Source organism: Rhodococcus sp. G-MC3 (genome assembly GCF_030063335.1).
In the GTDB taxonomy this organism is placed as follows: Bacteria; Actinomycetota; Actinomycetes; order Mycobacteriales; family Mycobacteriaceae; genus Rhodococcoides.
Map to the genome: position 1 here is coordinate 57,672 of NZ_JASISW010000014.1, position 57,671 is coordinate 115,342.

The window sequence follows — 57,671 nt, forward strand, 5'->3', positions numbered from 1 at the left end:
TGGGGAGCGAGCTTGCGGACTGACGGGGTCAAGGGGAGGGGAGCCTGTCGAATGACCGGGTCGCGTAGATGGACTAGCGTTGTCGGCCGTGGCAGACATGTACGGCGGAGATATTCTTTCGGGGCACAGTCGCATGCGGAAGGTTCCGGCGCCTCAGGTGCCGGCGGAGCGTGGGTTGGTCGTCGAGGACGCAGCGACCGGGTATTGCGGTGCTGTTGTCGGGTTCGAGCGAACCTACGACGGCGACTTCGTTCGGTTGGAGGATTCTGCGCGCACTTCTCGGCTGTTCGCCCTTCGGGAAGCTGCGTTTCTCATCGATGGCAAACGAGTCACTCTCGTGCGTGCGGCCGCGGCACCGAAACCGGCGGCATCGACGCGTACCGCGTCAGGGTCGACGAAGGTCGAGAACCTACGTGCACGCACCGCTCGGGCAAGTCGGATCTGGGTCGAAGGCGTACACGACGCTGCGCTGGTGGAGCGGGTGTGGGGTCACGATCTGCGGGTCGAGGGTGTCGTCGTCGAGCATCTGGAGGGGCTGGACAACCTCGGGGAGCGTCTGGCCGAATTCGAGCCGGGACCGAATCGTCGGGTTGGCGTTCTGGTCGATCACCTCGTGACCGGGTCCAAGGAATCGAAACTCACCACCTCGCTCGGACCACATGTGCTCGTGACCGGACACCCGTACATCGACGTCTGGGAAGCCGTGCGGCCCAAAGCTGTCGGTATTGCGGCGTGGCCGAAGATTCCCCGCGGCGAGGACTGGAAGACCGGTATCTGCCGCGAACTCGGTTGGGGTACACCTCGTGACGGGTGGCGACGGGTGTACTCGTCGGTGTCGTCGTTTCGGGATCTAGAGGCGCCGTTGATCGGCGCGGTGGAACAACTGGTCGATTTCGTTACCGAGCAGTAGCTTCAGGGACGCTGGCAGGTGTCCGATTTATGGTTGTATGGACAGTGTGGCAGCGATCATTTGGCTTATCGCAGGAGTACTTTTGGCGTCGGCGGAAGCGCTGACCGGGGACTTCTTCCTGCTCATGGTTGCAGGTGGCGCACTGGCTACCGCAGGTGTCTCGGCAATCACCGACCTTCCGGTGTGGGCCGACGCCATAATATTCGGTCTCGTGTCGTTGACTCTCGTTCTCGGTGTCCGACCAATCCTTTTGCGTAAGTTCGCGCAGCCGCCGATTCTATACACTGGCATAGCAGCATTGTCCGGCAAGAGCGCGTTGGTTCTGGAACAGGTCTCGGCTGATGCAGGGCAAGTCAAGATCGGCGGCGAGGTGTGGACGGCTCGTCCGCTCGACCCCACCGAGGTGTACGCGCAAGGAACAACCGTGACCGTGATGGAAATAGACGGCGCAACCGCGCTCGTGTGGAGAGGTGTGTAGTTGCCGATGGTCGCACTCATTGTTCTTGGTGTCATCGTTCTTTTCGTAGTCGTATTGGTGGCGAAGTCGATTGCGCTCGTCCCCCAAGCCGAAGCGGCAGTCGTCGAACGGCTCGGTCGATATTCGAAGACAGTCTCCGGTCAGTTGACGTTCCTCGTTCCCTTCGTCGATCGAATTCGCGCGAAAGTGGACTTGCGAGAGCGCGTTGTGTCGTTTCCGCCGCAGCCGGTCATCACGAAGGACAACTTGACCGTGTCGATCGATACCGTCGTCTACTTTCAGGTCACCAATCCGCAAGCCGCGGTATACGAGATCAACAATTACATCGTCGGTGTCGAGCAGTTGACTACGACCACCCTCCGCAACGTCGTCGGCGGTATGACTCTGGAAGAGACTCTGACGTCGAGGGATTCGATTAACGGTCAGCTTCGCGGGGTTCTCGACGAGGCAACTGGCCGCTGGGGTCTGCGCGTGGCGAGAGTGGAACTCAAGAGCATCGATCCGCCTCCGTCGATTCAAGAGTCGATGGAGAAGCAGATGAAGGCGGATCGCGAGAAACGCGCGACGATTCTGACCGCCGAAGGTCATCGGGAATCTGCGATCAAGACCGCTGAGGGCGACAAGCAGAGTCGCATTCTTGCTGCCGAGGGCGGCAAACAGGCCGCGATCCTGACCGCGGAGGGCGAGCGTCAATCGAAAATTCTTCGTGCACAGGGCGACCGGGCCGCAAAGTATTTGCAGGCTCAGGGGCAGGCGAAGGCGATCGAGAAAGTGTTCGCTGCGATCAAAGCGGGCAAGCCCACTCCCGAACTTCTGGCATACCAGTACATGCAGACGTTGCCCCAGATGGCGCAGGGTGATGCCAACAAGGTGTGGATGATCCCCAGCGACTTCGGGGATGCGCTGAAGGGGTTCGCGAAGACATTGGGTGCACCGGGCGAGGACGGAGTGTTCCGTTTCCAGCCGAGTGACAATTCGGGCGTCGAAACGAAGCCGGAGGACGACTCGGAGGAGGTAGCAGAGTGGTTCGAGACGAAGAGTGATCCCGCTGTTGCAGAGGCGGTCGCGGCCGCCGAAGCCGTAGCGAGGAAACCCGTCGACACATCGCTTGCGCCCGATGCGAGTCTGACGACACGGACTGATCTCGGAGCCTTGTCCCCGGGACAACCGCAGGAACAGTGGTCGCCGCCCGCGGATTCGCAGTAGTGCCGACGCAACCCTCAGGTTGCGTCGGGTCGGGGGTGTCAGGTTGTCAGTAGGTATCCCACTCCGCACACTGCGACCGCCCACATGACGCTCGTGAACGTACCGATGATGAATTGTTCCGATGCCGATGCCGATGCTGCGGGCGAGGGCGCTGGGGTTTCCGGCGATCCAGTTCCCGGCGATCCAGTTCCCGCCGAGGCCGTGGCGTCGACGTTGCGCAGTTCCGGGTAGCGCGCGAGGCCTTTGACGGCAAGGACGATTGCGATACCTTCCGGCCAGCCTGTCATCACCGATGCGGCAACTGCGGTGCGCTCGAGGATGCCGATGGTGAGGCCTCCACGCAGTGGGCCGGGTGGACCGTCGGGGTGGGGTGATCCATCGCGTCGTGCGACGTCGAAGACCGCGGTGACAATCGGCGACCCGCCTACGACTGCCACGACGACAGTCACGGTGTAGGTCACGCCTAACGCGAACCCTTGTGCTGGGTCTGCAACAACACCGGTTATTGCCGCCACTCCGAGCGCTGCCGCCGAAGCGATAGCCGCGGTCCGCCGAATGATGTGACCCCTCGCTGGCACGGTGGACACGGCGGCGGACAGTGCGAGCAGTAGCAGCGTTACGACGGTCATAGGGCCCCTGGTTCTCGTGGCTCGGGCTGAGTGGTCTCGGGCTGGGTGATGTTGTAGAGCAAGTGAGTTGCCAACGTCCGCCCGTTGGCCTCGATATTCCACCGCGCCACCGACAAACGCTGGGACATGGCTTGCTTGCTTATGCCGAGTAGGTCTGCAGCTCCGGTTTGGGTGTATCCCTCGCGCATCAGATCTGTCGCCCGGTGTCCCTGCTCCGTGCGGTCCGAGATCAGCAGTGCGACAAGCACGAGTGCTGTCTCGGCGTCTCGGCAGCTGCGCGCCCGATCGGGGTGGGCTGTGGTGAGCGCGAGCGCGGCCGGCGCCGACTTGGCCCGAGTCACGGCATCGCGAGCGGCTTCGAATGCGGGTCCCCGACCTGCACGAGTAGTTGGCGGCAGTGGCTCCTCGACTGGTCCTACTCCGATGCCGATACTCCATGTCCCGAGCCTGACGAGGGCCATCGTGATATCCACCACAGTTCGAGCGCCGTCCGGGGTTGCCTCGACGACGGCTTGCACCTCGTCGCCGGCGGTTCTTTCGAACGGACGAAGGAGGGACGTAGTTGTCATCACGCCGAGGAGGTCCTCGACTCTGTCCACGTCACGCCTGCTGTGACGCTGGTCGACGGTCATAACGAGCATAGGTAAAGGCTAAAGGCTTGATTTTCTTAAGTCAACGAAAATGACTTGATTTTTCCTAATCAAGTTTCACAGCTTGACCATTTGCGTGGTGACGCGATGTGGACAGTTTCCAATCCACCACAAGACCCACTACTCCGAGCGCAATGCACGAACCGGACAGGGCCAGCAACAGCGGGTCTGCGTTGCCGCCGAGCGCATCGCCGAGCACGACGATGCCGACAGTGCCCGGCACGACACCGATCGCGGTGGCAAGGGCGAACGGCGCAATGCCGATCGAGGACACTCCGCAACAGTAATTGACCACCGAGAACGGAACAGGGGCAATCAGTCGCAACGAGCCCACCGCAAGCCAACCTCTGCGAGCGAGGCTGTCGTCGATCGTGCGAACGGCGGAATGTGTCATGCGCGTCGCAAACCAGTCCCGTCCGACGATCCGGACCAGTAGTAGTGCGAGCACCGCACTCAGTGTGGAGGCCGCGACGGTGACGAGAATGCCCATCACCGGGCCGAACAGAAGACCCGCTGCCAGAGTGAACAGCGTCCGTGGCACCGGCGCGACAGTGACGAGCGCGTGGACCGCGAAGAACACGAAGGGGAAAGCGGGCCCGACGGAATGAGCCCACTCTCGTAGTTGATCGACGGATGGATGAGGAGCAACGGCCGCCGCAATCGCGAGTGCGACCAGAAGGGCAACGAGGCCGATCAGCCGCGGGTCTCGAAAGCACCTCTTCACGTTCACCGACAGTACCGGTGTCGGTGCCCAGGCGAACACAGCCGAAACCACCTCCCGTGCAAACCTGAGGTGATCCTCACGATACTGTCGGAGCAATCGCGGTTGAAATCACAAAGGTCGCCATTTGTCGAGGAGCAGTCATCGTGCCCGTTGCTTCACAAGAAGACACTTCACAAGAAGACGCATCACAGGACGCTGCCTCACGTAGTGCATATGCCGCGTGGCAGAAAGCAGTTGCAGGTGTTCTCGCGAAATCGCGACGAGTCGACGTGGCGGATCTTCCTGCCGATCCCGAACATCTGCTCGACTCGACGACCTATGACGGTGTGAGGATCTCGCCCCTCTACGGAACGCGAGACGAGCTCGTCGAAAATCCTCTGCCCGGCGTATTTCCGTTCGTGCGGGGACGTGATGCGACCCGCGACGTGAACGCCGGATGGAAAGTCAGCGCACGCTTCGGCGTCGGACAGACCGATCCGGAAGCCGTGAACGCGGCGATTCTCGACGGACTGAACAACGGTGTCAGTGCTGTGTGGCTCCGAATCGGCGATGACGACCTTCCGGTCGATGGAATCGCCCGTTCTCTCGACGGTGTCATGTTCGATCTTGCTCCCCTGGTCGTGGATGCCGGTGGCGATACGGTCGCCGCTGCTGCAGCGATCCTGTCGTTGCTCGACACCGCAAAGGTGACCGATCGCACCACAGTGGAGGTTCGCCTCGGCGGCGCGCCGTTGACTTCTCAGTTCTCCGGACAAGCTTCGGCGACACTCTCAGAGGTCGTAGCGCTGGCCGAACAGGCCGCGGCGAGACCTGAGATGGTCCGCGCAATCACGGTGGACGGCACAGCATTCCACAATGCAGGCGCCGGTGACGCTCAGGAAGTGGGCGCGGCGGTCGCGGCCGGTCTCGAATACCTACGATCGATGACCGATGCAGGTCTGAGCGTCACCGAGGCGCTGGGGCAGATCGAGTTCCGATTCGCAGCCACGGACGATCAGTTTCAGACCATCGCGAAGTTCCGAGCAGCGCGCGTGTTGTGGGCTCGGGTCGCCCAAGTGTGCGGCTCGCCGTCGAGCGGCGGCGCACCTCAGCACGCGGTCACCTCGGAGGCGATGATGGCCCAGCGTGATCCGTGGGTCAACATGCTGCGCACGACTCTCGCCGCATTCGGGGCAGGCTTGGGCGGCGCCGACGCCGTGACGGTTCTTCCATTCGATGCTGCCATCGACGGCGGTGCAGCGGGAGTGTCCAAGACATTCGCATCGAGGATCGCTCGCAACACTCAGTTGTTGTTGCTGGAGGAGTCGCATCTCGGACGGGTGCTCGATCCTGGTTCGGGGTCCTGGTACATCGAGAAGCTCACCGACGATCTGGCCGCCACGGCGTGGACATTCACCCAGCAGCTCGAATCGGCCGGCGGCTACCGAGCATCGCTCGAATCCGGCACCCTTGCCTCAGCGATCGCCGAGACCGCCGAGGCGCGTGCGTCCGACATTGCGCATCGACGCACGCCGCTGACCGGAGTCAACGAATTTCCGAACCTCGCGGAGGCTCCACTGCCGCCCACCTCGACCACGCCCGTGGTGAAGCGGTACGGAGCTGCCTTCGAAGCACTGCGTGACCGATCGGATGCATATCTCGCCGAACACGACGCGCGGCCACACGCCCTGCTCGTGCCGCTGGGATCAGTGGCCGAACACAACGTGCGCACCACCTTCGCCGCCAACCTTCTGGCCTCGGGAGGTATCCACACCGAAAATCCGGGTCCTCTGATCGAGTCCACCATCGCCGATGCCGTCCGAACCTCGGGCGCGAGAATCGCGGTCGTCTGCGGGACCGACAAGCGGTACGCGGACGAGGCGGCCGCCGCTGTCGCCGCATTACGGGAGGCGGGTGTGGAACGGGTCCTCCTCGCAGGCCCGGACAAGATTTTCACCGATGTCACCGGCTCGGAGCGTCCCGACGGCTTCCTCACCGCCAAGGTCGACGCAGTGTCCGTCCTCACCGAACTTCTCGAATCGCTGGGAGCGTAGAGAAACATGGCCATGAACGAGTCCGGGTCCCGCACGTCACATGTCATCGGAAATTTTGCCGATGTCCCTTTGAAAGATCCCCAGGAGCCCCAGCCTGCAGCTCCGACTGCCGACGAGGTCACCGCGCATATCGAAGACGGGGCGGCGGCGAACAACTACACCCCCGAGCAGGTCGTGTGGTCCACCCCCGAGGGCATCGACGTCAAGCCGGTGTTCACCAAGGCCGATCGTGACGCCGCGGAGGCCGAAGGCTATCCCCTCGACAGTTACCCGGGCGCACCACCGTTCATTCGCGGACCGTACCCGACGATGTATGTGAACCAGCCGTGGACCATTCGTCAGTATGCCGGTTTCTCGACGGCCGCAGAATCGAATGCTTTCTATCGTCGCAACCTGGCGGCAGGGCAGAAGGGTCTGTCGGTTGCGTTCGACCTGGCGACTCACCGCGGTTACGACTCCGACCACCCAAGGGTGCAGGGTGATGTCGGAATGGCCGGAGTAGCAATCGATTCCATTTACGACATGCGCCAGTTGTTCGACGGTATCGATCTCGGCAGTGTGTCGGTATCGATGACGATGAACGGCGCAGTGCTGCCGATTCTGGCCTTGTATGTCGCCGCGGCCCAAGAGCAGGGGGTCGGTCCGGAGAAACTTGCCGGGACCATTCAGAACGACATCCTCAAAGAGTTCATGGTCCGTAACACCTATATCTATCCGCCGAAGCCGTCGATGCGGATCATTTCCGACATTTTCGCGTACACCAGCGAGAAGATGCCGAAGTACAACTCGATCTCGATTTCGGGTTATCACATCCAAGAGGCCGGGGCGACAGCCGATTTGGAGCTGGCTTACACCCTCGCCGACGGTGTCGAGTACATCCGCGCCGGCCTCGACGCAGGCATGGACATCGACACGTTCGCGCCGCGCCTGTCCTTCTTCTGGGCAATCGGGATGAACTTCTTCATGGAGGTCGCCAAACTACGTGCCGGCCGCCTGCTGTGGTCGGAGCTGGTGCAGAAGTTCGAGCCCAAGAGCGCGAAATCTCGTTCTCTGCGGACACATTCGCAGACTTCCGGGTGGTCGTTGACTGCCCAGGACGTGTTCAACAACGTCGCTCGGACGTGCGTCGAGGCGATGGCAGCGACGCAGGGGCACACCCAGTCGTTGCACACCAATGCGCTCGACGAGGCGCTGGCACTGCCGACCGATTTCTCCGCGCGTATCGCCCGCAACACTCAGTTGCTCATCGCGCAGGAGTCGAACACGGTGCGGCCCATCGATCCCTGGGGCGGTTCCCACTATGTCGAGTGGCTCACGCACCAGTTGGCAAACCGCGCTCGCGCACACATCGCCGAGGTCGAAGCCGCAGGAGGCATGGCCCAAGCAATCGGCGAAGGCATCCCCAAACTTCGTATCGAGGAGGCCGCAGCACGTACCCAGGCCCGCATCGACTCGGGCCGTCAGCCTCTCGTCGGCGTCAACAAGTACGTGCCGGACGAGCCGGACACCATCGAGGTTCTGAAGGTCGAGAACTCCAAGGTGCGCAAGGAGCAGCTCGAGAAGCTGGAGCGCCTGCGCGCGGAGCGCAACACCGAGGAGGTCGAGGCTGCGCTCGCCAACCTGACCCGCGCGGCGGCATCCACCGAGTCCGGTATGGAGAACAATCTGCTGCATCTCGCGATCGACGCGGCACGCAAGATGGCGACCGTCGGCGAGATTTCCGACGCGCTCGAGAAGGTATACGGGCGCCATCAGGCCGAAATCCGGACAATCAGTGGTGTGTACCGCGACGAGGCAGGCAAAGCAAAGAACCTCACCCGTGCAACCGAGCTGGTAGCGCAGTTCGCCGAAGACGAGGGGCGCCGACCTCGCGTGCTCGTCTGCAAGATGGGGCAGGACGGCCACGACCGAGGTCAGAAGGTCATCGCGACGGCATTCGCGGACATCGGATTCGACGTCGACGTCGGCCCGCTGTTCCAGACGCCGGAGGAGGTCGCACGTCAGGCGGCGGACAACGACGTGCACGTGGTCGGTGTGTCTTCGCTGGCCGCCGGCCATCTGACGTTGGTTCCGGCTCTCCGAGAAGCTCTCGCTGCGGTTGATCGCCCCGACATCATGATCGTGGTCGGTGGCGTAATTCCTCCTGGCGACTTCGACGAGCTCTACGCGGCGGGTGCAGCGGCTATCTTCCCACCGGGAACCGTCATCGCCGATGCCGCCATCGGCTTGGTGGAGAAGCTGTCGGTGCAGCTCGGACACACCTCGCGCGAGGCCTCTGCCTGACGATGGGTCCAACGGATATGAGCTCTTCGAACCGAGAACGTGTGATCGATATCGACACAGTGGCGAAATCGGTGCTCGCCAACGAAAGATCAGGTCTTGCCAGGGCGATCACGCTGGTGGAATCAACACGCAGCGACCACCGCGACCTCGCGCAGCAATTGCTGCTGCAGCTGCTGCCCAAGGCAGGTGGATCACATCGCGTCGGGATCACCGGCGTTCCCGGTGTCGGGAAATCCACGTTCATCGACGCCCTCGGTATGCATCTGATCGAGAAAGGACACCGGGTCGCGGTGTTGGCGGTCGATCCTTCGTCGACACGCACCGGCGGGTCGATCCTCGGTGACAAGACGCGCATGGCCCGGCTGACGGTCGCGAAGAATGCGTACATTCGGCCGTCACCGACGTCGGGCACCCTCGGTGGAGTGGCTCGCGCTACCCGCGAGACCATCGTTCTTCTCGAAGCCGCCGGCTACGATGTCATCCTCGTCGAAACCGTCGGGGTCGGTCAGTCCGAGGTGACGGTTGCGAACATGGTCGACTGTTTTGCGTTCCTGACGCTCGCTCGTACCGGTGACCAGTTGCAAGGCATCAAAAAGGGCGTTCTCGAACTCGCCGACCTGGTTGCCGTCAACAAGGCCGACGGCAAACACCTCATCGAAGCACAGGGTGCCGCACGCGAGCTTGCTGGTGCGTTGCGGATGCTCTATCCGCACGACGCGATCTGGCAGCCGCCGGTTCTGACGATGAGCGCGCTGGAAGGAACGGGCCTCGACGAGTTCTGGAAGACAGTCCTGCGGCACCAGCAGGTGCTGTCCGACGCAGGTGAATTCGCCGAAAAGCGCCGAACTCAGCAGGTCGACTGGACGTGGACCATGGTGAACGATCAGCTCCTGCGCAGACTCGCGCAGAACCCCGCCGTCAAGGCGATTCGCGCCGATGTCGAGCTGCGCGTGCGCGACGGATCGCTCACCGCGGCGTTGGCGGCCCAGGAACTCCTCGATGCATTCGACGCAGTCCCGAGGGATGTCTCGGGCTAGTCGGCTTTGGTGCGTCCGAGGTGAACACGACCGTCAGTACAGACGCTCGGCGAGTGCACCAACCCGTTCGATCAGGTCGTCGAAGAAAGCCGCAGGATCGGTTGTCGTCGCGATCGCCGCGTTGAGCGGTTTGCCCCACATTCCTCGCCAGTCGGCGACAGTCGTTCCCCTCGTGAGGGTTCCGACCAGCTCGACGTCGACGGTGGCCGTTCGGAGCGTCACGATCGAAGGATTCAGTGCGACGGCTGCGGCGAACGGGTCGTGCATGTGGGACAGAAATCCCTGATCGTGGTCGCGATGAAATTCCATGTAGAAACGGACGGCGTCGGAAAAGTGTCGAATGACGGGGTTGGACGCCCGCGATCGGGTGTCCGAAGAATCTGATTCCGAAATGACCTCGCGTGGAGCGCTTCCCGCGCGTTGGGCCAATCGTGCAATGTGCTCGGGGAGCATCTCGATGGTTTCGGTGATGTCGAGCGGACACACGATCGGCAGTTGTTCTACTGGTAGGCCTGAGAACGCCGCGAAGACCTCGGCCGCCGCTTCGGGATCGACTGCAACGTTCCACTCGCTCGTCGGCGTCGTATTGCCTGGATGTTGAAATGCACCGCCCATCACTACGAGCCGTTTCAGTAAACGGGGGAGTTCCGGCTCTATCCGAATGGCGCGGGCGAGGTTCGTCAGCGGGCCGGTGACGAGTCCGGTGATCTCGCCCGGGCGCTCGCGAACCAACTCCACCCAGGCCGTCGTCGCGTCACGAGGTGAGAGCGAGCGAGTCGATGCCGGCAGCTCGGCGTATCCGATGCCTTGCGGGCCGTGCGTTTCCTCGGTCGTCATGAGCGGCGCGACAAGTGGCGCCTGAGCTCCGAGAGTGACTTCGATATCGGTTGCTCGGCACAGGTCGAGCCACGCCAAGTTGTTCGCTGCGACCTGATTCACCGGCACGTTGCCCGCCGTCGAAGCGATCGACAAGATTTCGGCCTCAGGGCTGGACAACAGATAGAGAAGCGCAAGGGAATCGTCGATTCCGGTGTCGACGTCGACGATCAAAGGAACAGTGACCTCTCGTGAGCTCATGCGGCAGCCACCTTCGGCTGGTGTCGGACGGGAAAGTTCACTGATCTGGCGATGAAGCACTTCGATGACGCGTCGTGGTGCAGACGCTGTGCCTCGTCGAACATCGACGAATCGGCAACCGTGACCATTGGAGTCAGAACAACCTCGGTGAATTGGCCACCACCGTCGGACTCTTCGGTCATGATTCCGGATGGGAAGTCCCGGTAGTCGGTGACCACCACCCCGGCCGCTGCGGTGAGTCCGAGGTACCACAGCATATGGCATGCCGAGAGCGACGCGACAAGCATTTCCTCCGGGTTCCACCTGGTGAAGTCGCCTCGAAAGCTGGGGTCGGCACTTCCGAAGAGGTCTGGTTTGCCCTTGATCGACACCGTGTGGCTGCGGTCGTAGTCTCCGGCTCCCGTCGTGCCGGGTCCGCGATTGCCGGTCCACACGGTGGTTGCCGAGTATGTGTGAGTGCGCACCCCCTCATCGTGCACGCCTCGGGATCACAGTCGTCGACCAGCCCGGGCTCGAGCGTACGGTGACGGCCGAACCAAGCTTCGCCACGCCGCGGGCTTGGTCGGATTCAACCTGTCGTTGTCCGGCCGAAAAATTGCTCTGGTGACACGACATTGGTGACCAGGACGGGAAGCCCGAAGATTGTGAACGCGCTACTTCAGAGCAGGCTCGGCTCGTCTCGACCCCATGGCCGTGACGGCGCCGCGTAATCCTGGTACTCCGCGAGAGCAGGTCTGGCCGCGCGGATAGTGCCGTGCAGGCTCGTGGTGGTCACCGGTGGCAGTTCTGCTGAGACCGGGTTCGGGGAACGACCATCCGCGGCGAGTAGCCACGCTGCCGTTCGAGCGAGGGACACGGACACGTCGAGTCCGGCAGATCCCGGTTCCCGCGCGGCCAGCCCGTCGACGATCGCTGCGGCGAGGAGATATCCAGTGGAGTGATCGAGAACCTGGGCAGGAAGGGCGCCGGGTCTCTCCGCAGTACCCTCGATCGATGCGATACCGGTCGCGGCTTGCACGATGCTGTCGAATCCGCGGCGCTGGTACCACGGCCCAGGTCCCCACGCCGATACCGACGCATGGATGATGCCGGGGGACACCGCATCCTCTAGAGCGGTGCGGAGGGCATTCAAAGCCCCCGGTCGGTAACCGGTGACCACCACGTCCGCCAAGGGCAGCAGTTCGTGGAGTGCGTCGACACCTTCTCCGGAGTCGAGGTCGAGTAGGGTCGTGCGCTTACCCTGGCCGTTTTCGAGGTGCTGCCATTCGATCTCGGGAAGCCGCGGCGAGTCGACGCGCAGGACGGTTGCGCCGAGCAACGCCAATACCCGAGTGGCGACTGGACCTGCGATGACACGAGTGAAATCGAGCACTCGAACGCCGCGGAGCGGACCTTCTTTGCGGGGCACCGCACAAGTTGGAGCCGCGCGTAGATCAAACGCGACGTGGTCCGAGCGATGCACAGTGTGTATCAAGGGATCCGCATCCGTCACCATGCCGGCTTCCGATTTCCACTGAGCTTCGGACCGCACGTACACCGCGATGGCCGAGTGCGAACAGCATCGATTCTCGATATCGCTGCCCGTCGATGCGGCAACGCGGTCCGCAAAGGAGGACGGGCTGACATCGGGATCGAGATCGAGCGCCGCAGTCAGCGCGCTGCGATGGTGCGGGTAATTGGCGTGCGTTCGGATCCAACCGTCTGCACACGGAAAGAAACCGGACAGCTCGGCGAACCCCACGACGGGCGCGCCGGCGATTCGCATCATTCTATCGCCCGAGAACGACGCGGTGATGCGCTCCGGCGAGAGGTGCCATGGGCCGGTCGACATACCTGCTGCCATCGAGAATCGGTCGACGGCCGCTGCCAGTGCTGCAACCGATCCTGCCGCAAGTGAGGAGACCGGCAATCGAGCGGACAGCATCCGGCCCCACTCGCCCTCGGTAAACAGGCTTGTCCCGGAGTTGGTCCCGAGTGCCCGGTCATAGGCTGCGAGCAGGGGCCGGAAGGTCACTCCTTCTTGGCCCAGATCTCGAATCCGGCAGCAATCAGCCGGTTGACCAAGGCATCACCGATGGCGGTCGCCGGAGTCAGAACGCCTGCAGCGTCCGGTAACTCACTTCGGTTGTGCACCAGTGCCAGCGCGGATTCGCCCAACATGACAGACGTTGCCTTGTAGCCGGGATCGCCGGTCGCCTTCACCCGCGAGTGATACCTGGCTCCGGTGGTCGTGGTGGTGTAGAGGTCCATCGTGAAGTGACCGCTCTCCTGTGCCTTGGGACTAGGGCCGTCGCCGGGCTTCGGCAGAATGCGGTCGAGCAGTTTTTTCGGAGCGACGGTCATCCCGACCACCAAGGCACCGAGACCGGCGGCCACACCGCCCGCGATAGCGGGGGAGAGAAGCGATGAACCGACAGACATGACCTCGCGGTACCGAAACTCTTTACCGTAGGCCCAGTTTCGCAACGAGTTGCTGCGTCTGACGACCCTGGTGTTGTACGACGCCATGACGAACGGCGCCTTCCATCCTCGAACACCCGGTGCAATATCGTTGCCGTTCACCAGCGCTACATCGGACTGGCGCCCGAGATTCGGTTCGAGTGAGCGGTCGGGGGACAACGAATACGGGCGGGCCGCGAGTCGCCGAAGCGCACCGTCTTTCTTGACGACCTCGAGCTGGGTTCGAAGTGAGTCGATGGTGCCGCCGCTGACCCCTCCGCGCATGGAACTCACCACGAGCGTCGTGTCGGTGAGCTCGCCTGCATTGTCTTTCGCCACGGCAGCGTGAAGAACGTGCACGCCAAGATCCGAGGGGATGGAGTCGAATCCGCAGGAGTGTACGATTCGGGCGCCGGTCCGACGAGCGATCTCGTGGTTGGTGTCGATGCTTTCCCGTGCGAACAGCACCTCGCCGGTGAGGTCGACGTAATCGGTGCCTGCCTCCGCGCATGCGGTCGTCAGCGGCAGACCGTACTTCGCGTAAGGCCCGACGGTGGAGATGACGACCTTCGCGCTCTCGGCCAGAACCCTCAGAGAATCTGGATCTGTCGAATCAGCCTCGAGCAGAGACCACTCGGCTGCCGATGCCGGCAGGGACCGTCGGGTGGACTCCAATTTCGAGGTCGACCGGCCTGCCAGTGCGATCGACGTACCATCGGGTAGATGCTCGGCAAGATATGCAGCGGTCAGCCGGCCCACGAATCCGGTGGCGCCATAGACCACGATGTCGTACATGCGTGGCGCTCGTGTGCTCTCGGACGGCTCTGTCGAAGTCATGTACTGGACAGTAACGTGGATCACTACGAGAGTCGAAGTGCCTGCCGTGAACGCGAGCGCAGCAGGGCGAAGCCAACCCAGGACACGACGACGGCACATGCTGCCAGCACTGTGACGGCACCCAGCGCGCTCTCCGGGTAGATCACTCCGGTCAGGTAGAGATCGATGAACCCCGTCGACGGCAGGGCAGTCCCGCCTCCCTGAACGCGCGCCCAGCTCTCCAGCGCGGTCAACGGGCAATCGATGCCCACGACGATGGATGCGAAGCCCCAAGCGGCGCAACAGGCGTGCAGCCAGATGGTTCGCTTGTACCGCCAGGCGAGAAATCCGCCCACGACGACATACGCGACAAAGGCGAGGTGAACTACCACGGTGACGTCGGCCAGGGCACGATAGAGCATGGAGGGATAATATGCCTCAGAACGACCAGGTGTGCGCCGGTTCACCCTCGTTCATCAGCGTGACATAGTCCGACAACATGCCGGCAAGCGCAGCGTCACGCGATTGTCCCGCTCGCTCCCGAGCCACCACGGAATCTCGCTGCCATACCGAACCCGAACGCGCCGTCAGGCATCGTCCTTCGATGACCCCTAGGTAGCGGTCGCGGACGGCTGTGTCGACGCCGTAGGCGGCGAGGCCTGCGTCGGCCATGGGGAGTAGCCGTCGAAGCACCAATTCTTGCGGACTGATCCAACCGACTTCCGGCCAGTACAGCCGTGCATCGAATCCGTTCTGCGCCGCCGAGTGGAGGTTCTCGACGGCGGCGTCGAACGACATCTGACTCCACAGCGGCCTGTCGGCCTCGGCGAGTGTGCGCAGTGTGCCGTAGTAGAACGCAGCGTCCGCCAGCGTGTCGACAATCGACGGTCCTGCGGGCAGCACCCTGTTCTCCAGTCGAATGTGATGCCCTCCGCCGGAACGATCGTAGATCGGTCGGTTCCAGCGATAGACGGTGCCATTGTGCATACGCAGTTCTGAGAGGTCGGGCGTTCGGCCCTGTGCCAGAACCTCTTTGGGGTCCTCGTCGCTGCACACGGGCAGGAGGGCGGGGAAGTATCGTGAATTTTCCTCGAACAGATCGAAGATCGAGGTGATCCAACGTTCGCCGAACCATACGCGAGGGCGAACCCCCTGGTTCTTGAGCTCCTGCGGACGGGTGTCGGTCGCCTGCTCGAACAGCGGAATTCGAGTTTCGTGCCACAGCGCCTTGCCTGCGAAAAACGGTGAATTCGCGGCCAGTGCAACCTGGATTCCCGACAAAGCCTGTGCTGCATTCCAGTACGCCGCGAAATCTTCGGGAGCAACTTGAAGGTGAAGCTGAACCGAGGTGCAGGCGGCCTCGGGCAGGATCGTGTCCGTGATGGTCGAAAGCTCTTCCGGACCGACTGCTCCAGGCAACGGCACACCTGAGATTTGTAGTTCTATGTCCTCTCCGCGCGCCGCGAAGATCTGCTGATTGAGAAGGTCGTACCGCGGATTGGCAGAGAGCCACCGATGTTCGAAATGCTTCTCGCGCAGGGTCGGCAAAATGCCGATCATGGCAAGCCTGCTGCCGGAGGTTCCGGCCCGTTCGTCCGCACCGTTCAACGACTTACGTAGGTCGGTCTCGAGTTCGGCGATGCTGTTGCCGCACAACGGTCTGGGTTCGACATTGATTTCGATGTTGAACTGCCCGAGTTCCGTTTGGTAGTCCGGATTCGCGATCGCCTCGAGAACTTCCGCGTTGGCCATCGCCGGCGCCATCTCGTCGTCGACGAGGTTGAGCTCAATCTCCATGCCGATCATCGGCTCGCCGACGTCGAATGTTTCGTCGGCCAGCATGATGGCCAATGCGTCGAGACAGTCCTGCACCTTCTGTCGGAAGCGGTGCCGATCCTGCCGGGTGAACTTACGTTGTTCGACGTCGTCGCCCATGTGACCACCGCTCCAAACCGTAGATCGCCCCGAAAGAACCTCGTATAGCCGTGAGTACCGCAAGGCAAACGTCGCCCCGGCGTTCCTGCGAGCGTGAGACAGTCCTACCAGGGCGAGGGCTGGAAGTCCTTCAGGAACTGTCCGTACTGATCGACGCCGAGTTCACCCTGGACGATCGGGTCGTAGACACGTGCTGCACCGTCGACGAGATCGAGCGGCGCATGAAAACCCTCGTCGGCCAGTCGCATCTTGGTGGCATGCGGCCGCTCGTCGGTGATCCACCCTGTGTCCACGGCAGACATGAGAATGCCTCTTTCGAGCATTTCCTTCGCGCTCGTGCGGGTCAGCATGTTGAGTGCGGCTTTTGCCATGTTGGTGTGGGGATGCCCAGGACCTTTGTAGGCGCGGTTGAACTGACCTTCCATGGCGGAGACATTGACGACGTACTTCCGCCGCGCTGGTGACGCCTCCATAGCCGCGCGAAGACGTGAGACGAGAATGAACGGCGCTACAGAATTGCACAGCTGAACTTCGAGCAGTTCCACCGGGTCTACCTGCTCGACGGTGTGAATCCAACTGTTGGTGTCGGCGAGATCGGGGACGAGACCGCCGGCGTCGATGGCGATACCCTTCTCGATGCGCTCCGCGGTGGCCGAACCCGCCACCAGCGCAAGCGAACTCACAGCTTCGGCCGTCAGCACTTCGGTGCCCTCCACGGCCCCGGCGTCGGAGAAGGGGAGCGAACTCGCCAGTGACGCCGGATGCGCCTCGCTGGTCTTGCCGAACGTGATCACTTCTGGGCCGGAACCTGCAGGCAGGGCCTCGCTCTCGGCGTCGATCAATGCGCTGTAGGACCCTGCCGAGCGTTTGACCGTCTGCGCCGCGTTGTTGATCAAGATGTCCAGGGGACCTTCGGCGGCAACGGAGTCGGCCAGTGCAACCACCTGCGCCGGGTCCCGCAGATCGATCCCGACGACGCGGAGACGATGCAACCATGTGCTGCTGTCTTCCATCGCAGTGAACCGGCGGATCGCATCGTTCGGAAATCGTGTGGTAATCGTCGTGTGTGCGCCGTCCCTCAGCAGTCGAAGGGCGATGTACATCCCGATTTTCGCGCGCCCGCCGGTCAACAATGCCCGACGGCCCGTCAGGTCGGTGCGCGCATCTCGCTTGCTTCGATTGAGCTCGGCACACTCGGGACACAGCTGGTGATAGAACGCGTCGACCAGCGTGTACCGCTGTTTGCAGATGTAACACGGCCTGGCCCGTATCAGGGTTCCCGCGTATTCGCCCGAGGCGCGCGCAGTCAACGAGAGTCCGGCCGTCTCGTCGTCGATTCGATCGGGTGAACCGGTGGCAGTGGATGCGACGACGGCTCTGTCCGCGTCGGATTTAGCGTTGCGGGCCGCGATTCGCCGCGATCTCTTGAGATCCTTGAACAGCTGCCCCGAAGCTCGCTGCACGACAATGGAATCAGGATGATTTTTATCCAGCGTTCCGGCGAGCGAGAGGACTCTGAGGCACGTATCGAGATCAGCGGCACTGATGCCGACGGAATCGGTGAATGCGGAAGCAGAAGTGTCGGAATCTACTTCTGGCGAATCCGCGCCGTACTCGAGATCGGCCATCGAACTGTCCTTTCAGCGGGCACTGCAACTGCTACGCGGGTCATTCAACGAAAGAGACCCCGATTCCAAGGGAACCGGGGTCTCTTTCGTCTGTCTCAACTCAGAATTCATGGAACACGCAACAATGTGAATTGCGTCGACTCTGGTGTCCGAGGGGGGACTTGAACCCCCACGTCCGTTAATAGGACACTAGCACCTCAAGCTAGCGCGTCTGCCATTCCGCCACTCGGACCAGTTGTCTGCTCAGGCGGTGTTTTGCCCGGCACACAGTATTCTTTTGTTGTTCGCGCGCCTGCTCGCTGCGTGCTGGACAAAGATATACGACGCGTACCCGATCGCCCAAATCCGCACGTCAGTTCGTCTGTCGGGTCACCCACTCGTGTGTCGAGAGTGGTAGGAAAGTGAGGTGTCTTCTGCCGATAGCTCACCGAACGCACCTATCCGTACCACTGCACTGGACGAGGTTGTCGACCTCGTCAGCGCGCTGATTCGCTTCGATACCTCCAATACGGGTGAACTCGACACCACCAAAGGCGAGAAGGAGTGCGCCGAATGGGTGGCGCAGAAACTTCAGGAAGTCGGGTACGAAACCGAATATGTCGAGTCGGGTGCGCCCGGGCGTGGCAATGTCTTCGCGACGCTTACCGGTGCGGATCCCGACCGCGGCACCCTGCTGATCCACGGGCATCTCGACGTGGTTCCTGCCGAACCCGCGGACTGGAGCGTGCATCCGTTCTCCGGAGCCGTCGAGGACGGATACGTGTGGGGTCGCGGAGCCATCGATATGAAGGACATGGTCGGGATGGCTCTCGGGTTGGCTCGTCAGTTCAAGTCGAACGGAACCGTCCCGCCCCGCAACATCACGTTCGCGTTCCTGGCAGATGAGGAGAACGGCGGTCGGTGGGGTTCGCAGTGGCTCGTCGAGAATCGTCCCGATCTGTTCGAAGGCGTCACCGAAGCGGTCGGTGAGGTCGGTGGGTTCTCGTTGACCGTCGCGCGACCTGACGGGACCGAGAAGCGTCTGTACATGGTCGAAACTGCGGAAAAAGGCCTCGGCTGGATGAAGCTGACAGCGAAGGCGCGTGCCGGCCACGGATCGTTCCTGCACGAGGAGAATGCCGTCACCTATCTGGCGGAGGCCGTTGCCAAACTCGGAAACCACACGTTTCCCTTGGTGATCTCCGATTCGGTTGCAGAGTTCCTGGCCGCGGTTGCCGAAGAAACCGGGCTCGATTTCGATCCGACCTCTCCAGATCTGGACGGGACGCTCCAAAAGCTGGGCAGCATCGCTCGAATTGTCGGCGCTACCCTGCGCGATACTGCGAACCCGACAATGCTCAAAGCCGGCTACAAGGCGAACGTCATCCCTCAGACCGCCGAGGCGATGGTCGATTGCCGCGTCGTGCCGGGCCGTCAAGCCGCGTTCGAGCGCGAGGTCGACGAGCTGATCGGACCCAATGTCGAACGCGAGTGGATTACCAAGCTCGATTCGTACGAGACCACGTTCGACGGCCACCTGGTCGACGCGATGAACAATGCCGTGCTTGCTCATGACGAGAATGGGCGCACCGTCCCGTACATGCTGTCCGGAGGAACCGATGCGAAGGCGTTCGCGAAACTGGGCATCAGGTGCTTCGGGTTCGCTCCGCTCAAGCTTCCGCCGGAACTCGACTTCGCAGCGCTGTTTCATGGCGTCGACGAGCGGGTACCGGTCGAGTCGCTCGAGTTCGGTACACAGGTGTTGGAACACTTCTTGTTGCACAGCTGAGTCAGGCATGACGAGAGCCTGCGAAACGACTGCATTTATCGGAAAGGATTTCATTTCATGACCTACGACCCTTACGCGGCGCTACCCGAACTCCCGTCGTTCAACCTGACATCGGAAGATGTGGCCGACGGCGCGACGCTCGCTGACCAGCAGGTCAGCGGAATCATGGGCGCGGGCGGGCATGACAACTCCCCGCAGCTCACCTGGTCGGGCTTTCCCGAGGGCACCAAGAGCTTTGCCGTTACCGTGTACGACCCTGATGCTCCGACTGCATCAGGTTTCTGGCATTGGGCCGTGGCGAACATCCCGGTGTCCACCACATCGCTGGTGTCGGGTGCAGGCGACGACGGCGGTACCGGGGTGCCGAGCACGGCCGTCACGCTCAAGAACGATGCTGGGCTGTTTCGCTACATCGGCGCGGCGCCTCCTGTCGGGCACGGCCCGCATCGGTACATCTTCGCCGTGCACGCGGTCGATGTCGAGCGGTTGGAAGTCGACGAGACGGCAACCCCCGCCTACCTCGGTTTCAATCTCTTTTCGCACGCGATCGGGCGTGCACTCCTCACGGGCACCTACGAGGCCTGATCACACTGGTTCGCACTCGGGAGTGGGCCCTGGCCTGCTGCCGTGTGCGACCCGTTCTCGTGTCAGCCTCGCTCCGACCCGACAGCATCGGCGAGCGAGGTGAACCCTTCCGCTCTGGCCCGCGCCGCAATGCCCTTGTTGATTCTGCGCATCCAGAACGGGCCCCCGTAAATGAATCCGGTATAGCCCTGAACGAGGCAGGCACCTGCCTTGATGCGCTCCCAGGCCTGGTCGGCGGTTTCGATACCGCCGACGGACACGAGGGCAATCCGACCGCCGACGCGCGCGTGAAGGCGCCGGAGCACCTCGAGTGATCTATCTGCCAATGGTGCGCCCGACAGGCCGCCTGCTCCCGCGCCCTCGACGACGGTGTTCGACGTCTGCAGTCCGGTTCTTCCGATGGTCGTATTCGTGGCCACGATGCCGTCGAGACCGAGCTCGACAGCAAGGTCGGCGACGGCGTCCACGTCCTCGTCGGACAGATCCGGGGCAATCTTCACCAGAACTGGGATCGAGACGGCATTCTGCACGGCCGCGAGTATCGGGCGCAGCGACTGGACGGCCTGCAGGTCGCGTAGACCCGGAGTGTTCGGTGAGCTGACGTTGACGACGAGGAAGTCTGCGAGAGGCCCGAGAAGCGTTGCGCTGGCGGTGTAGTCAGCAGCCGCGTCCTGAGCGGGAGTGACCTTGGTCTTGCCTATGTTGGCGCCGATCGGTATCCCACCGCGGCGCGTACGCAATACATTTGCTGCGCTGCCTGCACCGTGATTGTTGAAACCCATTCGATTCACGAGTGCGCGATCGTCCGCGAGCCGAAACAGTCTCGGTTGCGGATTCCCCGGTTGAGGCTGCGCGGTGACCGTGCCGATCTCTGCGAAACCGAACCCGAGGGGGCCCCAGACGTCGACCCCATCGGCGTTTTTGTCGAAGCCCGCTGCCAGACCCAGGGGAGCACGGAAATCGATTCCGAACACCGTGCTTCGGAGCACTGGATCGTCGACGACGAGAAGCTTCGACACCAGTGCCCGCACCGGAGCGAACGCTGTTACGCCGCGCATTGCGGCAAACGCGAGGTGGTGGATTCGTTCCGGTGGAACAAGAAACATCAGACGAAGCAAAGCGCGATACAGGGTCTGGCCCACGGTCCTACTCTCTTGCTCGTGATCTGGCGTGCTGAATCCGACTGTGTCAGTCCAGCGGAAGTCGGTCTAAATTCCTGGTTCCGGGATGTGGTGCGCTGTTTTCTTGCGTTTGAGCAGAACTTTGCGACTTCCATCCGTATACAGGCGCACGCGTGAGAGTTCCCAGCCGCCGAACTCGGCCTGAATGGCCAGCCGCATGGATGCGGTCACACGGGTGACGTCGGGAGGAAGCCTGAGGGGAACGTATTCCCAGTCGTCGGAGGGTGACTCCCATTCGGCGGGCATCCTGCTCCGCACGCTGTTGCTCTTCGACACCGTGGCAATCGCCTCTTCTCGCTCGCTCAACATTCGCAGCCCTGCCGTGGCGAGCGCCGATCTGCTCAGGCCGGCGCGCCAGTGGGTATTCGCTGCAATCCGCCGCCAGTTGCCGATCCGACGAACAGATCCCCGGTGTCGCTGTCGACGACGATCGAATCGGGCTGCTTCACCGTGGTGAACCTGCCCGACTCCACAGGAATTCCTGTGTCCAGTGTGTAGCCGACCACCTCGTTGTCCGCAGGCGTGCTGACCCACACGACGTTGGACTTGTCATCGTAAGTGACTGCCCACGGCTGCGCACCGATCGGAAAACGTTGTCGCAAGAGCAGGTCGTCAGACGAGTACACCAGCAGTTCGCCGCCTGCGGCATCGGTGACGAGTATGCGTCCATACTTGTCGGTGGCGAGCCGAGCTGCACCGGTACCTGCTCGCAGAGCGAGGCCGAGGCCGTCGGAATCGAGATTGATCTTCGTCAGGGATGTCTGATGGCGGTCGAGTGCTACCAACCCGAACTGTGTTGCCGCCAATCCGCCGACGGACGACAACCCGTCGATCGTGTGTGATTCACTCGTCGACGGGTCGACTATGTGAATGGTGCCACGGTCGTCGCCGACGGCGAATTGCCCGTCGTCGAGGACGGCCGCGCTGAGCAGAGTGCCGGTTATCGGCGTGGTGTCGACCTCCGAGCTGCGGAGATCCGCCCGAGCGAGCTGCCCGTCCATGGGCAGGAGAACGGTGCCGTCGCCTACGGGCACAACATCGACAGCAGTTCCCGGCAGGTCGACCGAGCGGGGTTCGGTGCCGTCACGGTCGGCATCGAACACCAACAACGTCGACCCGTCGTCGTCGAGGGTGACCACAGAGCGCGTGGACTGGTCGTATGTGGTGAAATGCAAACCGGAGGGGGACGGGGTGACGGAACCGCTCGGGGGAGATGCTGTGTCGGGAGATTCGATCTGCGACAACGGCTCCAGATCGACCGACTCGGGTTCGTCGGAGCTTTTGTTCGAGCATCCTGCGGCCAACATCGCGGCCGTTGCGACCACGACGGCCATACGCCATGGTGAGGGTCTGTCTTTCATGAAACTGCAAGCTCCTGGGTGTTCTCGATAGCGTTGGAAACGTGCGTAGTACATGTCTGCTCGACACCACGACAACGACTCGCGGGTGCGGGTTCGCCCTCCAGACTGCCTGATCGGTTCATCGGTGACACTCTCGGACCTCCCGATCCGAATGCGCCAGGGCAGCGGTACCGTGTTCTAGGGGAAACATACGAGGAGTGCAGTTGACCACCGAGGAAAGTTCCGAGTCCACAAGAGCACGCTGCATCTCGAGATTTACCGAGCAGATCTGTTGACGGCGGTGCCCGACAAGTCCGAAGTGATCGCCGTAGCCGACCAATCGGTGACCGAGATCGATCTGACAGACGAACGCAGCATCATTGCTGCCGTTCGCGATGCAGTGAGCAATGCTGACGAAGTGTCGGCGGGCAAGGCAGATTCTTCGGCCGTACGAGCGTTTCTAGCGCGCGTGGGCTCGGTCATCGAGAGCATCTAGAGCAGGCGCCCGGCTCAGCTACTGACATCATCCAACGCCGACGCGATCGCACGAGGCAACTCGAGCTCCTCGGACACCAGAATTCCGGTCAGCTGCGCCAGATCCCGAGCACCGACGATCGCCGAACTGACGCCAGGGCGGTCGCGGGCCCACGCGAGCGCGACCGCCAGCGGAGAGGTCTTCAAACCGCCTGCCGCAGTCACCGCCGCATCCACGACATTGTCTGCAGTGTCGATCAAATAACTCGCCACCCACTCGGCATGGGCGTCGTCCGCTCCTCGAGAGTCAGCAGGGGTGCCTGTGCGGTACTTTCCGGTAAGTACCCCACCTGCAAGCGGAACAGCAGCGAGCACACCAACACCGTGATGCCGTGCTGCCGGAACCAATTCGTCCTCGATTCCCCGTGCCAGCAACGAGTACTCGGCCTGGGTCGCGACTATTCGACCTTCGCCCGCGGCACCTGCGGCGGTCGCCAGCTGCCAGCCCAGATATCCGCGGGCGCCTACATAGCGAGCTTTTCCACTGTTCACCGCATAGTCGAGTGTCGACGCTATTTCTTCCACCGGTGTCTTCTCGTCCCATGCCCCTACCTGCCACAGATCGAGGTAGTCGGTGCCGAGGTCCCTAAGGGTTGTCTCCAGCTGGTCCAGAAGCCCGCGACGGGAACAGTCGACGCGGTAGCGCCCGCCGGCCGTCGTGACACCGGCGGCTCCGCTGACGATCAACTCGCGCCTCGGTACGACGTCGTCGAGAACTTCCGCCAGTACACGCTGAGCCCGTCCCTCGCCATACGACGGCGCGGTGTCGACGAGCGTGCCGCCCGCATCGGCGAAGGCGGACAGCTGCGCGGCTGCGTCGTCGCCGTCGGTGCCACTGCCCCATCCGAGGGTGCCGAGGCCGATCCGCGAGACTCGCAGTCCGCTGGCGCCGACTGATCTCTGCTTCATGGTGGTGAAGGTTTCCTTACGTCGACTACATACGGGGGCGCTGGGGCACCAGATGAGCAGAGTAGTGCGCGGCGCACCGCCATGCGAGCCTGCCGTGCCGCAGGCTCGACACACGCAAGTCGGGCACACGTGCGTCGGGCTGTGCACAGCGCCGCTGCCGGGTACGGTCAGGCCCGTGAATTCTGTAGACGGCATGCGCCGCATCACTGTATCGGCGGCAGTTGGCACCACCGGCGCGGTGTTGCCGTGATCGCCGAATCCATGACCTGGTTGCAAGCGGTCATCCTGGGCGCTGTTCAGGGACTCACCGAATTTTTGCCCATCTCGTCGTCGGGGCATCTTCGGATCGTGTCGGGAGTGTTCTTCGGCGGTGACGCGGGTGCGTCGTTCACCGCCGTCACTCAGCTCGGGACCGAAGCTGCGGTGCTGTTGTTCTTCTGGCGGGACATCGTGCGAATCGTGCGTGCCTGGTTCGGCGGTCTCCTCGACAAGACCAAACGCACGCTGGACTACCGGCTCGGTTGGTACGTGATCATTGCCACGATTCCCATCGGCGTGCTGGGAATCCTGTTCAAGGATCAAATCCGCAACGGCGCCCGTAACCTCTGGCTGATCGCCACGATGCTCATCGCCTTCGCCATCGTCATTGCCGTCGCTGAGTACATCGGCCCCAAGAATCGGCCCATCGAGAAGATCACGACCAAGGACGGTCTGATCATGGGCGCAGCGCAGTGCCTCGCGTTGATTCCAGGCGTCTCACGGTCCGGTGCGACTACAAGTGCGGGCCTCTTCACGGGCCTCGAACGCGAAGCGGCTGTCCGGTTCTCGTTCCTCCTGGCAATCCCCGCGGTGACTGCATCGGGTCTCTTCTCGTTGCCCGACGCCTTCGAACCTGCAGGGGAAGGCCTCAATGCGTCGGGACCCCAGCTCCTCGTGGCGACCGTGGTTGCATTCGGGCTCGGATACGTTTCGATCGCCTGGTTGCTCAAGTTCGTCGCCAACCATTCGCTGTACTGGTTCGTGGGGTATCGCATCGTGCTCGGTATCGCCGTGATGGCGCTGCTCTCTGCCGGTGTCGTGTCCGCCACATAGAAGGGGCTACCGACGGGCGACCTAGCAGTCGGCGATCGCAGTTAGTGTGGTGCCATGACGGTGATCTTGCTGCGGCACGGCCGATCGACCTCCAATACCGCGGGAACTTTGGCTGGGAGATCTCCCGGAGTCGATCTCGACGACAGAGGACGGGAGCAGGCTTCTCTGGTCGCCGACCGGCTCGGCGGTCTCCCCGTCGAGGAGATCGTCAGATCGCCCCTGCAGCGGTGTGAGCAAACTGTCGAGCCGCTTGCAGCACGCCGGGGACTCACGCCCGTGGTGGACGATCGGTTGATCGAGGTCGATTACGGGTCCTGGACCGGCCGGACAATCAAGGAGTTGCTTGCGGAGCCGCTCTGGAAGGTGGTCCAGCAGCACCCGTCGGCCGCGGTTTTCCCCGAAGGGGAAGGTCTCGCTCAGGTTCAAGCGAGAGCGGTTACCGCAGTCCGAGAGCACGATCGTCGACTTGCGGAAGAGTATGGCCGTGACGTGCTGTGGGTGGTGTGCTCGCACGGCGACGTCATCAAGTCGGTCATCGCGGACGCCGTCGGGTGCCATCTCGATGCGTTCCAACGGATCGTTGCCGATCCCGCGTCGATCAGCGTGATTAGGTACACCGCTACTCGCTCGTTCGTCCTTCGTACGAACGACACCGGCCTCGACCTATCGGGACTAGCCTCCTCGACGGTTCCGGTCGCCGACTCCGTGCCGTCGAATTCCGATTCCGACGCCGTGCCAGGCGGAGGTTCCGGAACCTGAGAGCCTCGATAGCGGATAATGAACCTCGGGACCGACAATCAACGGTCCCTACGTACGAAAGCTGCAGGAGGTGCAATGCCACGCGCAATACATGTTTTCCGCACCCCTGATCGATTTGTCGCGGGAACCGTGGGTGAGCCCGGCGACCGATCGTTCTTTCTCCAGGCCGTGCACGACGCTCGTGTCGTGTCGGTAGCACTCGAAAAGCAGCAGGTCCAGGTCCTCGCGGATCGAATGGGTCTGTTGCTCGACGAGGTTCATCGTCGTTTCGGGGCGGATGTCCCGCCCGAGGAAACCGAGGTCGGCGACACCAGCCCGCTGCTGACACCCATCGACACCGAGTTCCGCGTTGGAACGATGGGCCTGGGCTGGGACGCCGATGCCAACGCTGTGGTCGTGGAACTGCTCGCAGTCAGTGAGGCCGAGATCGACGAGTCCGTCGTCCTCGACGACACCGAAGAGGGCCCCGACGCCGTCCGCGTGTTCCTCACGCCGATACAGGCCCGTGAGTTCGCGCTGCGCTCCGAACGAGTCATCGCGGCGGGTCGTGCCCCGTGTCCACTGTGTGGTCAACCCCTTACGCAAGAAGGGCATATCTGTATACGAACGAACGGATACCGGCGCGACGCGACGTTCGGGTCGGCATCCGAACTCGGCGAGGAACTTTGACCGAAGATCGCCCGCCGTTCGACGGACTGCATCTGATGGCAACGGGCGAGCTCACCGTCGTCGGCCGCGTCGTGTCTGCGAGCAACGCGACGCTGGTGTGCGATGCCGCTGCGCCTAATTCCGCGGTCGATGGCTCGGCCCACACGGTGCGCTGTGTGTACAAACCAGTGCGCGGGGAAGTGCCGCTGTGGGACTTCCCCAACGGGACTCTCGCCGGGCGCGAAGTCGCGTCGTACGAAATCTCCGACGCGCTCGGCTGGGGAGTCGTGCCGACGACCGTGCTGCGCGACGGTCCGTTCGGACCCGGCATGGTGCAACGATGGATCGATACTCCCGAGCGACACGGCGAACACGGTGACCGGGTCGATCTCGTCGACATCTGTCCACCCGATCTGGTTCCACCGGGATGGATTCCGGTGTTGCAGGCGTATGACGGCGACGGCGCAGAGGTCGCGCTTGTCCATGGCGACGATCCGCGCCTGCAGCGTATGGCGGTACTCGACATCTTGATCAACAACGCAGACCGAAAAGGCGGTCACGTCCTCGAAGGCCTCGACGGCTACGTCTACGGCATCGATCACGGAATTTGTCTGCACTCGGACAACAAGCTACGGACCGTGCTGTGGGGGTGGGCAGGCACCGCGGTGAACGATGCTCTGATGACGGACATCGTTGCGTTCGTCGACTCCTTTGCCTCCGATGTCGAACCCCGCCTGCGGGGCCACATCACCGAACAGGAGATCGAAGCGCTGCTCGGCCGGGCATGCGGACTCGTTGCCCGCCCGGTTATGCCAGAGCCGAGTTCCAGCAGGCCGATACCGTGGCCCGCGTTCTGAAACCTCTCCGATAGGCTCGTCTGCATGCATTCTTGGTCCGACACAGCCGTACCGTCGATCCCTGGTCAGGGCCCTCCGCTTCGGTTGTACGACACCGCCGATCGCGCCGTGCGCCCGGTCACACCAGGCGCCGAGGCGAAGATGTACGTCTGTGGCATCACCCCGTACGACGCAACTCACCTTGGACACGCTGCAACATATCTGACGTTCGATCTGGTCAACCGCCTGTGGCGTGATGCTGGGCACGACGTGCACTACGTGCAGAACGTCACCGACGTCGACGACCCGCTGTTCGAGCGTGCAGACCGTGACGGCGAAAGCTGGATCGACCTCGGAACGCGTGAGATTCAGCTGTTCCGTGAGGACATGGAAGCCCTTCGAGTATTGCCGCCGCGAGATTACATCGGCGCAGTCGAGTCGATCGACGAGGTCATCGAACTCGTCGAGAAGTTGGTCGCGTCCGGAGCCGCCTATGTTCTCGACGATGCCGAGTTCCCCGACGTCTACTTCCGGGCCGATGCCAATGCCGAATTCGGATACGAGTCGGGCTACGACCGCGCGACCATGGACAAGTTCTTCGCCGAGCGGGGAGGAGATCCCGATCGCATCGGAAAGAGCGACTCGCTCGACGCGTTGCTGTGGCGCGCCGAACGAGAGGGTGAGCCGTCGTGGCCGTCGCCTTTCGGGCCTGGTCGTCCGGGATGGCACATCGAATGTGCCGCGATTGCGCTCAACCGGATCGGAACCGGATTCGACGTCCAGGGTGGCGGAAGCGATCTGATCTTCCCCCATCACGAATTTTCGGCAGCGCATGCCGAAGCTGCAGTTGGTGGAGGTCGTTTCGCCCGGCACTACGTCCATACCGGAATGATCGGGCTCGACGGCGAAAAGATGTCGAAGAGCCGAGGAAACCTCGTTTTGGTGTCGAAACTGCGTGCCGAAGGTGTGGATCAGGCTGCTGTGCGCCTCGGACTGCTCTCTGGGCACTACCGCCAGGACCGCGCATGGACGGGCGAGGTTCTGGAGCGCGCGCACAGCAGGCTCGAATTGTGGCGTGCTGCCGCGGCACTGGAGTCGGCGACGAGTGCCGATGACGTGATCGTTCGACTGCGTCAGCACCTGGCGGATGACCTCGATACCCCCAAAGCTCTCGACGCGCTCGATGCATGGGCGAGTTTCGCTGTGGAGCAGGGTGGGTCGGACGCCTCTGCGCCCGGAGCCTTCGCAGACGCTGTCGATGCGCTATTGGGTGTTCGACTGATCTGAGTGGTTCGGATCCGGGCGGTGTGAAGTCGGGCGCGTCAGATCGCCCAGCAGGTCGGGGATCAGACGCTCCTCCATGACTGCGCGAGTAGACTCGCGCATCGCTGTGGCAAGCGCCGGATCCCATGCGCTGGACGTCGGGTGTCCTTTGAGCGGCTCGGAGTTCTTGGCGTCGAGCGCTGCCGAGTACGAGTTGCTGTCCATACGCCAGGGGTGTGCCTGGTAGCGCGCGATCGCACGCGCCGTCATCTGCAGTCCTGGCCAATCGAAATCGTTGCGCCAGTGCAGTTGGGTGTGCTTTGGAAGACCTGCGAGAAGTTTGTGGAGGGCGGCGGAGGGTTGACCGTCGGTACACACCAGTGCCGACGATTTCGAGCCGAGAGTGCGCGCAGCCGCGGCGAGTACCGCTACGTTCTCGCACACGTAGACCTGATCCGAGACGGCGGTCAGCGGGCCGCGGGTAAGCATGTCCAGTGTCAGTGGAAACGGGATGCCCTGCGCAGCTGCATCGTTGAGCCACCTCGCGACAGTGTGATCCTCGGAAACTCGGTAGTTCAGCACGACGACACGACTCGACAGGGCGTCGACGGACACCCCAGCGGTTTCCCACAGCAATCTGATCCCGACCGGGTCGGACGGTCGCGGGATTCCTTCGCGCAGAGACAATGCGTCGAGCACCAACCGCGGAGCACCTCCGCCGGCCAGAGCTTTGGTGTCACCGACCGCGAACTCGGCGAGTTCAGTCAATGACATCCCGTCGACAGGGAGCACAGCCAGCACGTGCGCAGCTTTGCGCAGGGCATCTACCGCAACACGACCACCCAGTGTTCCGTCCTGGTTCAGCAGCGACGAGAGCCAGCGGTCGGCCCAGTCCTGATCGGGGGTTGTCGCCAGCAGGTCTTTCGCTTCGGACAACGCTTGCGCTTTGGTATCAGCCTTGGCTGCAGCGATTCGTTTCCTGTCCTGAAGTGGCAATGCGGCGTCGAGCGTGTCGATGAGCCCCATTCCGCCGTTGAGAGGGTGAGCGAGCCACTCGTCGAGACGAACCAGGTCGAGTTTCGTCGTCTTGGCCCGACTGTGCAGGCCTGCGCTCGACCGGGAGATCGCGCTGCAGAGTCGCCACAGATCGGCTGGTTCACCCAGATGAACTGTGATGTTGCCGCTGACTGTCAGCCAGTTCGATTCCAGTTTTTTCCTCGCTGCCGCCAGCAAAGTGTTCAGTTCCTTGCTGCCGCGCCACCGAGCGCCGTCGTCACCGGGCAAAGTCGAGACCCCCTTCTGCTCGCGAGGGCATCCGACGTGTCAGAGGCGAGCCGAGGGCGGCCGCCAGATCTGTTCCGTCGTGCTCGGCGAACAGCTCACCGTTTTCCCACACCAACAACGCGGCACTGACACTGTTCTCGGCGGTGGAATGCGCAAGGTCGTAATGCGCGCAGCCGGGGACATCGGAATAGGTGATCCAGAGGTCGTATCCCGTCATGAACAGGTCTAGATCGAATTGCACGCTGAGACCGAGCAATTCGCTCCGACCGTTGTCGTCGACACCGGCGAAGGCTTCGTCGAGAGCAAGCAGACGAGGGGAGTGCGGGTCCGCGGAGGACAACATCACGTGCGCTGCCGCGAACAGCGGAAGGTGCAGCGATACCGACTGCTCACCACCGGAGAGTGCACTGTGGCGAGCGACGGTCAGACGATCCTCGGTTCCGTCTCCTCTGATGAGGGTGAATGCGAACACCCGCCACCGGCGGTAGTCGAGCGTCGTGGCGAGGATCTCGGGATACGACCGTTCCGGGTGCGCCGCTCGTGCAATTCTGATCTCGGACGCGAAATGAGCACGCATCGTGGCCAGATCGTCAGCATTCAGGGCGGACGCGTCGCGGTCCAGTAACTTCGAGATTTCCCTGGCACGATCGTCGAGATTGTCTGCAAGCACCCAGTGCACACCGATGGTGTTGCCCGAAGACATCTTCCGCTGCTTCATCTCGGTGGACATCTGGGCGATCAACTCTCGGGCGTCGACCGTTCGCTCGTGGATCTGCTGAGCCAGTCCCGTCAGAAGTGCGTCTTCGAGAATCAGGCGCTCGTGCTCGGTCAGCAGCGTCTCCTGGTTGGATCGTGCATCGCCGATGCGGTCGGCGAACTCGCCGACCGAGGAGAACCCTTGCTCGTCCTGCACGCGTACGACAGTCAGCCCATCGGGCGCGTCCCACTGCAGTCGGTAATCCTGCCCCGAGGACGCCAACTGCGAGTCGAACTCCTGTAGCGCGCCGGTCAGTGCGGTCCTGGTGCTCTTTCGGTACGAGTCGCTCGCCTTCACCGATGCGGTGGCGTCGTTCAAAGCGCTGTGTAGTTGATGGACTACGGGCGGGAGAACCTGAATATCGTCCTCGATGGACGCACTCTGAATCCGGTACAGAATTTGCTCGACAGTGAGCCACGCGGAATCGCTCGACGGCCACGTATACCCGTCGAGTACACCGAGAATTGTCAACAGATCTTTGCGCGCGTACGGAGCCAACCGGGCAGTGTCGTCGAGAGTTTCGGTAAGTGCGGCGCGCAGACCTTCCTGCGCGGTGTTGCACGCACCCTCGGCTTTGCCGATGGCCTCGCCTGCCTCCTTGTCGGCCTTACGGGCCGAGCGCTGCTCGACCTTGCATTTCTCGATGCGGTCCCGCGCGGCCTCCAGATCGATGTTGATCTGATCGGCGGTAGACCCGAGCTTCTCGCTCAGAATCTCGAGTCGCTGTACCTGCTGGAGGTGGTTCTCCTCGGCGATCGCTGCTTCTTCGGCCAATTCTTCGGCTAGACCGGTCGATTCTTCCCATCGGTTCCGTGCTTCGTGGCTGCGTTCGGTCTCACGCACATGATCGGCACGTCGACGCAGAACCAAATCGCCTTGATTCTCGAAATGCCGAATTGCAGCGGCAAGCGAGTCGATGTCCCTGGCATTGTGTGGAGTTCGGTGCGCGACTGCGGTTGTCCGCAGGTGTTTCTCTCTTGCCGAGAGCTCGGCGATCGCCTGATCGAGTTCGCTGTCGGCCGTTGTGGACCCTGCCTGCGAGGTGCGAAGTGCGCCGGCCGATTCGGTCACGGACTTCTGCGCCTTGACTATTCCGGACACCTTCGGAAGCTGTGTCGCTGCGGCCCGCAGCCCGCGGAGCAATTCGGCGGCCGAACGCTCTTCGTCCTGTGCTGCCTTCGTCGACGCTTCGGTTGAGGTAATGAGCGCGTCGAGTTCGGTGATGCGGGCTGCTCGGCGACGGGCACGTGCGGTCGCGCCGATGTACTCGGCGTCCGGCTTGATGTGGTGACCGTACTGAATGCCTTGCCAGAAACGTCCGTCGATACCGATGGACGTGACTGCAGCGCCGTCCGAATTCAACCTTCCAGCGTCAAGGGTTCGAGTTCCTCGCTGGTTCGAGACCAGAGCGATGGACGCCAGAACAGCCTGAATCATCGATTCGGGGACGTCCGTGCCCGGCTCGGCCTCCAACACGTCCGCGAGGGTAGGTCCTGTCGGTCGCGCATCGGCCGGCGCCGCGATCAAGAATTGCTCGGACTCGACGTGTTGGGGAGCCTCGTCCGGGGTGATCCAGCCGTCGAGCAGGTTGGCGGCCTGAAGCGCGGACTCGACACCCGCAGCTTCCGCGGGATCGATGCCGTCGGCGAACCGTACGAGCTGCCACAGCGGTGCGCCGCTGAGGTTGTCCCGCGGCGACGTCCTGGCCGCGAACGGCGGAGGCGCATCATCGTGCTGCGCCTCGATCAGAGCGCGCTCGGACCGCATGGCCGATAGATCCTCGGCGAAGGTGGCTGCGCTGATGCCGGCCTGGGCTCGTTGCGCTCGGACAGTTTCCAAGCCCTCGGCGGACGCCTCGGCGAGCACCGCGTCGAGGCTCGGCGCTTCGTCCTCACCGATACGAGGGACCGCGGCATCGAGGGCCTCGAACGCAGCCACTGTGATTCCCGCGCCGGCGTAGAGCGACGAGTTGACGGACCACCAGGAACGAAGTCCCGACGCATAGTGCGCGCGGGCTAGTTCGACAGCGGCCTCGGCCTCGGTCACCGACGCACGGGCGGCGTCGAGGAGCTCGCGAGCCCGAGCGGCGCTCTTGTCGGCGCGTGCGCGTTCTGTAGTTGCTTTCTCGACGGTGCTCAGAGCCGACCGCACGGCGCGGACGTCACCGTCGCGCTCCTCGGCGTGTCCTCGTAGCGCTGTGCTGAACTGATCGCTGCGAGAACTGGCGGGCATGGACGCCCACGCGATTCCTGCGTCTTCGGCCGCAACCTGGAGATCGTCCTCGGCGCGGGTCAACGCCGCCACGGAATCGCGAAGTGCCGCGTCGGCGCGTGTCGCCTCGGTCGACCGTTGCTCCACATCCGACTGGGCCTTCTTGGCGCGCTCCGACTGTTGTGCGGCCGAGACCTTCAATTTTCCGGCGGACTCGGCCAAGTCGTCCAGCTGCTGCTTACCCTCGTAGGCGCTGGACCGCTGTAGAGTTTCTCGATCGGCGAGAGCCTGATCGAGAGCTCGTTCGGCGTCGTCGAAACGCTTTTCCGCCGCAACCCGCTCCTGCAGGCGGCGTTCCTTCTGTGCGGCAGCCGCGAAGTGCGCGGTCGTGTTGTGGGTGACCGCTTCCAGTCTGCGAGAAACCTGCTCCACATCCGAACGTGCTTGAACGCGAAGATATTTCGAATACACCCCGACGAAGTTCTTCGCAGCATGGTCGGCTTGGGCAAGTCCTTCGAGTGCTCGGCCGACCTCTTCCATATCACTGAACGAACGTGCGGCTTCGAGTACGAGCTGTTCGTCGAGGGGGCGCAGTCCGTCGGTGAGTGCCTGGGAGAGTCCCTTCGGATCGAGGTTCTTTGCAAGCTGAGGACGACGCAAAGTCAGAATGAGGTTGATGAGCTGGTCGTACCGCTGCGCACCGAGCCCGAACATTCGGGCGTCGATGGCAGCGCGATAATCGACCGGACGATCGGTGATCGCGTCGGATCCGAGCTGTTCGGCGAGTTGCTTCTTGGTCAACGGTCGATCGTCGGATCCGAGCAGCGAGAAATCGACTCCGACTCGGCCGTCAACGACGAAATACCATCGAATGACCTTGTCGTTCTGGCGGCTGGCACGCATCCCGATGCCGACCGTGACGGCTTCGGGGTCCTCGCGGGACCCGCGGCCGAACTCCATCCATACGTATGAGTGCGCGCTTTCCTGACCGCGATAGAGAAGGTTGGACTTCATGGTCCGCTCCTCGCCCGCGAATGGATTGAGGCGTCGCGGCTCGATACGCCCATCCAAAACGAAAGGAAAGAGCACCTCCAGCGCCTTCGTCTTGCCCGAACCATTGGGGCCGCGAAGCACGAGACGGCCGTCGGCGAAGGAGAACTCCTGGTCACGGTAGTCCCACAGATTGATGATGCCCGCTCGGGTGGGGCGGAAGCGCCGATCGTGTTCAGTCATCGTGTGCGCCTCGGTTTCCTTGCTCTGCGGGGTTGTCGATTGCGGTGTCCCCGACTGTGGTGTCTTCGGAGGCGGTGTTGTCGGAGGTGGTGTTGTCGGAGGCGGTGTCGTCGAAGAGTGAAGTCTGCGGAGCTCGGTCCTTCACACTGACCATCACATCGCGGTAGCGAGCGATCGCGGGAAGAACGAGCACCCCACCGGAGATGCTCTGTATCAATCGAAATCGATCGAGCATCGCGATCGCACGTTCACGGAGCCCGTCGGGATCAGCCTGCCACTGGGCGGCGAACGTCCGTCCGAATTTCTCGACCAAGTCGGTGACCGTGCTTACCAGCCAGCTGTTCTCGACGAACGGATACAGTACAGGGCTGTCCGTGTCGGCAATGTTCTTGGCCCGGAGGCCGAATTCGGCCAGGTCGTCGAAGATTCCACCGCCGGGAATCGCTGCGTCGAGTCGGTCGACGAGGTCGGTGTCCTGCTGTATCCGGTGTCGAGCGAGCTCGGGCGAATCCGGATCGATGACGCGATCGGATATCTCACCCGCAAGCAGCAGTGCAACCTGCGCGATGGTGCCCGTACTCGGAAACCGCGTGTCGGACATGCGCCCCGACGTGTCGATCAACATCACCCCTTCGGCTCGTCGTTCCGATGTGAGGCCGGTCAGGAGTTCGACTTCGGCGACGGTTTTCAGCGCGGCAAGCGCGGTTCGACCGTCCTGATCCAGGTCTTCGAAGTACACCACTGGCTGCTCGACGAGCGCCCGACGTACCTTACGCAACGTCTCCTTGGGATCGGCACTCTGCACCGCGTCCTCGTCGTCCGCACCGTCCTCCATCGGAAGATCGGATCCGGCGAGAAGGCCTGTGACGGAGCGTAAGTGTTGAACGGCCCGAGGCGGACGGAAAAGTGCGACCACCACGGAGCGTTCGATGTCGTACAGAGCTTCACCGGCCGACGGATTGTTTGCCCAACCCCCGGCGTCGCCGTCCGCGAGTGAGATCGCGCCACGCGCGGCCAGCCACCCCACTGCGTCGACGAACGCGTCACGATCCGAAGCGCGGTCTGTCGCGAGCTCGACTCCGTCGACCTGGCCTGCTTCGGCGGTGACGTGGTCCGCAAGTTCCGATAGCGTGATCTGACTTCCCGCACGGCCGAGGCTCGCCAACGACAGAGCGAGATAGGAGTAGCGCCGACGATCGAACACACGGTCGGATGCGGTCCGCGCAGGCTGGCTCGAATCCAGTTCGTCCATGACCGGGAAGAGTCGCGCGGTGGTTTCGGTCACCTCGAGGCGATAACCGAACATTTCGAGAAGATCTTCTCTCAGTTCCGTCGCCCAGCGCCGAAGGAGAGGGAGCGCGATGCGATCGGGATAGGTCGCGGTCACCAAGTGGTTGGACAGCGCAATCCGAGCTGCGCGCTGATAGGAATCGAGTGCGAGGGAGGGTATTTCGCGAGCTCTCATCGTCGAACCACTTCGGCAACCTCGAGCTGCAGACGGTCGAGATGCAGACGGCCGCGCGCCGTCTGCACGACGGTGGAGGTGGCGCTGTCGCTCAGTGTGAGTTTGACGCCGCTGTCGGATCCGGTGGTTGCTGTCGTGTGCCCACTGACGCGCACGCGCGCGGTCAGTGCGGCATTGAGCAGGCTGAGAAGCACTTCGGTCTCCTCTTCGTTCAGTGTTCGTGCGTACACCCCGGTCGATGCGAGCGACAGCGCCGCGGCACTTCGAGACCGTTGCGCCTGCAGTTGCTTCTCGCGCAGCCGTCGGATACTGCCGTCGTTTCGTTGAACGCGGCCTGGAATTCCGGGTGACGGGGTACGTCCGGTCTCGGCCAGCGTGCGCGAGATCTCCACCGGTGGCGCCTCCCACCAGGTTCGCGATGTCGGGATGATGTCTTCATCCGGGTGGACCATCGACAGGTGCCGGGGCTTTCCGAGACCGAAGACGGCATGGAACAACGCGTGCGCACTGTCCTCTGTGGGTGTGTTGGAAAACCAGCCGGCAAGGTGTCGTAGCTGGCTCTCACGACTCACGCCGCCCCGTCTGGTCTCGGTGACGCGTCGGAGAAGCGAGAGGACCGCAGCGATGGCGCTCATCGTTCCCTCGCGTAGTCGCTCGGACTCGCTCAGCTCTGCTTCCGCTGCAACGAACCAGTGTGACAATCCCGCCCACCGGGCACTCCAGTCCGCCGCTCGCTCTGCGACGTCGAGGAAGACTCGTTCGTCGCTGATCGCGGCCCGCTCGATCAAATCCGAAATGCCGGTGGACTCGACCACGGCAATAGCTTCGGCAAGCTTGGGGGCGTAGCGAGTCAGATCGGAGCTGAATTCACGCATATGAGTCAGCAGCGCGTCCTTATGCACCAAAAACGACTCGGGGGTGATCTCGGTGGTCCGGACGAGATCCCCGAGAACCAGGTAGAAATGTGCTGCCCGCGTTGCCATCTCCGACAGCGTCGAGTCGAGACGGCTCAGTTTGCGATAGATGCGGTCGCCGTCGCGCTGCCGATTCGCCTCTGCAAGCTCGTGCATGTCCGCCAGGAGTTCCGGCAGCACGAGCCGTGAGAGCGACGCGTCGTCCAAGCGAGCCCCGAGAACGTCCTCGACTGCGCGGAACGCCTTGTAACCTGCCTGGCTGAACTGATAGACGAAATGGCGGTTGCGATACTCGGCGAGCGTCGCTGCGCGCGATCCGTCATAGCTTCGTTCGAGAAGCTCCCACGAGTGCAACTGCTCGAGGAGTGGTCCGATCTCCGCTGCGGTCAAACGATCGTTTGCCGGTGCCGTACGGGCAAGCGTGTCCGCGATCTCGGCGGCGTGCAGGAGGACGACGTAGTTGGCCCGTGCGGTGTCGAACGCCCGAAGAACCCACAGGTACTCGTTGCGCTTCTCCGCGGTCGTGAATGCGAACAGCTTGAGGCGATCTTCCTGCATCAAGGCGCTGACGACGCTCGGTCGCATCGTGTCGGATGAATCGCTCACTGGAACAGGGTAGGGGGTCGGAGGACGATGCGTGGTCAGTGCCCTGGCGATGGCGTCGCGCGGCCACCACTACGTGGCAATCTTCGACGATGCAGTTTTGCGAATTGCCGTCGACCGGCTGCGCCTGCGCTACACCTCGACAGTCACCTTTCCGTCCACGATGGCCGCCGGATAGGTTCGCACAGAATCGATTCCGCCCGCGCATGATCCGTCGTCGAGCGAGAATGTGTACTGATGCAGCGGGCACATCACCACCTTGCCGTCGATCTGCCCGTCGGCCAACGGTCCGCCTTTGTGCGGGCAGACTGCGTCCATCGCGCGGACGGTGCCGTCGCCGAGCATGAAGACGGCCACCTGCTTCCCGTCGACGACGTATGCCCGACCTTCGCCCGGGGTCAGATCCTCGGCGGCGCCCACCGGGACGCTCATCGGACCGGCACCTGCGGCAATGGAAGAAGGGGCAATGACGACGCGAACTGTGCAGCCGATCTCGGGGCTGTGCGTTCCTGCCATGGATCTCGGTACCCGTCGACGGAAGTCTGCATTCGCTGCTCCAATCCCGAAATGATTCCCTCGGCGTCCTCGATCAATGTCTTCTGCAGCACGTCGAGGCCGATTCGTGGAACCCATGCGTAGGTTCGTTCGAGCCACTGGGCCGTCTCGCGGTAATGCTGAATAAAGACTCCGGCGACCCGAATGACCTCCGCAGCGCCGACGACCGTCGCCAGCAGATCGCCCTTTCTGACGTGGGCACCCGCAGCACCGCCGACATAGATTTCCCATTTGTCGTCGCCGACGGACACTACGCCGAGGTCCTTGCACAGGGCCTCGGAGCAGTTGCGCGGGCAACCGGCGACGGCAAGCTTCAGTTTTGCCGGCGTCTCCAGGCCTTGGAACCGTTCTTCCATTGCGATTCCCAAAGCCGTCGAATCGCCGAGGCCGAATCTGCAGAAGTCGCTGCCGACACATGTTTTCACGGTGCGCATGCTCTTGCCGTAAGCGAAGCCCGACGGCATGTCCAGATCGCCCCACACCTTGGGCAGGTCTTCCTTCTTGATGCCCAGAAGGTCGATTCTTTGCCCACCGGTGACTTTGACGAGAGGCACGCTGTACTTGTCGGCGACATCGGCGATCTTCCGGAGCTGATCTGGCGTCGTGACACCGCCCATCATCTGAGGCACTACAGAGAACGTGCCGTCGCGCTGAATGTTGGCGTGCACACGGTCGTTGATGAACAGTGCGCCGCGCTCGTCGACCCAGTCCGGTCCCCAGATCACCCGCAACAGCGATGCGAGCGGCATCTTCGACGGTACGTCCTCCTTGCCCTCGGGTGCGAGCTCGGCGAAGACTTGCGAGACCGACCTCAGATCCTGTTCGCGGATGACGTCGATCAAAGCCGGCTTCGCCAACGGGATGCCAGGGACGTACCAGTCGGCGGCCGGATCGGCCTCGATCGCGCCGCCCGCTGCGCAGGCCAAGATGTCGGCGACAAGCCCCTTGCAGGATCCGCATCCTTTACCGGCGCGGGTGGCTGCGGTGACATCGCCCATCGACTTCGCGCCTGCATGGACACACGCGACAATCGCACCCTTGGTGACCCCGTTGCAGTTACACACCTGCACGTCATCGGCGAGTTCGGCCGCCCCGGTCGCCGCGGTAGGGGTGCCCATGTCGAAGAGCATGCTGATCCGCTCGTCGGGCAGGGGAATCTTCTCGTCGAATGCCTGGGTGAGGAAGTTCGCCTTGCTGATGTCGCCCAACAAGGTTGCGCCGATCAGCTTTCCGTCTCGAACGACCACGCTCTTGTACGTTCCGCTGCGCGGTTCGTAGAACTGGACGAACTCATCGTCCTCCCGTTCCGGGCCCTTGACTCCCATTGCTGCCACATCGACGCCCGCCACTTTGAGCTTGGTCGTCAATCGCGAACCATGATATGCAGCAGTCGGATTGGTGCCGCTCAGATGTTCGGCGAGAACGACAGCCTGTTCCCACAGTGGCGCGACCAGGCCGTACACCTCGCCGCGGTGCTGGCAGCATTCACCGACCGCATAGATGGATCCTTCATCCTCGCAACGCAACTGATCGTCGACGACGATTCCACGCTCGATGACGAGGCCGCCCCCTCGTGCGAACTCGACATTCGGACGTATCCCGGCTGTTACGACCACCATGTCCGCGGACAGCGACGTACCGTCGTTGAATCCAACTCCCGCAACTCGGCCGGCGTCGGTACGCAGAACCGATGTTGTTCTCTTCGAGGTGTGAACTCCTACGCCGAGCGACTCGATCTTGTTACGCAGCAGCCTTCCGCCGCGCTCGTCGAGCTGTTGGTTCATGAGATGGCCGGGGGAGTGCACGACGTCGACGTCGAGGCCTTGGGTTCGCAGTCCGTACGCAGCCTCCAACCCGAGCAGTCCACCACCGATGACGACGGCCTTGAGGTCGTCCTCGGAATCTGCCATCTGGAGCATCCCGTTGGTGTCCGCGATGGTTCGGAAGCCGAAGACGCCGCGGGCCAGTCGACCGTCGGGTTCGCGAAGCCCGTCCATGTTCGGAAAGAAGGTATTGCTGCCGGTGGCGATGATCAGGATGTCGTAGTCCACGACGCGCCCGCTTTCGCAGCGCACCGACTTCTGGAAACGATCGAGCGAGACAGCACGGTCACCCGCGAACAGCGTGACGCCGTTCTCGCGGTACCAACTCATGGGATTGAGTAGTAGGTCTTCGTCGTCGACTCCCGTCTCGCCCGCGAGAACGTGAGACAGCATGATCCGGTTGTAATTTCCGTAAGGTTCGTCGCCGATCATCGTCACTTCGAACTTCTCGGCGCCCCGCTTCAGGATCTCTTCGACGGTCCTGGCGCCGGCCATCCCGTTTCCGACCACGAGCAGGCGACTCTTCATCAGATCAGCACCAAACCGAAATCGACGACGACCTCGCCCGTCGTGCCTTCGGGAGCGGCGACGACCAGCTCGAGCACCGAGTCCGGGTCGACGTCCTCGACGACACGCAACGGGATATTGACCCCGCTCTTCGCGCCCATCGGGAACATTCGCATCGGCTGACCGTCGCGCAGCAACGTCACCACGATGAGGTCGTCGCTCGAATTTCCGCCCCGGAAGTACAGCGGCTGCGCCATGAGTCCCGATGGAACGACGAAATTGAGCGACGGGTCGATCGATTCCGGCTTGTCGAGTCCGTGTCCGATGAACGGGAAGACGCCCTGGAGGAAACGCGGTGTGCTGGCCATGTACACAGGTTGCGGTGCCCGGGTGACACCGTCGCTGCGCCTGCGTTACGTCGGGATCAGAAAGAACTCACCGTGAGCCGTTGTGTCCTGTGCGTTCGGACCTCGAAGGCTCGCTGCGCCTTTTCACAGCCCGAAGCTTCCCGGGCCCCTTCGCCTCAGGTACCGCTCGAATTCGGCTGCGATGGCATCGCCGTCGATCTTGGAGATCGCTTCGGAGATATCGGTCTCCGCGTCGCCTCGTTCTTCGAGAGTGCGAACATAGTCGCTGATTTCTTCATCTTCCTTGGTCATCTCGGTCACTGCTTCTTCCCAGTCCTCGGCCTGGGTCGGGAGCTCGCCGAGCGGAACCTCGATATCGAGGACGTCTTCTACGCGTTGCAGCAATGCAACGGTGGCTTTCGGATTCGGAGGTTGCGAGACGTAATGAGGTACAGCCGCCCAGAAGGATATTGCTGGGACGCCTGCTTTGACACACTCGTCCTGGAGTACGCCGGTGATTCCGGTCGGCCCTTCGTAGCGTGTCTGCTCGAGGTTGAACTGCTCTGCGGCCTCGATGCTGTAGGCACTTCCGGTCACGGGAACCGGACGCGTGTGAGGAGTGTCTGCCAGTAGCGCGCCGAGTATGACAACAGTCTCGACCCCAAGTTGTTCGACGAATTCGAGCAGGTCGTCGCAGAAGCTTCGCCACCGCATGTTCGGTTCGATCCCGCGTAGGAGCACCACGTCGCGTGCACTTCCGGGCGGGGAGCACACCGACAGCCTCGTCGACGGCCACTGGATCTCACGGGTTACGCCGTCGACCTGGCGGATCGTCGGGCGATTGACCTGGTAGTCGTAGTAATCCTCGGAGTCGAGCTCGGCGAGCGGACTCGCATCCCAGATCAATTCGAGGTGCTCGACGGCGCCGCTGGCGGCATCGCCAGCGTCGTTCCATCCTTCGAATGCGGCAACGAGGATGGGGTCTCGAAGGGTGGGGAGCTCGAGTTCTTCGTCATCGCCCTCGGAAACCGCCGGAAACGATGGTGCAGTCGACGATGTGGTGTTCGATCCAGTGGCGTTCGCCACTGCGGTAGAAACCGCATCAAGCAACGTTTCGGCGGCGCTGTCCGGATTGTCGCGATCTGGATCGTCGTTGTCGGCGGGAATGTTGCCGTCTCGGTTTCGGGGACTCACCACGACAGCCTACGACCAGCCCGGCCCGTCGTTGCCACTACGCCGTGCCCACTAGTCTGTAGTGATGCCTGCGCTACACAAGACGAGCCTGCTGGACGCGATACGCACTCGCGTGATCATTGGCGACGGGGCAATGGGCACCATGTTGCAGGATGCCAATTTGACCCTCGACGATTTTCTCGGTCTGGAGGGGTGCAACGAAATCCTGAATGACACCAGGCCCGACGTGCTTCGCGAGATCCACCGCGCGTACTTCGCTGCCGGTGCCGATGCGGTCGAGACCAATACATTCGGATGCAACCTTCCCAACCTCGCCGACTACGACATCGAGGACCGCATCCGCGAGCTGGCAGAAAAGGGAACGCGACTCGCCCGCGAGACTGCCGACGAGATGGGCCCGGGCCGCGACGGAATGGACAGGTTCGTCCTCGGGTCGATGGGGCCGGGCACCAAGTTGCCGACGTTGGGTCATGCGCCTTTCGCGGTCCTCCGCGACGCGTACATCGAAGCTGCACTCGGCATGATCGATGGCGGCGCCGATGCGATCCTTATCGAGACGTGCCAGGACTTGCTTCAGGTGAAGGCTGCGATCATCGGCAGTCAGCATGCGATGGACAAGCTCGGCGTGCGTATTCCCATCATCACCCACGTGACGGTGGAAACGACCGGCTCGATGTTGCTCGGTAGCGAGATCGGCGCCGCGCTGACAGCGCTGGAGCCACTCGGCATCGATATGATTGGGCTGAACTGCGCGACGGGCCCGGCCGAGATGAGCGAGCACCTTCGCCATCTGTCGAAGCATTCGACGCTTCCGGTTTCGGTCATGCCCAATGCCGGATTGCCGACGCTCGGTGCCAACGGGGCCGAGTACCCGCTGTCGGCACCTGAATTGGCAACCGCCCTCAGCGGTTTCGTCAGCGAATACGGGCTCTCGCTCGTCGGTGGATGCTGTGGAACGACGCCGGAGCACATCCGGCAGGTTGCAGATCTCGTCCATGGTGCACACCAGGCCGAGCGTGTCCCGACGCCGGAGCCCGGCGTCGCGTCGCTCTACTCCGCCGTGCCGTTCGAACAAGATGCCAGCATCCTGATGATCGGTGAGCGCACCAACTCCAACGGCTCGAGGGCGTTCCGCGATGCCATGCTCGCCGAGGACTACCAGAAGTGCCTCGATATCGCGAAGGATCAAACTCGCGACGGCGCCCACATGCTCGACCTCAACGTCGACTACGTCGGCCGTGACGGTGCTGCCGACATGTCCGCGCTCGCGTCACGCCTGGCAACGGCATCGACGCTGCCGATCATGCTCGACTCCACCGAGCCTGCTGTTCTGAAAGCCGGTCTCGAGCACTTGGGCGGACGAAGTGCTGTCAACTCGGTGAACTACGAGGACGGCGCCGGGCCGGATTCGAGATTTCAGCAGATCATGAGGCTGGTCAAGGAACATGGCGCAGCTGTCGTGGCCCTGACCATCGATGAAGAGGGCCAGGCGCGTACCGCGGAGTGGAAAGTGCGCGTCGCCGAGCGGTTGATCGAGGACATCACCACCAACTGGGGTCTTCGGCACGAGGACATCATCGTCGACACCCTCACCTTCCCGATTTCGACGGGACAGGAAGAGGTTCGACGCGATGGCATCGAGACCATCGAGGCCATCCGCGAGCTGAAGCGTCGTTTCCCCAAGGTGCATACGACGCTGGGATTGTCGAACATTTCGTTCGGTCTCAATCCCGCTGCGCGACAGGTGCTGAACTCGGTGTTCCTGCACGAGTGCACCGAGGCCGGGCTGGACACGGCCATCGTGCATGCGTCGAAAATCTTGCCGATGAACAAGATTGCCGACGAGCAGCGCGAAACTGCTCTTGATCTGGTGTACGACCGCCGCAGAGAAGGCTACGACCCGCTCCAGAAACTGATGCAACTGTTCGAAGGTGTCTCGGCTGCGTCGGCCCGCGAATCGCGCGCCGAGGAACTGGGTCGATTGCCACTGTTCGAGCGGCTCGAACGCCGCATCGTCGATGGCGAACGAAACGGCCTCGATACCGATCTCGACGAGGCAATGAAGGAGAAGCCACCGCTCGAAATCATCAACGAGACTCTGCTCTCGGGGATGAAGACCGTCGGCGAACTGTTCGGTTCCGGTCAGATGCAGCTGCCATTCGTCCTCGCGTCAGCGGAGGTCATGAAAGCTGCTGTGGCGCACCTCGAACCACACATGGAAGCAAGCGACGACGACGGAAAAGGTCGCATCGTGCTGGGCACCGTCAGGGGCGACGTGCATGACATCGGCAAGAATCTCGTCGACATCATTCTGAGCAACAACGGCTACGAGGTCGTCAACCTGGGCATCAAGCAGCCCATCGCCACCATTCTCGAAGCCGCGATCGACAAGCGTGCCGACGTCATCGGTATGTCCGGACTGCTCGTCAAGTCGACGGTTGTCATGAAGGACAATCTGATCGAGCTCAACAACAAGGGTGTCGCAGAGCAGTTCCCCGTGCTGCTCGGCGGCGCAGCACTGACTCGCTCCTACGTCGAGAACGATCTGCAGGACGTGTACCAGGGTGATGTGCACTATGCGCGTGATGCTTTCGAGGGACTGCGCCTGATGGACACGATCATGACCACCAAGCGTGGCGGAGCCCCGGCGCCGGACAGCCCCGAGGCGTTGGCAGCAAAGGCGAAGACAGAAGAGCGCAAAGCTCGCCATGACAGATCGCGACGGATTGCAGCGGAACGCAAAGCCGCCGAGGTTCCCGTCGAGGTCCCCGCACGGTCGGACGTTGCCAGCGACATCGAGACTCCTGTGCCGCCGTTCTGGGGCACGCGAATCGTCAAGGGCGTGTCTCTGTCGGAGTACTCAGGCCTACTCGATGAGCGTGCACTGTTCCTCGGTCAGTGGGGACTGCGCGGTGCACGCAAGGGTGAGGGCGCGACGTACGAAGATCTCGTCGAGTCCGAGGGCAAGCCACGTCTGCGGTACTGGTTGGATCGTCTGAGCACCGACGGAATCCTGACTCACGCGGCTCTCGTATACGGCTACTTCCCTGCTGTGTCCGAAGGCGATGACGTCATCGTCCTGACGGAACCGCGCCCCGATGCCCCCGAGCAGTTCCGGTTCACCTTCCCGCGCCAACAGCGGGACCGTTTCCTCTGCATCGCGGACTTCATCAGGTCCCGCGAATCGGCACTGGAAAGCGGACAGGTCGACGTCCTCCCCATGAACCTGGTGACGATGGGCCAGCCCATCGCCGACTTTGCGAACGAGCTGTTCGCAGCCGACTCCTACCGCGATTACCTCGAAGTCCACGGAATCGGCGTGCAGCTCACCGAGGCGCTTGCCGAGTACTGGCACCGAAGGGTCCGCGAAGAGCTGAAACTTGCAGGCGGCCACAGCGTCGCCGAGGAAGATCCGACCGATCCCGAAGGCTTCTTCAAGCTCGAATACCGGGGCGCGCGTTACTCGTTCGGCTACGGTGCGTGCCCTGACCTCGAGGACCGTATCAAGCTTGCGGCTCTGCTGAAACCGGAAAGAATCGGCGTCGAACTGTCGGAGGAACTGCAGTTGCACCCCGAGCAGTCCACCGATGCGTTCGTACTTCACCACCCGGAGGCCAAGTACTTCAATGTCTAGGAAAATGAATGTCTGAGTTACCTTCTCTGCAAGGCGTCTTGTTCGATATGGACGGCACGCTGCTCGATTCCGAAAAAATCTGGGACGTCGCTGTAGCCGAACTGTCGCGCGAGCACGGCCGTGAACTGACAATCGAGGTGCGCGAGAGCACGCTCGGCAACTCGATGCGCGACGCCCTGATCAAGGTGTTCGCGCACACCGGGACCGAGGCAACCGAGGAGTCGCTGCTCTCGGGTCGTAATTGGCTGACGGCCCGCGTCGCCGAACTCTTCTCCGAGGGCATCCCGTGGCGCCCGGGCGCAAAGGACGTTCTGCAGCTCGTTCGTGACATGGGGCTCAAGTCAGCGCTGGTGACCAACACCGAGCGAGGACTTGTCGAGAACGCCTTGGAGACCATCGGACGCGAGTACTTCGATGCCACGGTCAGCGGTGACGAGGTCGAGGAGGGTAAGCCCGACCCGGCGCCGTACCTGCGAGGTGCGTGGCTACTCGGGCTCGAACCGGCGAACTGCCTCGCAATCGAGGATTCGCCGACCGGATCGCTGTCGGCGCATCGTGCTGGATGCTCGGTACTGCTCGTGCCCTCGGAACTGGCAGTTGCACCGAAGCCCGGCTACGTCATCCGTGACTCGCTCGTCGAACTCACCGCCGACGGGTTGCAATCTGCGTGGTGCGATGCACGCCCGGCTTCCGGTTCATGAAAGAATCATCGACCGTGAAGACCTTCGATTCCCTGTTCGCCGAGCTGACCGACCGCGCTGCCAATCGCCCAGAGGGCTCCGGCACTGTCGCTGCGTTGGATGCCGGCGTGCATGCGCAGGGCAAGAAGATCATCGAGGAAGCTGGCGAGGTCTGGATCGCCGCCGAGCATGAGGGCGACGAAGCACTGGCTGAGGAAATTTCGCAGCTGCTCTACTGGGTGCAGGTGTTGATGGTGGGGCGCGGATTGTCGCTCGACGATGTCTACCGACATCTGTGAGTACCGATTTTCTTCGATGGAAAGTCTCGAACTCACCGACTTGATCTGACTCAAAGGACATCGCAATGTTGCGTGTAGCAGTTCCCAACAAGGGCGCCCTCTCCGAATCCGCCGCCGAGATTCTGAAAGAGGCCGGGTACCGGCGCCGAAGCGATTCCAAGGACCTCACGGTCCTCGACCCATCCAATGGGGTCGAATTCTTTTTCCTGCGTCCGAAGGACATCGCGATCTATGTCGGGTCCGGGCAACTCGACCTCGGTATCACGGGTCGCGATCTAGCCCTCGACTCCGGCGCTCCGGTCGACGAGCTTCTCGGCCTCGGCTTCGGTCGATCGACTTTCCGGTACGCCGCTCCTGAGGGTGACAAGGAATGGTCGACGAGCGATCTGGCCGGTAAGCGCATCGCGACCTCGTACCCGAACCTGGTGAAGGCCGATCTCGCGTCACGAGGACTGGAGGCGACGGTTATTCGCCTCGACGGCGCAGTGGAAATCTCGATTCAACTCGGTGTCGCCGATGCGATTGCCGATGTCGTGGAATCCGGTCGGTCGCTCCGGCAGAACAACCTTGTGGCCTTCGGTGAATCGTTGTGCGACTCCGAGGGCGTTTTGATCGAGCGATCAGGTAGTGATCGCTCCGACAAGACACGCAAGCAGCTGATTGCCCGCGTCCAGGGCGTCGTCTTCGCACAGCAGTTCCTGATGCTCGATTACGATTGCCCGAAGTCGATTCTCGACGAGGCAGTGAAGATCACGCCCGGACTAGAGTCGCCGACACTCTCGCCGATGGCGGACGAAAACTGGATCGCAGTGCGCGCCATGGTCTCTCGCAAGATTCACAACACTGTCATGGATGATCTCGCTGATCTCGGCGCAAAAGCGATCCTGGCGTCGGACATCAGGTCGTGCCGGGCGTTCTGAGTATCGATGGGTTTCAGCAACCCGGTGTCGCCAGCTATCCGGTGTCGCCTGAGCAGGCCTGCAGTGTGGACCGGCTAGGGGCGCGCTCGTACCAGTACAGTCTGGGCAATGCGCCCCACCGGTCCGTGCTCGTCGTGAAGGACGCCCGCGGACATCGCATATCCGCTTGCGCCTGTTGATGTTTCGGCGGCAACACCGATCCATTCGCCCTCGGGTTCGCGGAAGATGTGCACGGTCAGATCTGTGTTGAGGAACGTCCATCGGTCGAGATCGAGCTTCGCACCGATCCCGTTCGCGATATCGGCAACGGTGAACAAGCGTTCCAACGGCGACATCGATTCACCGAGAACCAACGTCGTGGTGGGACGCGCCCAGACGCGCCCCTCGGCATCCCCGCCGATCTCGGTCAGCGCACGGATATCCATATTGTCCAGGTAACCGGACTTCCACGATCCACCCCAGACATGAGGTGTTGCTTCCGACAGTGGTTTCAACGGTTCGTCTGCCGCATACGCAACGTGCGATGTGTCGGCTGTGGTCAGCCGCCATGCGGTGCCGCGAGCTACGGCGCGTTCGACTCCGTTTCCGAGGTCGGCCCACAACTCGGCAACAACCAGTTCGATGTTCTTGCCCGGGCGCTCGACCCACGAACGCACTTCGATGTCCGCGATGGGAACCGGTCCGAGTAGTTCGACGACGACGCGCGAGACACGTACGTCCTCGCGAGCCGACACGCGTTCGAGAGCTCGGACGATGAGGGCCGACGGCGGGGCGCCGTGCTGCATGGTCGGGGCCCAGAGGCTGACGGTTCTCGTTGTGGTGGAGAACGTCTCGTTACCGGCTTGATTCAGTCCAAGAGGGACGAAAAATGCGTCGGGTGCAATCGGGTTGCTGGTCCCGTCCACGCGGGTCATACCGCAACCTCCGACGCCAACAGGTTCTTCGCATCGGCATGTTTCGGCCACCCCGGATAGGTCGGCGGAGTGCCACCGAACTCGGGGCACAGTGATTGGTGATCGCACCAGCTGCACAGCTTTCCGCGCTTCGGCTGAAAGTCGCCCGACTGTCCCGCTACGACAATGGCTTTCCAGATTGCCGAAAGCATTCGTTCGAAGCGGAGCAATTCGTCCTCGTCGGGCGTATAGGTCAACGTTTGTTTGTCGGCCAGGTACATCAGCTTCAACTGTGCAGGGACCGTTCCGCGCATGCGGAAGACGACCAATGCGTAGAATTTCATCTGGAACAACGCTTTGGCCTCGGTGAATTCGCGCGGGGCCTTGCCTGTTTTGTAGTCCACCACGCGAATCATTCCGTTGGGTGCCACATCGATTCGGTCGATGAACCCACGAAGAGGAGTGCCGTCCTCCAGTTCGATTTCGACGCGCTGCTCGCAGGACTCGGGATCGAACCGCGTCGGATCTTCCATCTCGTAGTAGCCGTTGACAAGTGACCGAGCCTGATCCAGCAGCACAGCCTTTTCCTCGGACGTGAACAGCTCGTCCACTTCCGGTGACTCGTCGATCACTCTGTCCCACGCCGGATCCACCAAGTCCACAGCGTGATCGGAACCTCGTGCGGACGAGGGCAATCCGTACAGGGCCTCCAGCGCCGCATGAACAACGGTCCCTCGAACCTGCGCCGGCGTGGACTTTTCTGGTATTCGATCGACGGCTCGAAAGCGGTACAGAAGTGGGCACTGCTTGAAGTCACTTGCCCTGGACGGCGACAAGGCTGGTCTGCTGCGCGGACGAGCAGGAGTAACCGCACTCTCAGCGACCGCCACAGCCGTCGTTGTGCCCTCTTCGGCAAGTGCAGCAAGGGACGAATCAGTAATACTCACATCCAGCAGACTAAGCCCGTGGTCGGACAGAACCACGCAAGGCCGTACTCTGGACTGCCGAGTCGACATGTCCATCCTGGACCGACTACACCAGTTCAGTGACGTGAAAGAGGTATTCGGCTGTGTCTTCGGACGAGAGCGCGTCTTCGGGCGAGAACCTGTCCGTAGACGAGAACCTGTCCGTGGACGGGGACGTCTCTTCAGGCGGAAGCGAGTCAGTGGAGTCACCGACACAAGCGGTGGATATTGCCGGCGTACCGGCCGAGGACATTGCCGGCGAACCGGCCGTGGAATTGAGCGGACCTGCTCGCAGTGGGCCGTTTCGCGTCGGTGATCGCGTCCAGTTGACCGACGCCAAGGGCAGGCACTACACGGTAGTGCTGGAGGCCGGTAAAGAATTCCATACGCACCGCGGCGGAATCACGCACGACAAGTTGCTCGGAGCGGACGAGGGCAGCGTTGTCACGTCGGTGAACGGAACTCCGTACCTCGCGCTACGGCCACTGCTCACCGATTACGTGCTGTCGATGCCTCGTGGTGCTCAGGTGATCTACCCGAAGGACGCAGCTCAGATCGTGCACGAGGGAGATGTTTTCCCCGGGGCTCGGGTGTTGGAAGCAGGCGCAGGTTCAGGCGCGCTGACATGCTCGCTGCTTCGTGCTGTCGGCAACGAGGGAACCGTCATCTCCTACGAGATCCGGCAGGACCACGCTGACTACGCGGTCAAGAATGTCGAGACGTTCTTCGGTGAGCGTCCAGCAAACTGGGATTTGACGGTCGCCGACATCGACCAGTTCGGCGTCGATCATCCTGGCGAAACCGTCGATCGAGTCGTGCTCGACATGCTCGCGCCATGGGATGCGTTGCCTGCGGTCTCGGAGGCACTGGTTCCCGGTGGCGTTCTCATCGTCTACGTGGCGACGGTGACGCAGTTGTCTCGCGTCGTCGAAGCTCTTCGTGCTCAGGAATGCTGGACCGAACCCCGTTCGTGGGAGTCCATCGTTCGTGGCTGGCACGTGGTTGGGTTGGCGGTGCGTCCCGAGCATCGGATGCAGGGACACACGGCGTTTCTCATCAGTGCACGGAAGCTGGCGGCGGGCACCGTCACCCCCAAGCCGCAGCGCCGGTCCGGCAAGGGCTAGCCGCACCGGACGCAGTGCGTGCCTACACGCAGTTGACCGGACCCATTGTGAGAATGTTGCAGTAGCGTGCTCCGGACACTTGCCTGTTCCGACGATGGGGACCCAGGTATTCGGTGTCGGTAGTGCCGCGCCGCGTGCAGTCGCTGTGGTGACCGGCGGTCGTCGAGGTGGTGGCGGCAGTAATTTCCGAACTGTGATCTGCGTGATCGGAATCGTCGCCGAGACTACGTCCAGCACGACAATTATCGCAGCCGTGGCCGCCGAGAATGCCGGAATTTCTCCCATTTCCACTGGTGAAGCGTCCTACGCGAAAATGGGTCGGCTCTCCTGGACAGGTGAGGCTAACATGGCAGAATCGGGGTATCCGAAGCTGACGAGTGGTCGTCGGACACACCCCATGATCGTGTCCACACGCACTTTTGCCGATGTGCCGGTAGCGTTGACGGTTCGGACTGGGAGGAGTCGCTATGAGCTCAACAGACAATCCGGATTCGGCTGCGGCCAGGGCGGAAATCGAGGAACTCCGAGCCGAGGCTGTGGCGCTCAGGCGCCAACTCGGCCAACTGGGCGAATCACCCGAGCATGTGCGCGAGTTGGAAACGCGCATCGACTCGCTGTCGCTACGAAATTCGAAGTTGATGGACACCCTCAAGGAAGCTCGTCAGCAACTGATCGCACTGCGTGAGGAAGTTGACCGCCTGGGTCAGCCGCCCAGTGGGTACGGAATCCTGATGTCCGTCCACGAGGACGACACGGTGGACGTGTTCACCTCGGGCCGGAAGATGCGATTGACGTGCTCGCCGAATGTGGAGGCCGCAGGACTCGCGCCTGGGCAGACCGTTCGCCTCAACGAGGCGCTGACCATCGTCGAGGCGGGTTCCTTCGAGCAGATCGGCGAGATCAGCACTCTGCGTGAGCTTCTCGGTGACGGTAGCCGTGCGCTCGTGGTCGGCCACGCAGACGAAGAGCGGGTCGTGTGGCTCGCAAAGCCGTTGTTCGACATGGTGAACGACGAAAGTCCCCAGGATCCCGATGAGCCGTCGCGCAAGCTCCGTCCCGGTGACTCGTTGCTCGTCGACACCAAAGCGGGGTATGCCTTCGAGCGGGTCCCCAAAGCAGAGGTCGAAGATCTGGTCCTCGAGGAGGTCCCGGACGTCGGTTACGAGGACATCGGTGGTCTCGGACGCCAGATCGAGCAGATTCGCGACGCAGTAGAACTGCCGTTCCTGCACAAGGATCTGTTCCGTGAGTATTCGTTGCGACCGCCGAAAGGTGTTCTGCTGTACGGCCCTCCGGGTTGCGGCAAGACGTTGATCGCCAAGGCGGTAGCGAACTCCCTCGCGAAGAAAATTGCCGAGGCGCGCGGCCAAGACGCCAAGGAAGCAAAGTCCTTCTTCCTCAACATCAAGGGTCCGGAACTGCTGAACAAGTTCGTCGGTGAGACCGAACGCCACATTCGGATGATCTTCCAACGGGCACGAGAGAAAGCGTCGGAGGGAACTCCGGTAATCGTGTTCTTCGACGAGATGGACTCCATCTTCCGCACCCGTGGTTCGGGAGTGTCCTCCGATGTGGAGACCACTGTCGTTCCGCAGCTCCTCGCGGAGATCGACGGTGTCGAAGGCCTGGAAAACGTCATCGTGATCGGTGCTTCCAATCGCGAAGACATGATCGATCCGGCAATTCTTCGACCCGGCCGCCTCGATGTGAAGATCAAGATCGAACGTCCGGATGCCGAGTCCGCGCAGGACATCTTCTCGAAGTACTTGACCGATACTCTTCCGGTCAACGCCGATGACCTTGCCGAGTTCGGTGGCGACCGTACGGCGTGTGTCCGCGCGATGATCGAACGCGTCGTGGATCGGATGTACGCCGAGAGCGAGGACAACCGGTTCCTCGAAGTCACCTATGCCAACGGTGACAAGGAGGTTCTGTACTTCAAGGACTTCAACTCCGGCGCCATGATTCAGAACATTGTCGACAGGTCGAAGAAGTACGCGATCAAGTCTGTCCTCGAGTCCGGTACACCGGGTCTGCGCGTTCAGCACCTCTTCGATTCGATTGTCGACGAGTTCGCGGAGAACGAGGATCTGCCGAACACCACGAACCCAGACGATTGGGCTCGCATCTCCGGCAAGAAGGGCGAACGGATCGTTTACATCCGCACGCTGGTCACCGGCAAGAACGCAAGTGCTTCTCGTGCAATCGACACCGAGGCCAATACTGGTCAGTACCTGTAAGGCGTCGACAAGAAGTACGTCTCGTTCCTAACGCCTGCTCGTAGACTCCCAGAGTCTACGAGCAGGCGTTGTCGTTCGCTCTCACGTGCAGCGGTCGCCGACTCTCGGCTTTTGGTTCGAACTCGGCGCCCGCGATCACCTAGGCTCGGCAGTATGGAGCGAATCATCGGCATCGAGGTCGAATACGGAATTTCTTCCCCGACCGAACCGACGGCCAATCCGATCCTCACATCGACGCAGGCAGTTCTGGCATATGCGGCAGCTGCAGGCGTGCCACGTGCGAAGCGGACGCGCTGGGACTACGAGGTCGAGTCTCCGTTGCGCGATGCTCGCGGATTCGATCTCGGCCGTTTCAGCGGGCCTGCGCCGGTGATCGACGCCGACGAGGTCGGCGCCGCGAACATGATTCTCACCAACGGTGCTCGGCTCTATGTCGATCACGCTCATCCCGAGTATTCGGCGCCCGAAGTACGAGACCCGCTCGATGCGGTGATCTGGGACAAGGCAGGCGAGCGCGTGATGGAGGCCGCTGCGCGCCACGCGTCCAGCGTGCCGGGAGCGCCGCGGTTGCAGCTGTACAAGAACAATGTCGACGGCAAGGGTGCCTCGTACGGGACGCACGAGAACTACCTGATGTCGCGCGCGACGCCGTTCTCGGCAGTGATCGCCGGACTGTCACCGTTCTTTGCCTCTCGGCAGGTGATCACCGGTTCGGGTCGTGTGGGCATCGGTCAGTCCGGAGACGAGGCAGGTTTCCAGCTGTCACAGCGCGCCGACTACATCGAGGTCGAGGTAGGGCTCGAAACGACTCTCAAGCGCGGGATCATCAACACACGCGACGAGCCGCATGCGGACGCGGACAAATACCGCAGGCTTCACTGCATCATCGGCGACGCGAACCTTGCCGAAATGTCCACGTATCTCAAGGTTGGCACCACAGCGTTGGTCCTCGACATAATCGAGGCCGGAGTCGACTTGTCCGATCTGCAGTTGGCGCGTCCGGTGACCGCCGTTCATCAGATCAGCCATGATCCGACACTGCGTCAAGCGGTCGCACTCGCCGACGGCCGCGAGTTGACCGCGCTGGCCCTCCAGCGCATCTATCACCAGCGGGTAGCCAAGTACGTTGCAAGCGAAGGCAAGGATGATCCGCGGGTTGCGGACATTCTCGACAAGTGGGCAATGATTCTCGACCTACTCGAACGCGACCCGATGGAGACCGCACACCTACTGGACTGGACTGCGAAACTGCGACTGCTCGAAGGATTTCGACAACGCGAAGGCCTTGGGTGGTCCGCTCCTCGTCTACATCTTGTCGATTTGCAGTACTCGGACGTTCGCCTGGACAAGGGCCTGTACAACCGGTTGGTCGCTCGTGGTTCGATGGATCGGCTCGTCACCGAGCAGCAGGTCATGGATGCAGTGTCGACACCACCGTCGGACACTCGCGCGTACTTCCGTGGTGAGGTTCTCCGGAAGTTCGGAGCTGACATCGCGGCTGCAAGTTGGGATTCGGTGATCTTCGATCTCGGTGGCGACTCACTCGTGCGGATTCCGACTCTGGAACCGCTGCGCGGCACCAAGACGCACGTGGGAGAGCTTCTGGAAGCTGCCGAGACAGCAGGCGAACTCGTCGAGCAACTAACGACGTGACGGGTTCGCGCAGTGTCTTGCCGCCCCAACGGGGGTCCGAATCGGTAGGGTGAAGGTCCGAGCAGGTACTGCGAATACGTAAGGAGGTCGGCGACTATGGCTCAAGAGCAGACACGGCGCTCTGGCGGTGGCGACGACGACGACGAGGTCCCCGGTGAAGCCGGTGGTGGTCAGGAACGGCGCGAAAAGCTGGCGGAAGAGACCGACGACCTCCTCGACGAGATCGACGACGTGCTCGAGGAAAACGCCGAAGACTTCGTGCGTGCCTACGTCCAGAAGGGCGGCCAGTGACGGTGGATCGTACGGCCAACCCGTTGCCAAGCGACCTGTTGTCAACGTTCGGTTCGCATCACTCTTCGTTCACCGATCACCTGCGTGACCACGCCCCCCACCTCCTTCCGGAGACGCGAGCGTTGTCCATGGGAGCAGACATCTCGGATCTTGCTCCGCACGGCACCACGATCGTCGCCGTCACGTACGCCGGTGGCGTATTGATTGCAGGCGATCGCCGTGCAACACAGGGCAATCTGATCGCGAATCGAGACATGCAGAAGGTGTATGTCACCGACGAATTCTCGGCGGCAGGTATTGCCGGTACAGCCGGAATCGCCATCGAACTCGTTCGCTTGTTCGCGGTGGAACTCGAGCACTACGAGAAGATCGAGGGCATGCCGCTGACGTTCAACGGCAAAGCCAACAAGTTGTCCTCGATGGTTCGTAGCAACCTCGGCGCGGCGATGCAGGGGTTGGCAGCGGTTCCGTTGCTGGTGGGTTTCGACGTAGACATCAGCGATCCCGCACGTGCCGGCCGAATTGTGTCCTACGACGTCGTGGGTGGGCGTTACGAAGAGCGGTCCGGGTACCACGCTGTTGGATCTGGCTCACTGTTCGCCAAGTCGGCTCTCAAAAAGCTCTACACGCATGGACTGGGTGAAGAAGCAGCACTGAGGGCGGCAGTCGAGTCCCTGTACGACGCTGCCGACGACGACTCGGCCACAGGCGGCCCCGACGTCACTCGCGGCATCTATCCGACGGCGGTGACCATCACGAGCGTCGGTGCAAGTGATGTAGCGCAGACGCGAATCGCCGAAGCAGCTCGTGCGGTCCTTGCCGATCGAGCGGCCGTCACTGCACAGGATGGGGGAGCTGCGTCATGACAATGCCGTACTACGCATCGGCCGAGCAGATCATGCGTGACCGATCCGAACTGGCACGCAAGGGTATTGCGCGCGGCCGGAGCGTCATCGTTCTGTCGTTCGCCGATGGCGTGCTGTTCGTGGCCGAGAACCGCTCCTCGGCGCTTCACAAAGTCAGCGAGTTGTACGACCGGCTTGGCTTCGCTGCGGTGGGGAAGTACAACGAATTCGAGAACCTCCGTAAAGCGGGAATTCTTCACGCCGACACCAAGGGTTACACCTACGACAGGCGTGACGTCACCGGTCGATCGCTGGCCAAGACCTACGCGCAGGCATTGGGAACAATTTTTACCGAGCAGCTCAAACCCTACGAAGTCGAGATCTGCGTGGCGGAGGTATCCCATTCGGACGAGCCGGGTTCGAGTCAGCTGTACCGGATCACGTACGACGGTTCCATCGTCGACGAGCAGGACTTCGTCGTCATGGGCGGCACTACCGAACCTATCGTGGCCGCTCTGCGCGAGTCGTATCGTCCCGGCATGGATATGGCCGCAGCCGTGAAAATTTCGGTGGATGCGCTTGCTGCAGGAGCAACTCCGCCGCCGAACGGTTCGACCGAGCCGGACAAGAAGCAACTCGAAGTGAGCTCGCTCGAGGTGGCGGTCCTGGATCAAGCACGTCCCCGTCGAGCTTTCCGGCGTATCGCCGGCGTTGCCCTGCAGGAATTGTTGCCCGCTGACGATTCTGCTGTCGCGGAGGATCAGGCAGCGGTCGCCGACTCACTGGAGTAAACCGCAGGCAGAGTGTGCCAGCTTTGGCCTCCTGGCTGGATCGGCCTCGTCGTCTACTGCTTGCGGTAGAGGACGAGGCCGTTTTTGTCTGTGCCGAATGTGAATGTCCGGCCGTCGGCCGTGAGTTCGCCGTCGGTCGCGAGTGCAATGTCCGGTCCTGCGACTTCGACGGTCAGTCCGTCGACGGAGCTGTGTACATAGGTTGCGGACGAGCCGAGAGTACCGGTCAGGGCGGCGAAGATCAGTCGTGTGCGGGACAGAAACGGCGTCGATGGGAGGTATCGCACGTCGAGCGTCCCGGAGCCGATGGACGGCCGCGACATCGGAACCTGATCGCTTGGGGAGTATCGGCCGTTGCCGACGAACAACATCCACACTGCCAGCGGTCGCCCGTCGAGGGTGATGTCGAGCGGCTGAGCGGCGGCGAGCACTCTGACCATCGCAACTGCGGCAGCGGGCCATTTCCCGATTTTGCCCTCGAGCCGTTCACGCAGACGCACGGAATCGGGGTACCCACCGAACGTCGCAGTGTTGACGAACAAGACGCGTTCGGTCCCGTTGACCACGACGGACGCAAGATCGACGTGAGCTGCGTGCCCACTCTGCACAGCATCGGCCGTCGAGACCACGTCGGCCACACCTGCGTCACGGGCGAAGTGGTTGAGTGTGCCTCCGGGGAATACTGCAAGCGGGAGGCTGTGCCGCACAGCGGATTCGGCGACACTGACGATGGTGCCGTCGCCGCCGCAGACACCGAGCGCTGAGGGGGTCGACGTCTCGATCCGTGATTCCAGTTGCTCGTTGAAATCCAGATCAGGCTTCGGTTCGAAAAACTCTGCCTCGGGCAGTGCCGCGGCTATCTCGTCCGTTACGAAGTCGTCGGAGCCCGATCCGGGGTTGATCAGAACGAGAAGCCCTTTCCCCCCGGCGAGCGTCGGAGCCTCGGCGCGCCGTCCCAGTTCGGCTGGGTCTTCGGTGCGTACTGCCCACCACCGCCTGGTGGACAACGCAATTGCGGACCCCAGCAGGGCGCCTGCCGCCACATCGGACGGCCAATGCACGCCTGTGTGCACCCGGGAATAACAGACTGCCGCTGCAAGCGGGGCGACAAGAGCGCCCGCGGCGGGGGACTCGAGCGCCACTCCCACGGCGAATGCCGCAGCCGACGCCGAATGACCGGACGGAAACGACGAGGACACGGGCGGCGCGAGCAGACGACGCATCAGCGGCGTCTGTTCGGTTCCCGGCCGCGACCGAGGGAAAACGGGCTTGAGCAGGCCGTTCGCCACCGCGCTCGCAGCCGCCACGGCCAACAGGCCGCGAACTGCACCGCGGCGGGTCCGTCCTGACCTGACCGACAGCACGGCGCCGGCCGCGACCCACAATCGACTGTGATCGGCGGAGGCACTGAGTGCGCGAAGGAACGGATCGGCAGCGGAGGCGCGACTTGCGGCTGTGCGCTCGAAGAGTCGTAGGTCCCACGAGTGGATCCGATCGAACAACGGTATTGGCGTCTCGGTCACCGCCCCACCCTATGCGTCTGCTCGTCGGGCCCGGCATCTGCACATCGCCACATTTGCTCTGCTGCGCGTTCGAACGCATCATCGGTCGGTTTGCGTTGTACTGTCGAAGTGTGCAGCGACGAATTATGGGCATCGAGACCGAGTTCGGTGTCACGTGTAC

Annotated in this window: 50 protein-coding genes and 1 tRNA gene (1 of these 51 only partly in view); 25 read left to right on the forward strand and 26 right to left on the reverse strand. The window is 62.5% G+C overall.

What is annotated here, in order from left to right:
* Window positions 1-97: 97 nt before the first annotated feature.
* Genes QMK17_RS16535 through QMK17_RS16545 form a run of 3 tightly spaced genes read left to right on the forward strand, consistent with a single transcriptional unit; the run spans window position 98 to window position 2,594 of the window.
* A complete protein-coding gene (locus tag QMK17_RS16535; RefSeq protein ID WP_283510433.1) occupies window positions 98-910 on the forward strand; it encodes a DUF3097 domain-containing protein in 813 nt (270 codons plus the stop codon).
* A 46-nt stretch (window positions 911-956) separates the two neighbouring features.
* Window positions 957-1,388, forward strand: a complete 432-nt coding sequence (locus QMK17_RS16540) for an NfeD family protein (protein WP_283510369.1) — start codon at window positions 957-959, stop codon at window positions 1,386-1,388.
* A gap of 6 nt (window positions 1,389-1,394) precedes the next feature.
* The gene (locus QMK17_RS16545; RefSeq protein WP_283510370.1) at window positions 1,395-2,594 is read left to right on the forward strand and encodes an SPFH domain-containing protein; all 1,200 of its coding nucleotides are present in this window, start codon (window positions 1,395-1,397) and stop codon (window positions 2,592-2,594) included.
* Between the two features lie 38 nt (window positions 2,595-2,632).
* On the opposite strand, the gene QMK17_RS16550 is transcribed toward QMK17_RS16545, so the two are convergent.
* From QMK17_RS16550 to QMK17_RS16560, 3 genes are read right to left on the reverse strand one after another with little or no spacing between them, the layout of a single operon-like run.
* Window positions 2,633-3,223 carry a hypothetical protein gene (locus QMK17_RS16550; protein ID WP_283510371.1) on the reverse strand — a complete coding sequence of 197 codons (591 nt, stop codon included), beginning with the start codon at window positions 3,221-3,223 and terminating at the stop codon, window positions 2,633-2,635.
* Entirely contained in the window at window positions 3,220-3,864 is a 645-nt protein-coding gene (locus tag QMK17_RS16555) for a hypothetical protein (protein ID WP_283510372.1), read from the reverse strand. The genes QMK17_RS16550 and QMK17_RS16555 overlap by 4 nt, the downstream gene beginning before the upstream one ends.
* Before the next feature lie 55 nt (window positions 3,865-3,919).
* Complete coding sequence (locus QMK17_RS16560; RefSeq protein WP_283510373.1) at window positions 3,920-4,597, reverse strand: TVP38/TMEM64 family protein; 678 nt, start codon at window positions 4,595-4,597, stop codon at window positions 3,920-3,922.
* 143 nt (window positions 4,598-4,740) lie between these two features.
* Between QMK17_RS16560 and mutA the strand changes: the two genes are divergently transcribed.
* The 3 genes from mutA to meaB are packed head-to-tail and all read left to right on the forward strand — an operon-like array spanning window position 4,741 to window position 9,950.
* A complete protein-coding gene (gene mutA, locus QMK17_RS16565; protein WP_283510374.1) occupies window positions 4,741-6,630 on the forward strand; it encodes a methylmalonyl-CoA mutase small subunit in 1,890 nt (629 codons plus the stop codon).
* A gap of 12 nt (window positions 6,631-6,642) precedes the next feature.
* A complete protein-coding gene (scpA, locus tag QMK17_RS16570; RefSeq protein WP_283510434.1) occupies window positions 6,643-8,913 on the forward strand; it encodes a methylmalonyl-CoA mutase in 2,271 nt (756 codons plus the stop codon).
* A 17-nt stretch (window positions 8,914-8,930) separates the two neighbouring features.
* A complete protein-coding gene (gene meaB, locus QMK17_RS16575; RefSeq protein WP_283510375.1) occupies window positions 8,931-9,950 on the forward strand; it encodes a methylmalonyl Co-A mutase-associated GTPase MeaB in 1,020 nt (339 codons plus the stop codon).
* Between the two features lie 33 nt (window positions 9,951-9,983).
* Here the strand turns inward: meaB and QMK17_RS16580 are convergent, their stop codons facing one another.
* From QMK17_RS16580 to QMK17_RS16615, 8 genes are all read right to left on the reverse strand, one after another.
* A complete protein-coding gene (locus QMK17_RS16580) occupies window positions 9,984-11,027 on the reverse strand; it encodes a nucleoside hydrolase (RefSeq protein WP_283510376.1) in 1,044 nt (347 codons plus the stop codon).
* Window positions 11,024-11,491 (reverse strand): OsmC family protein, encoded by a 468-nt coding sequence (locus QMK17_RS16585; protein WP_283510377.1) that lies wholly within the window; start codon window positions 11,489-11,491, stop codon window positions 11,024-11,026. Before QMK17_RS16585 ends, QMK17_RS16580 begins: the two co-directional genes overlap by 4 nt.
* A gap of 194 nt (window positions 11,492-11,685) precedes the next feature.
* A complete protein-coding gene (locus QMK17_RS16590; protein WP_283510378.1) occupies window positions 11,686-13,041 on the reverse strand; it encodes a CoA transferase in 1,356 nt (451 codons plus the stop codon).
* Entirely contained in the window at window positions 13,038-14,303 is a 1,266-nt protein-coding gene (locus QMK17_RS16595) for a saccharopine dehydrogenase family protein (RefSeq protein WP_283510379.1), read from the reverse strand. Before QMK17_RS16595 ends, QMK17_RS16590 begins: the two co-directional genes overlap by 4 nt.
* A gap of 23 nt (window positions 14,304-14,326) precedes the next feature.
* On the reverse strand, window positions 14,327-14,704 hold the full coding sequence (locus QMK17_RS16600) for a DUF2784 domain-containing protein (protein WP_283510380.1): 378 nt from the start codon (window positions 14,702-14,704) through the stop codon (window positions 14,327-14,329).
* Window positions 14,705-14,720: 16 nt separating this feature from the next.
* Window positions 14,721-16,217 (reverse strand): glutamate-cysteine ligase family protein, encoded by a 1,497-nt coding sequence (locus QMK17_RS16605; protein ID WP_283510381.1) that lies wholly within the window; start codon window positions 16,215-16,217, stop codon window positions 14,721-14,723.
* A gap of 104 nt (window positions 16,218-16,321) precedes the next feature.
* Window positions 16,322-17,845, reverse strand: a complete 1,524-nt coding sequence (locus tag QMK17_RS16610) for an SDR family NAD(P)-dependent oxidoreductase (protein ID WP_283510382.1) — start codon at window positions 17,843-17,845, stop codon at window positions 16,322-16,324.
* A 143-nt stretch (window positions 17,846-17,988) separates the two neighbouring features.
* Window positions 17,989-18,077, reverse strand: a tRNA-Leu gene (locus tag QMK17_RS16615).
* A gap of 222 nt (window positions 18,078-18,299) precedes the next feature.
* On the opposite strand from QMK17_RS16615, the gene QMK17_RS16620 reads away from it, so the two are divergent.
* Window positions 18,300-19,613: a M20/M25/M40 family metallo-hydrolase gene (locus tag QMK17_RS16620; protein WP_283510435.1), complete on the forward strand. Its 1,314-nt coding sequence runs from the start codon at window positions 18,300-18,302 to the stop codon at window positions 19,611-19,613.
* 57 nt (window positions 19,614-19,670) lie between these two features.
* The gene (locus QMK17_RS16625; protein WP_283510383.1) at window positions 19,671-20,198 is read left to right on the forward strand and encodes a YbhB/YbcL family Raf kinase inhibitor-like protein; all 528 of its coding nucleotides are present in this window, start codon (window positions 19,671-19,673) and stop codon (window positions 20,196-20,198) included.
* 62 nt (window positions 20,199-20,260) lie between these two features.
* On the opposite strand, the gene QMK17_RS16630 is transcribed toward QMK17_RS16625, so the two are convergent.
* From QMK17_RS16630 to QMK17_RS16640, 3 genes are all read right to left on the reverse strand, one after another.
* Window positions 20,261-21,328, reverse strand: coding sequence for a quinone-dependent dihydroorotate dehydrogenase (locus tag QMK17_RS16630; protein WP_283510436.1), 1,068 nt, complete (start codon window positions 21,326-21,328; stop codon window positions 20,261-20,263).
* A gap of 78 nt (window positions 21,329-21,406) precedes the next feature.
* Window positions 21,407-21,688 carry a DUF5703 family protein gene (locus tag QMK17_RS16635; protein WP_283510384.1) on the reverse strand — a complete coding sequence of 94 codons (282 nt, stop codon included), beginning with the start codon at window positions 21,686-21,688 and terminating at the stop codon, window positions 21,407-21,409.
* Between the two features lie 32 nt (window positions 21,689-21,720).
* The gene (locus tag QMK17_RS16640; RefSeq protein ID WP_283510385.1) at window positions 21,721-22,740 is read right to left on the reverse strand and encodes a hypothetical protein; all 1,020 of its coding nucleotides are present in this window, start codon (window positions 22,738-22,740) and stop codon (window positions 21,721-21,723) included.
* A gap of 271 nt (window positions 22,741-23,011) precedes the next feature.
* Here QMK17_RS16640 and QMK17_RS16645 point away from each other — a divergent pair, with 271 nt between their 5' ends.
* Window positions 23,012-23,215, forward strand: coding sequence for a hypothetical protein (locus QMK17_RS16645; protein ID WP_283510386.1), 204 nt, complete (start codon window positions 23,012-23,014; stop codon window positions 23,213-23,215).
* Between the two features lie 14 nt (window positions 23,216-23,229).
* On the opposite strand, the gene QMK17_RS16650 is transcribed toward QMK17_RS16645, so the two are convergent.
* The gene (locus QMK17_RS16650; RefSeq protein ID WP_283510387.1) at window positions 23,230-24,162 is read right to left on the reverse strand and encodes an aldo/keto reductase; all 933 of its coding nucleotides are present in this window, start codon (window positions 24,160-24,162) and stop codon (window positions 23,230-23,232) included.
* Between the two features lie 249 nt (window positions 24,163-24,411).
* Between QMK17_RS16650 and QMK17_RS16655 the strand changes: the two genes are divergently transcribed.
* The 5 genes from QMK17_RS16655 to mshC all read left to right on the forward strand — a co-directional run bounded on the left by QMK17_RS16655 (window position 24,412) and on the right by mshC (window position 28,784).
* Window positions 24,412-25,254, forward strand: coding sequence for an undecaprenyl-diphosphate phosphatase (locus tag QMK17_RS16655; protein ID WP_283510437.1), 843 nt, complete (start codon window positions 24,412-24,414; stop codon window positions 25,252-25,254).
* A gap of 54 nt (window positions 25,255-25,308) precedes the next feature.
* Window positions 25,309-26,013 carry a histidine phosphatase family protein gene (locus QMK17_RS16660; protein WP_283510388.1) on the forward strand — a complete coding sequence of 235 codons (705 nt, stop codon included), beginning with the start codon at window positions 25,309-25,311 and terminating at the stop codon, window positions 26,011-26,013.
* 75 nt (window positions 26,014-26,088) lie between these two features.
* Window positions 26,089-26,682 (forward strand): DUF3090 domain-containing protein, encoded by a 594-nt coding sequence (locus QMK17_RS16665; protein WP_283510389.1) that lies wholly within the window; start codon window positions 26,089-26,091, stop codon window positions 26,680-26,682.
* A gap of 35 nt (window positions 26,683-26,717) precedes the next feature.
* Complete coding sequence (locus QMK17_RS16670; protein ID WP_283510438.1) at window positions 26,718-27,518, forward strand: SCO1664 family protein; 801 nt, start codon at window positions 26,718-26,720, stop codon at window positions 27,516-27,518.
* A 24-nt stretch (window positions 27,519-27,542) separates the two neighbouring features.
* Window positions 27,543-28,784: a cysteine--1-D-myo-inosityl 2-amino-2-deoxy-alpha-D-glucopyranoside ligase gene (gene mshC / locus QMK17_RS16675; protein ID WP_283510390.1), complete on the forward strand. Its 1,242-nt coding sequence runs from the start codon at window positions 27,543-27,545 to the stop codon at window positions 28,782-28,784.
* Here the strand turns inward: mshC and QMK17_RS16680 are convergent.
* From QMK17_RS16680 to QMK17_RS16715, 8 genes are all read right to left on the reverse strand, one after another.
* Entirely contained in the window at window positions 28,761-30,044 is a 1,284-nt protein-coding gene (locus QMK17_RS16680) for a DUF2399 domain-containing protein (RefSeq protein WP_283510391.1), read from the reverse strand. The two genes, mshC and QMK17_RS16680, sit on opposite strands and share 24 nt — an antisense overlap.
* Window positions 30,034-34,245 carry a TIGR02680 family protein gene (locus QMK17_RS16685; protein WP_283510392.1) on the reverse strand — a complete coding sequence of 1,404 codons (4,212 nt, stop codon included), beginning with the start codon at window positions 34,243-34,245 and terminating at the stop codon, window positions 30,034-30,036. Before QMK17_RS16685 ends, QMK17_RS16680 begins: the two co-directional genes overlap by 11 nt.
* Window positions 34,238-35,710, reverse strand: coding sequence for a DUF2398 family protein (locus tag QMK17_RS16690; RefSeq protein ID WP_283510393.1), 1,473 nt, complete (start codon window positions 35,708-35,710; stop codon window positions 34,238-34,240). The genes QMK17_RS16685 and QMK17_RS16690 overlap by 8 nt, the downstream gene beginning before the upstream one ends.
* Window positions 35,707-37,182 (reverse strand): TIGR02677 family protein, encoded by a 1,476-nt coding sequence (locus QMK17_RS16695; protein WP_336620163.1) that lies wholly within the window; start codon window positions 37,180-37,182, stop codon window positions 35,707-35,709. Before QMK17_RS16695 ends, QMK17_RS16690 begins: the two co-directional genes overlap by 4 nt.
* A 177-nt stretch (window positions 37,183-37,359) precedes the next feature.
* Window positions 37,360-37,659, reverse strand: coding sequence for a Rieske (2Fe-2S) protein (locus QMK17_RS16700; protein WP_283510394.1), 300 nt, complete (start codon window positions 37,657-37,659; stop codon window positions 37,360-37,362).
* Complete coding sequence (gene nirB, locus QMK17_RS16705; protein WP_283510395.1) at window positions 37,656-40,133, reverse strand: nitrite reductase large subunit NirB; 2,478 nt, start codon at window positions 40,131-40,133, stop codon at window positions 37,656-37,658. Before nirB ends, QMK17_RS16700 begins: the two co-directional genes overlap by 4 nt.
* Window positions 40,133-40,480, reverse strand: a complete 348-nt coding sequence (locus QMK17_RS16710; RefSeq protein WP_283510396.1) for a molybdopterin oxidoreductase — start codon at window positions 40,478-40,480, stop codon at window positions 40,133-40,135. Before QMK17_RS16710 ends, nirB begins: the two co-directional genes overlap by 1 nt.
* A gap of 123 nt (window positions 40,481-40,603) precedes the next feature.
* A complete protein-coding gene (locus tag QMK17_RS16715) occupies window positions 40,604-41,437 on the reverse strand; it encodes a PAC2 family protein (protein WP_283510440.1) in 834 nt (277 codons plus the stop codon).
* A 280-nt stretch (window positions 41,438-41,717) separates the two neighbouring features.
* On the opposite strand from QMK17_RS16715, the gene metH reads away from it, so the two are divergent.
* The 4 genes from metH (at window position 41,718) to hisG (ending at window position 47,186) form a co-directional block, all read left to right on the forward strand.
* The gene (gene metH / locus QMK17_RS16720) at window positions 41,718-45,287 is read left to right on the forward strand and encodes a methionine synthase (RefSeq protein ID WP_283510397.1); all 3,570 of its coding nucleotides are present in this window, start codon (window positions 41,718-41,720) and stop codon (window positions 45,285-45,287) included.
* Window positions 45,288-45,295: 8 nt separating this feature from the next.
* On the forward strand, window positions 45,296-45,988 hold the full coding sequence (locus tag QMK17_RS16725) for an HAD family hydrolase (protein ID WP_283510398.1): 693 nt from the start codon (window positions 45,296-45,298) through the stop codon (window positions 45,986-45,988).
* Window positions 45,985-46,266 carry a phosphoribosyl-ATP diphosphatase gene (locus QMK17_RS16730; RefSeq protein ID WP_283510399.1) on the forward strand — a complete coding sequence of 94 codons (282 nt, stop codon included), beginning with the start codon at window positions 45,985-45,987 and terminating at the stop codon, window positions 46,264-46,266. The genes QMK17_RS16725 and QMK17_RS16730 overlap by 4 nt, the downstream gene beginning before the upstream one ends.
* 65 nt (window positions 46,267-46,331) lie before the next feature.
* Window positions 46,332-47,186, forward strand: a complete 855-nt coding sequence (gene hisG / locus QMK17_RS16735) for an ATP phosphoribosyltransferase (RefSeq protein ID WP_283510400.1) — start codon at window positions 46,332-46,334, stop codon at window positions 47,184-47,186.
* A gap of 74 nt (window positions 47,187-47,260) precedes the next feature.
* Here the strand turns inward: hisG and QMK17_RS16740 are convergent, their stop codons facing one another.
* Window positions 47,261-48,070, reverse strand: coding sequence for a thioesterase family protein (locus QMK17_RS16740; RefSeq protein WP_283510441.1), 810 nt, complete (start codon window positions 48,068-48,070; stop codon window positions 47,261-47,263).
* 26 nt (window positions 48,071-48,096) lie between these two features.
* Window positions 48,097-48,969, reverse strand: coding sequence for a RecB family exonuclease (locus QMK17_RS16745; protein WP_283510442.1), 873 nt, complete (start codon window positions 48,967-48,969; stop codon window positions 48,097-48,099).
* Between the two features lie 344 nt (window positions 48,970-49,313).
* Here QMK17_RS16745 and QMK17_RS16750 point away from each other — a divergent pair, with 344 nt between their 5' ends.
* The 6 genes from QMK17_RS16750 (at window position 49,314) to prcA (ending at window position 55,988) form a co-directional block, all read left to right on the forward strand.
* On the forward strand, window positions 49,314-50,168 hold the full coding sequence (locus QMK17_RS16750; RefSeq protein ID WP_283510443.1) for a tRNA (adenine-N1)-methyltransferase: 855 nt from the start codon (window positions 49,314-49,316) through the stop codon (window positions 50,166-50,168).
* A 467-nt stretch (window positions 50,169-50,635) separates the two neighbouring features.
* On the forward strand, window positions 50,636-52,408 hold the full coding sequence (arc, locus tag QMK17_RS16755) for a proteasome ATPase (protein WP_283510401.1): 1,773 nt from the start codon (window positions 50,636-50,638) through the stop codon (window positions 52,406-52,408).
* 153 nt (window positions 52,409-52,561) lie between these two features.
* Window positions 52,562-54,061, forward strand: a complete 1,500-nt coding sequence (gene dop, locus QMK17_RS16760; protein ID WP_283510402.1) for a depupylase/deamidase Dop — start codon at window positions 52,562-52,564, stop codon at window positions 54,059-54,061.
* A gap of 96 nt (window positions 54,062-54,157) precedes the next feature.
* Window positions 54,158-54,352 carry a ubiquitin-like protein Pup gene (locus QMK17_RS16765; RefSeq protein WP_283510403.1) on the forward strand — a complete coding sequence of 65 codons (195 nt, stop codon included), beginning with the start codon at window positions 54,158-54,160 and terminating at the stop codon, window positions 54,350-54,352.
* On the forward strand, window positions 54,349-55,218 hold the full coding sequence (gene prcB / locus QMK17_RS16770) for a proteasome subunit beta (RefSeq protein ID WP_283510404.1): 870 nt from the start codon (window positions 54,349-54,351) through the stop codon (window positions 55,216-55,218). Before QMK17_RS16765 ends, prcB begins: the two co-directional genes overlap by 4 nt.
* Window positions 55,215-55,988, forward strand: a complete 774-nt coding sequence (gene prcA, locus QMK17_RS16775; protein WP_283510405.1) for a proteasome subunit alpha — start codon at window positions 55,215-55,217, stop codon at window positions 55,986-55,988. Before prcB ends, prcA begins: the two co-directional genes overlap by 4 nt.
* Window positions 55,989-56,041: 53 nt before the next feature.
* Here prcA and QMK17_RS16780 read toward each other — a convergent pair whose 3' ends face one another.
* On the reverse strand, window positions 56,042-57,511 hold the full coding sequence (locus tag QMK17_RS16780; protein WP_283510406.1) for a bifunctional phosphatase PAP2/diacylglycerol kinase family protein: 1,470 nt from the start codon (window positions 57,509-57,511) through the stop codon (window positions 56,042-56,044).
* A gap of 110 nt (window positions 57,512-57,621) precedes the next feature.
* Here QMK17_RS16780 and pafA point away from each other — a divergent pair, with 110 nt between their 5' ends.
* Window positions 57,622-57,671: the start of a Pup--protein ligase gene (pafA, locus tag QMK17_RS16785; RefSeq protein WP_283510407.1), read on the forward strand. Its footprint extends 1,309 nt past the window's final position; the window shows 50 of its 1,359 coding nt (coding positions 1-50); it begins with the start codon at window positions 57,622-57,624; its stop codon lies off the right edge, out of view.

What these genes read in the sequence shown, in the direction of transcription:
- QMK17_RS16690 (WP_283510393.1), bottom strand. Translation starts at nt 35,710, where the DNA reads ATGAGAGCTCGCGAAATACCCTCCCTCGCACTCGATTCCTATCAGCGC.
- QMK17_RS16665 (WP_283510389.1), top strand. Translation starts at nt 26,089, where the DNA reads ATGCCACGCGCAATACATGTTTTCCGCACCCCTGATCGATTTGTCGCG.
- QMK17_RS16600 (WP_283510380.1), bottom strand. Translation starts at nt 14,704, where the DNA reads ATGCTCTATCGTGCCCTGGCCGACGTCACCGTGGTAGTTCACCTCGCC.
- dop (WP_283510402.1), top strand. Translation starts at nt 52,562, where the DNA reads ATGGAGCGAATCATCGGCATCGAGGTCGAATACGGAATTTCTTCCCCG.
- QMK17_RS16640 (WP_283510385.1), bottom strand. Translation starts at nt 22,740, where the DNA reads ATGAAAGACAGACCCTCACCATGGCGTATGGCCGTCGTGGTCGCAACG.
- QMK17_RS16670 (WP_283510438.1), top strand. Translation starts at nt 26,718, where the DNA reads ATGGCAACGGGCGAGCTCACCGTCGTCGGCCGCGTCGTGTCTGCGAGC.
- QMK17_RS16730 (WP_283510399.1), top strand. Translation starts at nt 45,985, where the DNA reads ATGAAAGAATCATCGACCGTGAAGACCTTCGATTCCCTGTTCGCCGAG.
- arc (WP_283510401.1), top strand. Translation starts at nt 50,636, where the DNA reads ATGAGCTCAACAGACAATCCGGATTCGGCTGCGGCCAGGGCGGAAATC.
- QMK17_RS16635 (WP_283510384.1), bottom strand. Translation starts at nt 21,688, where the DNA reads ATGTTGAGCGAGCGAGAAGAGGCGATTGCCACGGTGTCGAAGAGCAAC.
- QMK17_RS16555 (WP_283510372.1), bottom strand. Translation starts at nt 3,864, where the DNA reads ATGCTCGTTATGACCGTCGACCAGCGTCACAGCAGGCGTGACGTGGAC.
- QMK17_RS16765 (WP_283510403.1), top strand. Translation starts at nt 54,158, where the DNA reads ATGGCTCAAGAGCAGACACGGCGCTCTGGCGGTGGCGACGACGACGAC.
- QMK17_RS16535 (WP_283510433.1), top strand. Translation starts at nt 98, where the DNA reads ATGTACGGCGGAGATATTCTTTCGGGGCACAGTCGCATGCGGAAGGTT.
- QMK17_RS16605 (WP_283510381.1), bottom strand. Translation starts at nt 16,217, where the DNA reads ATGGGCGACGACGTCGAACAACGTAAGTTCACCCGGCAGGATCGGCAC.
- QMK17_RS16660 (WP_283510388.1), top strand. Translation starts at nt 25,309, where the DNA reads ATGACGGTGATCTTGCTGCGGCACGGCCGATCGACCTCCAATACCGCG.
- QMK17_RS16695 (WP_336620163.1), bottom strand. Translation starts at nt 37,182, where the DNA reads ATGCAGGAAGATCGCCTCAAGCTGTTCGCATTCACGACCGCGGAGAAG.
- QMK17_RS16580 (WP_283510376.1), bottom strand. Translation starts at nt 11,027, where the DNA reads ATGAGCTCACGAGAGGTCACTGTTCCTTTGATCGTCGACGTCGACACC.
- prcA (WP_283510405.1), top strand. Translation starts at nt 55,215, where the DNA reads ATGACAATGCCGTACTACGCATCGGCCGAGCAGATCATGCGTGACCGA.
- QMK17_RS16550 (WP_283510371.1), bottom strand. Translation starts at nt 3,223, where the DNA reads ATGACCGTCGTAACGCTGCTACTGCTCGCACTGTCCGCCGCCGTGTCC.
- nirB (WP_283510395.1), bottom strand. Translation starts at nt 40,133, where the DNA reads ATGAAGAGTCGCCTGCTCGTGGTCGGAAACGGGATGGCCGGCGCCAGG.
- QMK17_RS16610 (WP_283510382.1), bottom strand. Translation starts at nt 17,845, where the DNA reads ATGGCCGATCTCGAGTACGGCGCGGATTCGCCAGAAGTAGATTCCGAC.
- mshC (WP_283510390.1), top strand. Translation starts at nt 27,543, where the DNA reads ATGCATTCTTGGTCCGACACAGCCGTACCGTCGATCCCTGGTCAGGGC.
- meaB (WP_283510375.1), top strand. Translation starts at nt 8,931, where the DNA reads ATGAGCTCTTCGAACCGAGAACGTGTGATCGATATCGACACAGTGGCG.
- QMK17_RS16545 (WP_283510370.1), top strand. Translation starts at nt 1,395, where the DNA reads ATGGTCGCACTCATTGTTCTTGGTGTCATCGTTCTTTTCGTAGTCGTA.
- hisG (WP_283510400.1), top strand. Translation starts at nt 46,332, where the DNA reads ATGTTGCGTGTAGCAGTTCCCAACAAGGGCGCCCTCTCCGAATCCGCC.
- metH (WP_283510397.1), top strand. Translation starts at nt 41,718, where the DNA reads ATGCCTGCGCTACACAAGACGAGCCTGCTGGACGCGATACGCACTCGC.
- QMK17_RS16625 (WP_283510383.1), top strand. Translation starts at nt 19,671, where the DNA reads ATGACCTACGACCCTTACGCGGCGCTACCCGAACTCCCGTCGTTCAAC.
- QMK17_RS16685 (WP_283510392.1), bottom strand. Translation starts at nt 34,245, where the DNA reads ATGACTGAACACGATCGGCGCTTCCGCCCCACCCGAGCGGGCATCATC.
- QMK17_RS16700 (WP_283510394.1), bottom strand. Translation starts at nt 37,659, where the DNA reads ATGAGCGTCCCGGTGGGCGCCGCCGAGGATCTGACCCCGGGCGAAGGT.
- QMK17_RS16595 (WP_283510379.1), bottom strand. Translation starts at nt 14,303, where the DNA reads ATGACTTCGACAGAGCCGTCCGAGAGCACACGAGCGCCACGCATGTAC.
- QMK17_RS16710 (WP_283510396.1), bottom strand. Translation starts at nt 40,480, where the DNA reads ATGGCCAGCACACCGCGTTTCCTCCAGGGCGTCTTCCCGTTCATCGGA.
- QMK17_RS16650 (WP_283510387.1), bottom strand. Translation starts at nt 24,162, where the DNA reads ATGAAGCAGAGATCAGTCGGCGCCAGCGGACTGCGAGTCTCGCGGATC.
- QMK17_RS16725 (WP_283510398.1), top strand. Translation starts at nt 45,296, where the DNA reads ATGTCTGAGTTACCTTCTCTGCAAGGCGTCTTGTTCGATATGGACGGC.
- scpA (WP_283510434.1), top strand. Translation starts at nt 6,643, where the DNA reads ATGAACGAGTCCGGGTCCCGCACGTCACATGTCATCGGAAATTTTGCC.